This is a genomic window from Pseudomonas duriflava, assembly GCF_007830155.1.
Lineage (GTDB): Bacteria > Pseudomonadota > Gammaproteobacteria > Pseudomonadales > Pseudomonadaceae > Chryseomonas > Chryseomonas duriflava.
Window position 1 is genome coordinate 1 of the sequence record NZ_VLKY01000017.1, and the last position, 57,671, is coordinate 57,671.

Consider the following 57,671-nt stretch of genomic DNA (forward strand, 5'->3'; position numbering starts at 1 on the left):
AATAAAGCTCCGACAGACGCAGCCCTTGAGCGTCCTTAGCGGACAGTTGCGGCTCACTGACTTTCCAGTCGATACCCAAGTCAGGATCGTTCCAGATCAAACAGCCTTCATCGGTGGGGTCGTAATAATCAGTGCACTTATATTCAAAGTCAGCCGTCTCGGACAGCACTACAAATCCATGCGCCAAACCCGGCGGAATCCAAAGCTGTCGCTTATTGTCTTCAGAAAGAACTTCCGCAACCCAACGCCCGAAAGTCGGCGAGCCCTGACGAATGTCTACCGCAACATCCAACACTTCGCCTCGAACACACCTAACCAACTTGCCTTGAGGGCGGCTACGCTGGAAATGCAAACCGCGCAAGACGCCTCGGCAAGAGCGTGAATGGTTATCTTGAACGAAAGGTAGTGTTATCCCTGCCTTCTCTGCATAACGCTCCGCCTGGAACGTTTCCAAGAAAAACCCCCGCGCATCACCGAAGATACGCGGTTGAATGAGCTTTACGTCATCAATGACCGTATCGATCACTTCCATTAACGCGCTCCTGCAATCAGACGTGCCAGATATTGGCCATAGCCCGTTTTACTGAGCGCCTCCGCCTGCAAGGCGACCTGTTCTGTGGTTACCCAGCCTTTTTGCAAAGCGATTTCTTCAAGGCAGGCCACTTTTAACCCCTGGCGCTTTTCAATGGTCTGCACAAAATGCCCCGCTTCCAGCAAGGCATCATGTGTGCCGGTATCGAGCCAGGCGAAACCACGTCCTAATACCGACACGTTCAAATCGCCGCGACGCAGGTATTCATTGTTCACATCGGTAATCTCAAGCTCACCCCGCGGTGAAGGCTTGATATTAGCAGCGATATCCAGAACGTCATTGTCGTAGAAGTAAAGGCCAGTTACCGCATAGTTTGACCTGGGCTTCTTCGGCTTTTCTTCTATGCTTAACGCCTTGCCACTCTCATCGAAGTCCACCACACCGAAACGCTCGGGGTCAGCTACATAGTAACCAAATACAGTAGCGCCTTTTTCGCGCTGGGCGGCTTGAGCTAGACTTTGTGTAAAGTGTTGACCATAAAAGATGTTATCGCCTAGCACCAGACAAACATTGTCTTCACCAACAAACTCAGCGCCGATAATGAAAGCTTGCGCCAATCCATCTGGGCTAGGCTGTTCGGCATAACTTAGCTCAATGCCAAATTGGCTGCCATCACCCAACATACGCTTGAAGCCTGGTAGATCGGTTGGTGTAGAAATGATCAACACTTCACGAATACCCGCCAGCATTAGCACAGATAGCGGATAATAAATCATTGGCTTGTCGTATACCGGCAAAGACTGCTTGGATACGCCTAGGGTAATAGGATGTAAACGTGTCCCGGAACCGCCCGCTAGTAGAATTCCTTTGTACTTTTTCATAGAACATCCCTCTCAGCCAATTTAGGGGTTAGCGACACACATACAACGAGCTCGAACACCATTACTTAAACAGCCTCGCCCAAACGCTCCAGGCGATATTCCCCCGATAGCACACGCTGCCACCAGTCACGATTACTCAGATACCACTCGACCGTCTTACGTAAACCAGTTTCAAAGCTTTCCTGCGGAACCCAGCCCAGCTCGGTAGCAATCTTGCTGGCATCGATGGCATAACGAAGATCATGCCCTGGACGATCCTTTACAAAGGTAATCAGATCGCGGTACTGCTTTACGCCGGCTGGCTTGTTAGGCGCTAGCTCTTCAAGAAGCGAACAGATCGTTTCTACCACTTCAAGGTTACGCTTTTCATTATGCCCACCAATATTATAGGTCTCGCCTACCTGGCCTTTAGTGACCACGGTATAGAGGGCACGGGCATGATCCTCAACAAACAACCAATCACGGATTTGCGAGCCGTCACCATAAACCGGCAGAGACTTGCCGTGCATGGCGTTTAGAATGACGTGAGGGATTAGCTTTTCAGGAAAATGGAACGGGCCATAGTTGTTAGAGCAGTTCGTAATAAGTACTGGCAGGCCATAAGTACGGCCCCAGGCACGAACTAAGTGATCACTACCAGCCTTGCTGGCTGAATAAGGCGAACTGGGCGCATAAGGCGTGGTTTCGGTAAAGAGATCATCTGTACCGTGTAGGTCGCCAAATACCTCGTCCGTAGAAATATGGTGGAAGCGGAAAGCTTCTTTAGCTTCAGCCTCCAGCCCCAACCAGTAGGAGCGGGCTACTTCAAGCAGAGTCCCTGTACCCAAAACATTGGTACGAATGAACTCGGCAGGACCTTCGATTGAACGATCGACATGCGACTCGGCAGCCAGATGCATGACGGCTTGGGGCTTGAAGGTAGAAAATACCTTTTCAAGCGCAGCCTTATCGCAGATATCGACTTGGTGAAACTCATAACGGTCAGAAGAGGCAACCTCGTTCAGCGACTCCAGGTTGCCCGCGTAGGTCAGCTTATCAACATTTGCAACCTGACACTCAGTCTCATTAATCAAAAAACGGACCACTGCAGAACCAATGAAACCCGCACCACCTGTTACCAGAACTTTCATCCTGAACCTGCCTGACAGTTTAATCTTTATTATGTCGCTAATTGATAACGGATTAAAAAGGCCAAACACTCTATTTAGCCATTTTGGGGAATTTCGCCTTCTTTAACGCCGGTACTCCGGTCTTCCCCCGGCGTCGGAACGGTTAGCCAATCATTAATTTTGAGAATGTCGGCGTCAGCCATATTGCCCCGCCAGCGCAATAGAACCAGTTGATTTGTGATGAAGTCGTATTGCGCCTGGAGGTAGTCGCGTCGAGCGCTGTACTCCTGTTTAACGGCATTGAGCACATCAACGGCTGTAGCCACACCCAGCGCCAGCGAGCGCTCGTTGGCGATGCGGGCCTTGACTGCTGAATCTAGCGCACTGCGGGAGGAAGCAATCTTGCTAAGGTCAGAGGCGCTTTTCATGTAAGCCGTACGTGTTTCTTTTATAACCTGCCGACGAACAGACTCGAACTCTTGCTCCGCCGCATCGCGAGAGCCATACAGCCCCTCTACTTTGGCACTGGTCGAGCCGCCACTGTAGATGGGAACTTGCAACGTGACGTTAGCCGAGTAAGTATCCGTACGTGGAGAAGGAACGTTTTCATACGCAAAATCACTGCGCTGCGCGCCTACGCCAAACGTCAGCGTAGGCAGATGGCCTGCACGCGCTTCATCAATAGCGTAATTAGCGGCTTCGACCGCTTTTTGCTTCGCCTTTAAGGCAGGGTTATTGGCCACAGCCAGCCCTACCCATTGCTCCTCTGTACCCAGCGGCATATCAAAATGAGCCTTGGTATCGATTCGCTTGAAAGGCTGGTAAACGTCATGGCCAATGAGTTCGGCCAGCGCTTCCCTTGTAACTTGAATCTGGTTGCGGGCTTCGATTTCGGCCGTTTTAAGACTGTCTACCCGCGCTGAAATTTGTAAAACATCGGTAATGGTAGCTAACCTGCGCTCGAACATGGCCTGCAAGCTGTCCAGATTACGCTGTGTCGCCCGCCGCTCAGCCGTAGCCAACTCAAGCTCATCTTCTGCAGCCAGCGCGGCAAAGTAACGTTGTACCAGATCAGCTGTTGACTGCACGCGAGCATCTTCATACTGCGAGCGGTACTGCGCCGTCATTTCCGAATACTTTTTAAACCCCCTCCAGGCCGCAGGGTTATAAAGAGCCTGACTAAGGCGGAGACTGTACGTCTCGCCGTTAGTGATTTCTTTTGTGTCCTGCTCGCGACTCACCCGTGTAAAGGAGGTATTTGCGCTTAGCTGCGGCAACATCTGACCAAACGCAGAACGCTCTTGTCCTTCAGCACTTCGTATTTGCGCTTCGGCACCTACTATGCGTGGGTCAGAAACAGTGTTCTGCTGGTAGAGCTGCCATAAATCTATATAGCTCTGAGGATCAATGCTCTGACTTGGCTGTGCCGAAGCAACCCACGAGAAACTAGCCAATAGAGACAGATAAAGCGTTTTTTTCAACATCAGCCGACTCATTGCTCAATCATCGAACGGGCCATGGCGTTGCGTGCAGGCTGGAGCAGATAGTTCAGGAAGGTACGTGCGCCAGTATTGATCAGAACCTCAGCCGGCATACCTGGCACCAACTCTCGACGACCAAGATCCAGGCGCCCCCTATCCGTCAGCGCGACACGCCCCAAGTAGTAAGCATCACCGGTTCGCTCATCCGTTAACCGGTCTGCTGATACATAGGTCAGCTCACCTTCAAGAATAGGCGTTGTCGCATTCTTGAATGCACTAAACCGTACTTCGGCTTTCCGACCCAGCTCTACACGATCAATATCGTTAGGCTGGATATGGACCTCTACAATCAAATCTGCGCCAACCGGTACGATATCGAGCAGCTGTGTACCGGGCGAAACCACACCGCCAATGGTATGGACAGCAAGCCCCATTACCATACCATCGACCGGGGCGCGCACCAGGGTACGATTCACTTTGTCCTGTAACGCACCAACCTTCTCACGCAGTTCATAAATACGGGACTGCGCCTCTGCCAGCTTATTGGCCACATCTGATTTAAATTTTTGGGTACTTTGCAGAATCTGCAGCTTGGTTTCGCCTATCTGCACTTTAGCCCGTGCAATGGACGACTGATGATCGGCAATCTCAGCCTGCAAACGCGCCCGAGTCCGCTCTTGGTCGCGTAACCGCTCATTATTGACATACCCCTCTTTCAACAACTCGCTCAGGTCTTTGATTTCACTGTCATAAGATTGGGAAAGACTCTTCTTACTCTCAATAGCCGTAGTAAAGCCACGGATCTGCTGCTCCAGTTCGGCGCTTTTATTTTTAAGCACCTCAATTTCGCCTAACCGCGCGTTTCGCTGGGCAATAAAAATTTGCCGCTCACTATTACGTGCTTCCTTCACACGCGTATCGTTTTCAGGGAAATCGCTGGGTCCAAAAGTAACGTCGTCTTTATCGTCACGCTCAGCAATTAAGCGGGCCTCTAAAGCCTGGTTAGCAATAAGTTGGCTACGCGCTGCTTCAAGATCCGCGCGCGCCTGGGTATCGCCCAGCACAATTAGAACATCGCCAGCTTTTACGTGATCACCGTCATGGACCCTCAACTCCTCGACAATACCGCCTTCCAGATGCTGAACCGTTTTGCGATAGCTTTTAACCGCTACATAGCCCGACGCGAGTGCTGCACTATCTAAGGGTGCCAGGCTGGCCCATAAGCCGCCTATGCCAAAAACCACCAGCAGAATAATAAAACCCAGCCGGCGAATAGGCGCATCGGAAATTTTGAGGCCTGCCGACTCAGCTTCGAGATAAATATCGTTTTTCATTATCAAGCCCTCGCGTCGTTAGGCTGGGCAGGCGGTAAGGGAGAAGACGGAGGCACCTGGGGCGCCTGGGGCGCTTGAGGAGTTGATGCTGTAGAAGGCTGCTGCCCCTTCAGTTGCGCCAGCACCTGATCCCGCTGGCCAGAGGCCACAATTTGTCCTTCAGCCAATACGATCAAATGATCTACAAATGACAGCACACTAATGCGATGCGTGATGATAAAGATCGTGGCGCCAGTCTGCTTTAAACGCAGCAAGGCAGCCCCTAACGCTTTTTCACCTTGATCATCCAGGTTGGAGTTGGGCTCATCCAACACAACCAGCCGTGGATTACCATAGACAGCCCGTGCCAAGCCAATACGCTGCCGCTGGCCACCAGACAACACACCACTATTCGCCCCGATTATGGTGTCATACCCCTGTGGGAGACGAAGAATCATGTCATGCACACCTGCTAGTTGTGCAGCTTCTACTACAGCCTTCGGATCCACTTCGCCAAAGCGGGCAATGTTTTCACTGATGGTACCGTCGAAGAGTTCAATATCCTGAGGCAGGTAACCGATATGCGGGCCAAGCTCCTCGCGTTTCCAAAGGAAAATATCAGCTCCATCTAAACGCACCTTACCGCTTTGGGCAGGCCATAACCCAAGTAATGCCCGCGCAAGCGTAGACTTGCCCGCCGCACTGGCACCCAATATTCCTACCGATGCTCCCGGCATAACCTTGAAGCTGATGCCTTTAAGAACCGGATACTGCGCACCCGGCGGAGTAACAATCAGGTTCTCAGCCGAGACCTCGCCTTTGGGGTCAGGTAAGGACATACGATCCGGCTCAGCCATGACCTGCCGCAACACGTCATTAAGGCGAGCATATTGCCCACGCGCGGCAACAAAGCCTTTCCAGTTACCAATCATCATGTCGATAGGGGCTAATGCACGGCCCAGTAAAAGCGATGAGGCAGTCATCAAACCCGGGGTAATTTCATGATTGATAACGAGATAGGCACCTACACCAAGGATAGAAGACTGCAAAATCATCCGAAGGGTGCGGGAAAGATTACTTATCCCTCCACCGAGCTCACTAGCTCGGCCCTGCAGGGCAAGTACCTTATAGCTGCGCTGCTTCCAGCGCTTGAGGAGGTTTGGTAGCATTCCCATAGAGGCTACTACCTCTGCATTACGCAAACTTTTAGTTGTAAAATTGGTTGCGTTTACATTTTCTTGGTTTGCCTCTCCAAGCCTCTTGCCAGTGAGCTTCTCATTGATATAGGCCAAGAGCACCAAAACGATAGCGCTTATTACCGTCAAACAGCCAAACCAGAAATGAAAATAAAACATAATGGCTACGTAGATTGGTAACCATGGCGCATCGAAGAAGGCAAATAACCCATTGCCTGTCAAAAACTGTCTCAGCCCGGTCAGATCATTGAGCGGTTGCGCCGACGCTGAATTGCCATTTGTATATAGAGCTTGCTTAAAACTAGCATTAAAAAGACGCTGACTAAGCATCATGTCAATACGAGTCGACATGCGGATGAGAATACGCGAACGCACCCACTCTAATGCACCGTAAGTCAGCATCATTACAACCATGATCAGTGTAAGCATTAGTAATGTAGTGACACTGCTACTACTTAAAACACGATCATAGACTTGCAGCATATAAAAAGGCGGAACTAGAAGCAGCAAGTTAATAAAAAAGCTGAAAAATCCAATAACGACAAGACTGCCCTTACAAGCCATCAAAGCTTGCTCTAAGTCAGTCTTAGGTTTTGATTGCATTTGAGTTTCCTGCTAGCAACACATATATTTCAAAAAATAAACCGCAACATATCACGTCGACTACTTTCTACTAAACTCAATATACTCATTTCTGGCAAGAGATAAGTCAAAAACAGCTTTATTATTTAAGTAACCTCGCTTATAAAATTCATCAATGATAAAATTTTGATCTATCAAAAAAGGGCCAATAGGACTCGCAGCCTCTAAATTTGCAGGAATATAAGATCCGTCAAGTCCTACAATAGCATCTAGCGCAGCTAGAGTATTGTAAGTGGTCCTTTGATTAGGATTTCTTTCTATATAAAAAACTCTAGTACCTGGACGACTAAAAATAAGATTATGCATTCCACTGCCAATTACGCCAGCATAAACCCTAGATTTGCGAGCCGTTCTTATTTGGTTTTCTATGCTTTCTATTTCTGGATGAAAAATTTCCCAACCACTATCTTTCAAATGATCTTCTAAATTTATCTCACCAAAAACTGGTCTTTCAGAAAACTTAGTCCTTGAAATATAAACTGGCGCGTCGCCTAACAACTCAATATCTTTTTTACCTATAATTTTTTCAGCTATAGCATTATAGACAAAACTTTGTACCTTGGAAGCTTTAGTCCCACCTATGGTTATAGCGGCAGCTGGAATAGTTATTCTAGAAAACCTTAAAGGCTCATTAACTATTAATATCTTTTCTTTTGGCCAGCCTAATTTTTCAAAGAAGAAATTACCTATTTCACAAGCTTCTTTAACCCCAGGATGTGAATTAAAAACAAGCCTATCAAAAAGGAAATGACTTAGCCCCGCCCACATTCTGGCTAAAGATTCCACTAGAAAATGCCCATAACACCCTGTGTGCTCATGATGCTTTCTATAAAGGAAGCCTCCGTAAAGCACGTTCTCATCTAAATGTTTTGGACGTTTAGACACCTCACCACTAGCCATAATTTGATGTATATCTCCTCGAACCAAAGCGGAAGAATCAATAAAATTTTTATTTTTATCAAAAACTCCACCATACATCTCTAGCGGGGTTGATCTGTTCTGTAGACGACACGTCGGCATTATGATGGCATCATAAAAAACTTCTAAAGCAGGCGGATCGTTAAAAATTTGAACTGGCATAGACAACCCCTTTAAAGACTTTAACTTTATTATGATTAGCTCCTATGTATCTGACCTTCTTTCAGCTCAGCAAATTGAGAAATATTTGAACCACCTAGGATAAGCAGCTTCCCTCCGCTGACTTGATCAATATCATTTTTTTTGATTCTGAAAATAAAACCACATTTATCAGTAATGGGGAGCTGTAAAGACTCAGCCACATCTCTACGGCTTAATATTACTCTATGATGAGATACAACCTTATCCAAGGTACATAAGATAATTTGCACAGGCGGCTGATAAGTACCTCTCTCTAAACACCAGCCTGAAACCTCTAAAAACTCGACCGCATTTTCTTCAACGGATTTTACGTAATCTATAAACCCAATGAAATTATCATTAGCTAGCCTACAACTAGCGATCACAGGACAATTATTTAGCTGCCCCTTTATTTTTATAAGATCTGAACTTATAAGAAATCTCTTTGAGTCTGCTTTAAATATTCTACTGTTACCTACAAGATTGCCAGTGTCTAAAGCGCTATTAAAAGAATAGTTTCCCTTCCCTCCATAAGCCCACGCTAAACCAAAAGATATTTTTTCTACCCAGGCCTGCCAATAAGCTTGCGTTCCAGGTACTAGATTCCTATTTATAAAAAGAAAATCAAAAACTGACTTCAGTGCTCGACCACTAGTTACTTCATCGATAGGGTGAAAATAATGCCCACAATAAAAAGTTATTAGCTTATCAAGCTTTTCATCGCCCCAGAATTCGCTTTTTAACTGGCCACTCAAATCGGTATCGCTTAACTTTTGAGACTCAAAAACTCCTTGCCCACACAGTATCGTTCTCTTGCCTATCATTAAAGACTCAAACGCAACGGAGCTATTTATTGAAACGACAGCTGAGCTTTGGCTTATTACATGCAAGGTTAAAAACGAATTTGTGTTTCTCGGCATTATCTTTACATGATCACCATATGATTTTGCCAAAAGCAAAGCCTTAGCCTCGGCTACTAAATTATGGGACCTATGGATGGCACCGGGATGTCCTTTTATAACTATGTCGAAGCCTGCGTCAATTAATTGAGGTATCAGCTCACGTAAAAAATCTTCGACAGTATTATACTTAGAATACAGTTGCGTATTCAGGTCATCGTCTAGTTGCAAAGGAATAAAAACATAAGGCCTATCCCCTCTAATATACTCGATAGACTGTTCATTTAACGTTAGTGAAGAGTCTATTAACCCAACAGAGTTTGGCTTATCGTCGATATTACCCTGTAGAGTTACCCATGTTTCTCTTGGAATAACTTCACAAAGGTTAATCTTATCAATATCTATATTAGCTGCTGAGGATCCGCCATTAGTACCTAAAGGATCAAGATACAAAGTCTTATGAAAAGGCGATCTTGTAGGACCCAGCTCTGCATGCAAAGCCAATAGCCCCTTAATCTCACAAAACATCCTCACCGCGCCATTATCAGACCATAAAAGCACGGCATCGAAATTATAAACTTGGTGTAATCTATCTAATACTTTTAGATAAAAAGCAGTTACCTTCCCTTTACCACGAACTAAATTCTTCCAAGTCTCTATACTCTTCTCACCCCATTGCGAAAAGAAAGACTGATACTCTACTTTTTCAGCAACAGTCATCCTGAGAGCTTTATATGAAAGTTCCGAATTTACAGTCACAAGGCGGTCAACGATACTGTCGTTTGAAAAGAACCTAAATTCATATCCTTCCATCTTTTCGAGATTCAGGGCTGCTTCATTTAGCAGTTTACCCGCCTCAAAAAACTCCTCATGAGTATTCCTTATAGGATGAGGCTCCACATAAATTAATATCTTTTTCATATATCACCAAAGCAGTAATCTACAAATTTATCTACTTGATAAGAAATAGCAACTTCTTTCTCAATCTTAAGTATTTCTTTCTCATGTTCTCTATGATTCATAGAAAGGACCGAATTTACCGCTACAGACCATTCATCTAAGTTTAAACAACAAGTCAGAAGACTTGATTCAAAACGTGCTACATCAGGTATTGGAGTAGCGATAACCCTACAACCAGCAAGAGCGGCCTCAAAAAACTTTAACCCGCTTTTAGATCTTGTAAAAACTGTATCCTCCAAAGGTGCTAAAACAGTTTTACATTTAGCCATGTAAGCTGGAAGCTCATGAAAAGGAACAATTGGATTAGTTACAACACTATCCGCTATATTATTAAACACCTCTGGAACCTTGAGAGGGCCTAATATTAATATTTTCCCGCCGGAGGATTTTAATTTTTCGCATATCACAGGTGCTATTAGTTCAAAGTCCTTATCATGAGTTGCTGTACCAGAAAAATACCCAAATTCAAAATCTCTAAGCTCATAAGGATTAAGATTCCGGGCTATTCTTGATACACCTAGAAAACCTCTATCTATAGTATTACTTAAAACAATTGAGCTTGAGTCAGGAAAAAGCTCTTCAACATGCTTTTTAAGAGGAGATGTTGAAAGCGTAAACTTATTTATTAAGCTTGCCGCCTCAAACGTTCTTGATATATATGCTTTGACGCCATTTGAGTCTGCGCCTCTAACCCTAACCATGGGAGTAAGGTCTGCATACTTAACATCAAATATAAAGTCGTCAAAGTCCGCGTTTATTACTTTCCCCTTGGCCTTTAAATCCAGTAAAATTTCGACAAATTTTTCAGTCAAATAAGGACGATGAAAAACATAAGCATCATAGCCGTCAAGACATTCGTAATTTTTCTCGAAATTTAGTTGTGAAATTACTTGTGCTGTATGCCCTCTCTTTACAAGTTCACCGGCAAAATTAAAGCATCTATACCTTACAGAGGGATCCTCATAGGGCCTTTCATTACGCGATGTCCATGAGACGTACAATATTTTTCTAAACACGACCAGCGTCCATTAGAGAAGGATAATTAAACAGTCAACATTAAATATAATGATAAAATAACGCAGGCACTTGTATTCTATTAAGAAAGAAATACCTATGCTAACCTTAAACCCGCGCCAATAACTTATATTTACAAAGGTTAAGGCCGCTATAATTACCCAGCGCCCAATCAGTATTCAACGCAGGGTGGTAGCAAGGATCATAACGATACAACTCACCCCAGCGCTGAATGAATAATTCTTGCTCTCGCATGGCGCGGGCTGCCTTATCTTTGCTAATGTCCTTACCACGGCTGGCCGACTCGGCATGAATCAAGCGCGCGAAGGGTGTCCATAGAAGCTTGTAGCCTAGTTGGTTTATACGCAGGCACATATCTACATCGTTAAAGGCAACGGGATGTCTAACCTCATCCATACCTCTTACTTCCAGATACAGTGCGCGCTTCATAATCAAGCAAGCGGTAGTTACAGCGCTCTGCCGGCGGCACAACTGGTTAAAGCCAAGATACCCTGGGTCATCCTTGAGCCAATTGTTGCCTGTATGAGCGGCCAGACCATTGATACCAATAACCACACCGGCGTGCTGCACCATTCCGTTTGGCCATAAGAGTTTGGCCCCTACGGCTCCTACCTTGGGGCGCAACGCCAGGCTGACCATCTCTTTGAGCCAATCAGGATGCAAAATTTCGATATCATTGTTGATCAGGCCTATCAGTTCTCCGGTTGCCAGCTCCACGCCACGGTTGTTGAGCGTTGCGTAATTGAAGGGATAGGGATGAGGCAGGATCTTTACGCCCCGCTCACGCAGGGAAGAGAAGTATTCAAGCGTTTGCGGACAGGTGGTTTCGTTATCAACCACGATTAATTCGAGGTCTGGATAGTCCGTCTCGTTAAGAAGCCCTTCCATACAGGCGTACATCAGCTTGTACTGATCCCGGGTAGGAATGATCAAGCTGACTTTTGGTAACTCTGCCGGTAGCGGCCATTGTGTACGAAGCAGCCCAGGGTAGTCTGATTGTTTACTAACCTGTGCGCCTGGGCTCAATTCATTAGCTAGCCATTGCATGGCCTCGATCCGTTCGGCAGCGCTTTGTGCATCGTGGGCCGCTGGGGTATCTGGCTGACCGTAACGGCGATGCACTAAAACCTGAGGCACATGAGCAACAGGCAGGTTACGCCGCTCGCCTGCCAGGACTGCTGCGGCAGTGAGTTTATGTCGACTTACTGTTCCAGAGGTATCACGCATCAAGCGCAGCGCTTCAATAAGCACGTCGCGCCGGAACAGAGCGCCCTCGCTAAATAAATCGACGCCTAAAAATAAATCCAGATCCCAAGCGGGCTTCAACCACGGAGTGGTACGCTGCCCCTGCTCACTGTCCAGATCGCAATCGGCGTATACCCACGCGGCAGCGGGGGTTTGCTTGTCAGCGGGGATAAGAGCAGGTAACAACTGATCAACTGCATGAGAAGCCAGTCGATTACTCATTTGCAAAAAGAGAACCGCCTCAGCGCCCTCTTCCAGTAAGGCTTCAAGCGCTTGGCTAAAGGTGGCGTCCGTACAGGACCGCGCCAAGTGAACTGGCCAGCGCTGCTTGGCAATGCTTTCCCGAGTTGCTTCCTGTGCATTAAGGTCTGCTTCACCATAAATAAGCACGGCAAGCTTGGCCTGTGCTTGCTCCGTGGTAGGCGCAACAATATCGGGCGCCTTTTGAAACAGTTCAAACCATTGAGGGTAATGGGAGAAGCCAGCGGTACGCGGGCAGCGCTGGTCATAATCACGCGCCAGCCGTATTAGGAGTTTTTGCGCGGCGTCATCGGTATTGGGCCAGTATTGCTGAACCAGTGCTCCCAGCCCTTCGGGACGACAGCATACGGTAATGGGACTACCGTTCAGGCGTTGCCCCGTATCGCTTTCCAGATGAAGTTCGTGCAGTTCGCCATTGGCTAGCTCCCAAGGCAAGTCCAGGCTGAAACCGTGATTGGCATCCGTACGGTAGATCAGCGCCGGATGCCAACGATCAGCCTTAGTGCGGGCTACAATGCGGTCCCCCTTGCGAGCCCGTATCTCAATAGTTTTGTGAGGCGCAGCGTCATCCCAGGCCCAGCCTCCAACGGTCAGCCCTCCTCCGTACCACACTTGAGAACTGGCCACAGTATTGGTAGTAGGCAACTGTGCAGTTGGCAGGGTTAAAGGTGCGCCTAACCAAGGGCCCTGGTTAGCGACCCGAACCGCTACCTGTTTAGCGTTACTCACCCACGATGACTTGAGCTGCACGCTAAAACCATGAAAGCCGTCACCTTCATTGAACTCAGGCTGATATTGATCAGCCCGGACCAGGCAGACATGTGCGCCGTCTATATAGACTTCCAATGCCAGACGCGCATCAAGGTTACCCAGGTCAATTGCCCAGCCTTGCAGTACGTCCCCAAATAAGCCGCTTACCGCACCTACAATTCGGGCAGACAACGGCGCATTGGCAAGCCCGTGAGAAGAAGCCTGGCCTTGATTGAAATCAGTCATAAAGAGAACCTGCTAAAACGATAGCTCCGACAAGAGGCGCCCAAGCGCGCCTCCTAGTCGCTGAGATGAATAGGCACCGACTTCTTCGGCGATAAGGCTTTTTGGAGCAAACAATGGGAGCTGCGACAGGCTTGCAAGTTGTGGCGCTAGCCAGCCGCACCCTGGCTGAGCGTTAAGGCTAAGAGCTAATTGGCAACTGGCTGCCCGTAACATTTCAGCACGGTTGAGCCCAGGCAATTCAGGAAGAACCGCAACATTGCCGCAAGCCAAGAGCTCGCGACTCCAGGGTGCGTCCTGGTTGATCAGTAAGAGGTACTGGTCGTCCTCTCGCCTCAACTGTCTGGCCAGCTTTAACCAAGCACTCCGTACTGACGGCTCTTGCAAATTGTCGGCTACTAATATGATCGTTCCGTTTATTGGCAGGCTCGAAACGTTAGGAGCCCGAATTACGGAATGGCTGTTAATGTCATGATCAGGGAAGCGCCTGCTGTATTCTGCCGCGAGCCCTTTGTAAGGTAGCTGAATGGCTTTGACACCCTGGAAAAAAGCAGGCCAGTCGAACGTTCCTGTCGAAGCTGGCTGGGGCAGTACATCGTCTGCACAGTGAAGACGATATTCGAGCCCAAGATAGTGAGGTAACGTAAGTAGAGCTTCAGGGCACGGGCCCAGCTGACGAAAAATCAGACCCGGTACTTCAAGCTGCTGTATATCGACGATCAATTTTATAGTGTCGTCCGGCAGCACATAATCCAACTCGAGAGGCAGGAAATCCTGCAGCCGGATAGCAAGCGTTACGTGACTACTCTGCCCTTGATGGGCATAACTGATTTCCAGAGCAGGCCGTTCCTGGCCATAACGCGCCAGTAGTTCAGCCTCGCCAAAGGCTTGTATGACAGGCCATGCGGTTAAGGAGTCGCCTGTTTGCTTCAACGCGTTAATGGCCTGCTTGAATACATTCAGGCGTGCACGTTGCAAGCGGTCACGGTGTGGCTTGATGGAGTCAACGCGGTAAAACCGGTCAAATGCCCTCTCGGCTGCTGGATAGCGCTGGCGAAGCACGGCATTATTGAACGCTACACGCGGAATCTTTTCAGCGCCAAAGGAAACACCACCGCGATGGGCAACGAATACGCGATGGGCGCCAACATGACGCCACCCCTGCTCTTTTGCCCTTAAACACCAATCCGTTTCTTCACCGTAACCACGCTTCAGGTACAGCTCGTCCAGCAGGCCCACCGCATTCAAGGCCACTCGCTTGATATAAAAGCAAAAACCACACCCTACCTCTAACTCCAGAACTTCATCCGGGCCGTTGGCCGTCAGGAAGTCCAACAGTTGTTGCTCGGCCAGATCAGGCATTCGATGACTGATTCGACTTTGAGGAAAACTCATCAATTCACCGTTGTTACTAAACGGTGTAGCGGTGGCTATATCTGGTGCGGAATAGGCTGCCTGACGCAAGCGGTCAAGCCAGTCACCGCATACGCGTGCATCGGAATTGAGCCAGAGCACATCCCTCTCGGGATGAAGCAACATACCCCGGTTCATATTTCGAATGAATCCCAGGTTGGCTGGATGCCTATGCAGCTCGATGAGTCCCTGAGCGGCTAGATTATCGAGAGCCTGTGAAAGCTCGGGTTCGGGACTTACATCATCTAATACGACGAGCGTAAACGGTGTGCGGTTGTACTCGCGACTCTCAAGTGCGCTATGGATGCATGCTAGTGTTGCGTCCTTACCCTTGTAGACTGGAATCAGTACGTCTACGGGGGCCTCTCGAGCTGTAGCTGTTGCGCTGACCTCACCAGACAAGGTGTGTACAGGTAGAGGTGTCAACGCAGCGATGGGGCTGCCAAGTAGTTCTATTCCTTCATCGAAGGTAACGCTAAGTCTGGCATGCTCTGGCAATTTGATTCGAATGCCACCTAGGCGGCCACCATTACCCGATTTTGCCAGCAAAGGGCACGCCAGCATGGCCTGCCACTTCATCTTTTTCTGGCCAGTGTGCAGGGTTAATGTAATGGGGCGCGAGGGCTTGGCCGTGTCAATCGCCCACCCTTGCAGCTCTTGACTCAAGGGATCGAACTCTACAAAACCCCAAACTCGGCGAGGCAGCTTGGAAAGCACGAAAGCTAGCTCCTCTGCACTTTGCACATAGGGTAGCTGCTCTTTTAATTGCTTTACCGAGACGTCAGGCATGGCTGCCAGAGCTCGTAACCGCATCAGACGTACGGCAGGCTCGTTGCGGGCAGGATTCGCTGAATCACTTAAAAAAGCACATGCATACTCAGGCTGCTTTTTTAATAGCAGTACATGAGCTAATAACGCGGCAATATCACTACGCTTGGCCAGGCTTCCATAAGCCTCGGCCAAATGAATAAAAGCATGTTGAAAACGCTGCTGTTCGACGGCTGCGAGACCTAGGGCTACTAACGCGTCGGGGCGCAGTTCAGATACTTGCATGGCCATGGCCAAACGCTGTTTAGCCATACTCTGCTGACCGCTACGCTGAAAAGCGTAGTACTCGTCCATAAGCTTAAGGAGGCCCATGCGAGATCTCTCCCCTATAAATAAGAGGTAATCGACAAATAAAGAACTCCCAGCCAAAGGCTGGGAGTTCTTTTAAACGACTAGCTTACTTACACCTGACCCTGGATGATCAGTACATTACTACCTTCATAACCTTCAGCTTCGTAGGAACCTACGATACCGATCGTTACGTCAGCACGGGATACACCCGAATCCAGCTGAGCCTGCCAGAAAGCCATACCTGCATCTTCTGCCGTACGACCCAGGGCACCTTCATATAGTGTGTTGATGAAGTCCGCATCGCTGACTACGCCGTTGGATTGGAACTCGACGGAGTTGATGAAGCCTTCAGCGATCTGGGTGAGGTTGCTACCATTGGCAGCAAGAGTTTCAGTCCAGAACTGCGCACCTTCGGCATCAGCGGAACGACCTAGTACCGCTTCGTATAGACGAAGAGCAGTAGCTTCCGTCAGCGAAGAAGCAATGGCGATGTTGCCATCGGCAGTTTCAACCAGCTGTACATTCTGTGCAGCAACCTCGCCATTGGCGGTCTGCAGCACTACAGTGTGGTTGTTTTCAACAAATACGCGAGTTACCGCATCGCTTACCTGGAGAACATCGAAGCCCTCGCCACCATCAACAGTGTCACCTACACCGGCGATAATGGTGTCATCGCCTGCGCCAGCATTGATTACATCACTGCCTGCACCGCCATCGATATAATCGTTACCTGCACCTGTGTTAATGGTGTCGTTGCCGTTACCACCAAGAACTACATCATTGCCATTACCTGTAGTCAGGGTGTCGTTGCCGTCACCGCCATCCAGATAAACGCTGGCATCACCTGTAATCGTAATAGTGTCGTTGCCATTGCCACTGACAACAGCTCGGTCAATTGTTGCGGTTTCATCACCTACAGTGACATCTGCCGCTTGCGTTGTTACTGCAGTCGGAGTGTTGAATGTAGCCGTCAGGTTAGCATCAGAATTCATAATCCAGACGCTGGCATCAGCCAGGCTAGAAGGAACACGGACGGTAACATTCGTGTCAGCAGCACCATCGATGCTAGTAACAACAGCATCAGGAGTTTCGTCAGCCAGAACGGTAACAGTGCGACCGTTGTAGCTGGCTACTACGACTTCAGTTTCAGCACTGTCCAAGTTCAGCAAAGAGCTGATTGCTTCAACAGTAGATGCGCTCAGAGAAGGATTGTCGCTCAGAGCGGTAAGGAAGTCAGCGCTGGTAACAGGTGCATCGTATTGCATGTGTATCTCCTGGGTGCTAGAGCGTTAGCTCTGCAAGATATGTGTCTGTGTTGTTTCTAAGGGGTTGTCCCAAGGAGACGTATAGCGGGCAGCGTTGATCTCTGTACTGGGCACTATAGCGACTCGTATTGCTACGAGTTTTGATTGCCTTTTTAGGGCAAAACACTCTTGGCCCGCCGTTACGGTTATAGGGGGTTCCCCTAAAAACACGAGTTGGGCGTCCAATTTGAAATGTTTACTGGCAGACCCTACCAAGGTCATGGTCAGCGCCGTGATGGGCGATGACTCTTGACGAGAGCCGGTAAAGTTTCCAGTCAGCACGGCAGGCTGTGCAGTACCGCCTAACCGGCAACTGTAGGCTATGTCCACGCCTTGAGGTTTATTGGGCCATAAAATGGCAAAGCCGGTGATACCGTTAACCTGATCCGCAGCGCCTAGCCAATGATCAGCAGACACTTCACCCAATGATTCAATGTGGCCAACCAGGTTTAGACTTTGACTAGGAGAAGTATTTGAGCTAATGCTCTTAGCTTCTTGAACGGTTTCTGTACTGGCAACTGCACGCATGATGCCTGCAGACGTGTCGATACGATCAATTCGCAAGTCGACGGTATGAAGGCTCGAGTTCGATTTGAGCTGATATTCAGTAATGAGTAATGTACCTAAGCCATTCTTAACCCGAGCTATAAGACAATCGCCGAGCTTGGCCAGCGTATTACGGACGACACTCTCACCAGGGAAAAAATCAACAGTACCCTTTCCGATAGGGGCTTGCTGCAGGCTAATGAGGCAGCTTTCCGTTTCAGGTAATTGCGAGGCATAGCGAAGAATATACATCCCAGGCTCAAGCGTAAGCAGGCGAGTCTTGAAAAAGAAAGCAGCATCGTCCAGATGACTCATAACCTCATTCCTTGAGCAAAGCGGTAAGTACCTGAAGGCACTTTGCAGAATTCGCCATATTGAACTCTCTAGCAAGCCGTCTTGCTAATAGCAGTGGCTTAAGCATACAAGCTGAAATCATAAAATCAAATAGTTATGTGATACGGATAATGCTTTTAAGGAACAACCAGCATTTTATATTGACAAGTCCAAAAAATCATGAAATGGACACGCATCAAGCTACGCCTTGTCAAGAGCCATTTGTCTATTAATATAAATTTATACTTTATGCTTAATATCAAAATAATAGTATTAAAGATTGAGTAATCTTTGCCGTTATCCTTGCCAGGAATAAGATAGTGCGGTTTTAAAAAAAGCATAGAGATCACTATTCATTATATTTATTACAGTTTTATTCATGTAGTTGAAGAATATGATCGAAATACATAATCGAAGCATAACGCCATACAAAGAAGTCTGTTACATCCAAACATACTGGCCGGATGGGACGGTAAGCCGTGCGTCAGGTAGCGTAGTCGGCGTCAACGATGTATTGACCGCACTGCATGTTGTTTACGATGCCAGCCATGGCGGCTGGGCCGCTCAGATCATGGTGACGCCAGGCGCTGACATAGATACCTCTACGTTCTCAGCGCCCTATGGAACATACGCAGCCAGCAATTGGATAGGCCGCACAGGTAACTGGGATTTCGACGGAAACGGTCTGCTTTCTACTGCCGAATCAAGCGCTGACATGGCCCTTATAGGGCTAAATGTTAACTTAGGCGCAATAACCGGCATCCTAGGGACCTCCTTCGCCACAACCAGTTTTCAGGCCGTCATGCTTGGCTATCCTGCCCGGGGGACGGGACTGATGCAGGAAACCGGTTACGCTACCTCCTATTCTCCTTCCTATTCGGTGTATCACGTCAACACCGGATTAGGGGCAGGCGCCTCGGGCGGTCCTATTCTTGATACGAGCAGTGGCACTCCTCTCGTTCGAGGCGTTCTTTCGGGCGGAGATAAAAACGATACCTACTCCGTTTATTCTGGCCTTAATGATAGTAACGTCGCCTGGTATACCCAAGCATTAACAGCCAACGACGACCTGCTCTTAGACAGTGCGGGCCGCAAGGTAGGTGCAGGAGTAGTCGGAGGTACCGATTATAGCGACACCCTGTACGAGTACAGATTTTCAGTCGATGCCAGTCTCAGCAGCTCAGTCTATGGCTATAAAGGCGCAGACATAGCAGTTATGAGTGGGTATTCATATAACTACAGCTACAATATAGAAAGCCTCGAAACAAACGTCTTAAAAGTTACAAATAATAATAACGGCTTGCAAGTTGACCTTCACGACGTCAATGTACTTAGCTTTGCAGATAAATACTCCTATATTTTAAGCGAAAACCAAGCGCAAATTGCTCGTCTTTATACTGTACTTGATCGTGTCCCTGATATCGGCGGACTAGACAACTGGCTAGAATCTTATTCAAATGGAATGTCCTTTTCTGCCATTGCTAATAGCTTTACCCATTCGCAAGAATTTTTAAATATTTATAATACTGCTAACAATCAAAGCTATGTCATGCAACTTTATTCAACGATTCTAGATCGGCCGGGCGACAGTGCTGGAGTTATGCATTGGACTAACGAACTCGATCGAGGCATGTCTCGCGATGAAGTCATGACCCATTTTACTAACTCACTGGAAAATCACTTGATCACCGAGAGTGAGTCAGGCTTTATAAAAATAGTGGGTAATAGTGCATGGACCAGCAGAGACAGTGTGATTCAAAAAGGTGTAGTTTTTGCCAGCGAGGCGAATGACAGCCTAGGCCAGGGCCAATTACTGCTGGACTCAAGCAACACCAGTAGAATCTATGGCTATTCCGGCGGGGACAGTCTGACCTTATCCAATATTTCAAGCACCTATCAACGTTATATCGATAGTGCAGACAGCAGTATTCTTCATCTTACAGATATCAATAGCAGTGCTCATTTTTTATTAAACGATATAAATGTCCTTAATTTTCAGGATAAAAGCGTTTACATACTGAGCGAGGACCAAGCCCAGATTGCACGACTTTATACCGTTTTCGACCGTATTCCTGATTTTGATGGACTGCAAAACTGGCTTGAGGCAAGTAGTAACGGTATGTCTTTTGATACTATAGCCAATAGTTTTTCTCAATCCCAAGAGTTTGCGCTCCGCTATAATGCGGTCAATAACTACGATTTCGCTAATCAGCTTTATAATACCATTTTAGGCCGAGCAGGCGAGGAAGAGGGGCTTGGTCATTGGACAAATGCGCTTAACAGTGGCTTAAGTCGTAGCGATGCCATGATTCAATTTACCGAATCAACCGAGAATCACCTGCTTACAGAAGGAGACTCAGGCTTTATACAAATTGTAGGTAGCAGCGCCTGGGCTTAATGCCTGTATCACTTCTAGTTTTAGAAAACACTGTGAGGCCAGCCGAACCCTTCAACCAAACGACCCTATCTATAGGTTTGCTGTGTAGTCGCCTGGCTCATTTAGATTATCCTTAAGGGCCCTCTTATATCATGCGCCCATGGTAAATATTCCCGCGTCACTTCACCTCCCCCGCTGGCGTACCCTTACACTTCTCGCTGTGCTGCTGGCACCGCTGCTGTTGCCTCTGCACTACATGGCGGAGCGGTATTATCGTGAGCAGTTGGCTGAGCAAAACCGGCAGACGCTCGATCTGTATGTAGCCAACCTGCTAGGTACGCTGGGCCGCTACGAAGTTCTGCCCGATATGCTGGGCGATATGCCAGCGTTACGTGCCTCCTTGGCTGATCCGGCTGATCCGGCTTCGCAGGCCGCCGCCAATCAATTACTTGAACGTATTCGTCAGCGCAGTGGTGCGGATGTCATCTACCTGATGCGCGCCGACGGGTACTCCCAGGCCGCCTCGAACTGGCAGCAGGCGGACAGCTTCATCGGGCAGGACTTTTCTTTCCGGCCGTATTTCCAAGAAGCCATGCAAGACAGGCCGGGCCGCTTCTTTGGATTGGGTACGACTTCTCGCAAGCGCGGCTATTATTTTGCGGCCCCCGTACGAGACGGCCAGGAGATCATTGGCGTTGTGGTCGTCAAGGTCGATCTGGACGAGCCGGAAAAGCTATGGGGTAACACCCCTGAGCAGTTGCTCGTCACCGACAGCTTTGGTGTAGTCATCCTCACCTCGAATGATGAGTGGCGCTTCCGCGCCAGTCAGCCGATCAGCGCGGCACAACAGGCCGTTATTGCACGCAATCTCCCCTACCCGCCGGGCTCTCTCAAACCCCTGACAATCAGCGGCAAAGAATGGCTGATTCAGGAGCGTACTCTCGACACCATCGGTTGGACCGCCCGCATTCTCGCGCCGCGTGAATTACTGGAGCGTCAGGTCCGTACTGTCCTGTACGTAGGCGGCGCCAGCCTTTTGGCGTTGCTGTTGTTACTAGCGGTCATGACCCTGCGGCGGAGGCATTATCTGGAACGCATTGCCCTGGATGCCCGGGCCAAGCGGGATCTGGAGCTTAACGTGCAGGAGCGTACCCAAGACCTCCAGACGCTGAACCAGCGCCTGCAACAGGAGGTACATGAACGCGAACAGGCGCAGCGCGAGCTTATGCGTGCCCAGGATGAGGTGGTTCAGGCCGGTAAACTGTCCGCATTGGGTACCATGTCCGCCAGCATTAGCCACGAATTGAATCAACCATTGGCGGCTATTCGGAGCTACGCCGAGAATGCGGCGACATTGCTGGATCACAACCGGATCGACGATGCTCGTGGCAATCTCAAGCTCATTGGGGAGTTGACCACGCGCATGGCCAATATCATTTCCCACCTGAAAGCCTATGCCCGTGGCGCCCGGCGCGCGCCAGAGAGTGTTGTTCTACAGGATGCGCTGGAAGATGCCCTCTCCTTGCTGGCAGCCCGACGACGCGGCATGAACGTGGAACTGATCCGCGACGTACCCGACGCACCACTATGGGTCCAGGCGGGAGAAACCCGGCTGCGACAGATCATCAATAATCTGCTGACCAATGCCCTGGACGCCCTGATCGAAAAAGGCCCGCCCCGCCGACTGTGGCTGATCGCCAGCCAGGATGAAAAAGGCGTAACCCTTATTCTGCGCGACAATGGCCCCGGCTTTTCGGCCGAGGCGCTGGCCCGTGCCCATGAGCCCTTCTTCACGACCAAAGCCACCACCCAGGGGCTGGGCCTGGGGCTGGCCATCTGCGACACCCTGCTACGGGCGTTAGGCGGGCACCTGCACCTGTCCAATCATCACGAGGGCGGCGCGGAGGTACGGCTACATCTGCAACGCGGAAAACCGGGTGTTGCCCCGGTCCCCCAAGAGGAAATGCGTGGATGAGCGAGCGCTCTGTGTAAAACTTATGCCGTTACGGCTGTCTATTCCGTGCTTTTAACGACGTTCAGGCTTCGATACTTTCATGACTTCCCCAGTGCCTTTCGACCCTCTCACCCAGATTCTCCTGATCGATGACGATCCTCACCTTCGACAGGCGTTGGGGCAGACGCTCGACCTGGCCGGCTTCAAGATCGTGACCCTGGCCGATGCCCGTACGCTCGATATGGCCAGGGCACGGGATTGGCCCGGCGTCGTGGTTAGCGATATCCGCATGCCGGGTATCGATGGCCTGGAGCTGTTGGCACAACTGCATGCTCAAGATGCGGAACTGCCGGTTGTCCTTATCACAGGTCATGGTGACGTGCCGCTGGCCGTGCAGGCCATGCGGGCTGGTGCCTACGACTTTCTGGAAAAACCATTTGCCAACGATGCGCTGCTCGACAGCGTACGTCGCGCCCTGGAGGTCCGGCGGCTGGTCTTGGAAAACCGTAGCCTCCGCCTCGCCCTGGCGGAGCGCAAGGAACTGCAGACCCGCCTGATCGGGCAAACCCCAGCCATGGCCCGCCTGCGCGAACAAATCGGGGCGCTGGCGTCGATCCATGCCGATGTCCTGATTCTCGGTGAAACGGGCGCTGGCAAGGAAGTGGTTGCCCGCGCCTTGCATGACCTGTCCAACCGCAAGGACGGTCCCTTCGTTGCCATCAACGCAGGAGCACTGGCCGAATCCGTCGTGGAAAGCGAACTGTTCGGCCATGAACAGGGCGCCTTCACCGGCGCGCAAAAACGCCGGATCGGCAAGTTTGAATATGCCAACGGCGGCACCCTGTTTCTCGACGAAATCGAAAGCATGAGCCTGGACGTACAGGTCAAGCTGCTGCGCCTGTTACAGGAACGCGTCGTTGAGCGGTTGGGGTCGAACCAGCAGATTCCGTTGGATATCCGCGTCGTTGCAGCCACAAAGGAAGACTTGCGGCAGGCCGCCGACCAGGGGCGCTTTCGTGCCGACCTCTATTACCGGCTGAATGTAGCCACCCTGCGGATTCCTCCGCTCCGCGAGCGCAGCGAAGACATCCTGACCCTTTTTCGCCACTTCACCGAGGCGGCTTCGGCACGGCATCATTTGCCAGCCCGTGAACTTGACCCCAGCCAGCGCGCCGCGTTGATGGCCCATACGTGGCCAGGCAACGTACGCGAACTCCAGAATGCGGCGGAACGCTTCGCCCTGGGGCTGGACCTTGCTCTGGATAATACGGATCAGGCTGTCGCCGACACGCCAACCCCGACAGGACGCATGTTCGAACTCTCCTCAACCGCCAACCTCAGTGAACAGGTGGAGTCATTCGAGCGTGCGCTCATTGCTCAGGAATTGAGCCGCCCTCATACGTCGCTGCGCAGTGTGGCGGAAGCACTAGGCCTCCCTCGCAAGACGCTATCAGACAAGCTGAAAAAGCATGGCCTGCACTTCAGCGGAAGCACCGCGGACGATACGGAATAAGCCGTAGGACGGGTTAGAGAGCAGCAGACCGGCAAAGAACAATACGGACCTACCGTTGGTCGCCTTGAACGCTAACGGGCGTCGATCGTGGCTCATTCAGCGAATGTTCAGCCAGGATTCAGAAAGCATTCAGCGACCCTGGCGTAGTCTGAAACTGTCAGAAGATGCTCTTGCGAGGAAAGCCTGAACATGATCGCTCCCCACACTGCTCCGCTACCCGCTCCGTTCGGTGCAGTTATAGATTGTGAATCAGGCTTTTCCTCGACTTCTTCGACACTGTTCATTATGGCAACTCCATTATGTGCGTCCCAGCTCATCCCTGGTCGTGCATAGCCACTCTCCCCAGTGGCTGTTTTCTCGATCCCCATGAAGTGCTCCTGACCTCTCCCACCGGAGAGGTTTTTTTTGGCTGAAGAAATGCCGAACCCATCAATCCTCCATCTTTTATCCTGCTTGCCTTCTTCTTTCCGGTTCTTCGGGCATAAGGCTCGCCGTTGTGAGAGCAAGCGAGGATAATCACTTATGATTCGAGTCCAACCTTGCTTACCGAACAGTCAGGAACATGCATGAAGATTCTCGTCGTCGAGGATGAAAACCTGCTACGTCATCACCTCAAGGTGCGTCTCAGCGAGGCTGGCCATGTGGTCAATGCTGTAGGCGATGCGGAAGAGGCCTTGTATAACGCTCGTGAATATCATCACGACCTGGCCATTGTTGACCTGGGCTTGCCCGGCATGAGCGGCCTGGATCTGATCCGTCAGATGCGCACCCAGGGCATGGCACTGCCCATTCTGATCCTGACTGCACGTGGCAGTTGGCAGGACAAGGTTGAGGGGCTGGGCGCCGGCGCAGATGATTACGTGGTCAAACCGTTCCAGTTCGAAGAGCTGGAGGCGCGGCTGAACGTCTTGTTGCGCCGCTCGGCAGGCTTCATCCAACCCAGCATCAAGGCCGGCAACCTGCGGCTGGACCTTGGTCGTCAACAGGCCTTCAACGAAGATCAACCGTTGCAGTTGACTGCGTATGAATACCGGCTATTGGAATACCTCATGCGCAACCATCAGCAGGTAATTACCAAAGAGCGGCTGATGGAGCAGCTGTACGACGATGACGGCGAGCACGACAGCAACGTGATCGAAGTACTGGTCGGCCGCTTGCGGCGCAAGCTTGAAGCCTCCTGTGGCATGCAACCCATCGAGACCGTCCGCGGCCGCGGTTACCTGTTCACCGAGCGCTGCCAATGATTCGCTCGTTTCGCCTGCGCGTCCTGCTTAGCGCGGCGTTGATGGTGATCGTTTGCCTGGGCCTGATGATCCCGGCTATTGGCAAGGCTTTTGACGCCACGGTAGAGAACTTTGTTGCGGCGCGCCTGGAGGCCAATGCCAATACCCTGATTGGTGCGGCACGTGCTATCGACGGGCGTCTGGCCATGCCTGAAATGATTGCTGAAGAGGTTTTTGACCGGCCTCAATCACCGATCCTGGGTTATGTTTACGACCAGAATGGCCGTCTCCTCTGGCGTTCGCGATCAGCGGTGCGCGAACGCCCGAACTATCGCCCTACGTTCGACGGTACTGGCGTCAAGCTGGTCAAGACGTCTGATGATGAAGGTCGTGGCTTTTTTGTATTTGATCGTGAGGTTCTGCTAGGGAATCCGCCAGTAGCCGGTTTCAGCATTGTGACCATGCAGCCGGCTGAAGAGTACGACCGTCTGCGTAGCGGCTTCATGCATCAGGTAACGCTCTGGCTGTGCGGAGTTTTGTTCGCCTTGCTGATTTTGTTGGGCGTGGCCTTGAACTGGAGCCTTCGTCCCTTGCGGCGTCTCAGCCGGCAGCTTGATGCTATCGAGACGGACCAACGCGATCTGCTCGACGAGCGGAACGTACCCAGTGAAGTCAGCCGCCTGATCCGTTCACTTAACCGCTTGCTGGACTTCGAGCGCCTGCAGCGAGAGCGCTACCGCGACACCCTAGGCGATCTGGCCCACAGCCTGAAAACACCGTTAGCCGTACTGCAAGGCGTGACGGAAGATCTGCGTAGAAGCCCGGCGCTGGAAAACGAAGTCGCTGTGCTGCAAGTGCAAATCGAGCGCATGAATCAGCAGGTTGTCTTCCAATTGCAGCGCGCTACGCGCCAAGGTGCAGTGTTGAGCCGCCCGCTGGAATTACAGCCACTCATCGAGTCGCTGTTCAGTACCCTCGATAAAGTCTATGCCGAGAAAAAGGTCCAGGCCTCGCTTGATTTACCGCCCGGCCTGAAGGTTCAAGCGGAAGAAGCCGCCATGCTGGAAGTATTTGGCAATCTGCTGGAAAACGCTTACCGGCTGTGCCTGACCCAAGTAAGAGTCAGCGCTCGACGCGACGACGACCTCTGGCTTATCGATATCGAAGACGACGGCCCCGGCATTCCGGCTGAACGTCGAGAGACCGTTTTACGGCGCGGCGTACGAATCGACAGCCGACACCCTGGGCAAGGAATAGGTTTGGCTGTGGCCCAAGACATCCTGGAAGGCTACCGCAGCGCCTTGAGTATCGACGATTCGGCCTTAGGCGGAGCGCGTTTTCGCTTTCGCCTGCCGAGCGTCTCCCCTGAACGCCCGCGTTTAGGGCACAATGAGGCACGCACGTGACTCCTTAGTCATTGCTTGCGTCTGCCTGAAACCCCCGCATTTTGCTTGTATAGGACCCCGGCATGGAACGCGATTGCCGCCATCTGGAATCATTGCTGTACCGCGACATCCCAATCACCCAGTCCCTTGGCCTGCAGGTGAAAAGCTGGGATGCGCATATCCTGCGCCTGCACGCGCCGCTCGATGCCAACGTCAACCATGCCCATACCATGTTCGGGGGCAGCCTTTATTGCATCGCGGTTCTCGCGGGCTGGGGCTGGCTATACCTGCGCCTGCGTGAAGCCGGTATGGAAGAAGAAGGCCATATCGTCATTCAAGAAGGCCAGATCACTTATCCGATACCGATCACAACGGATGCCAGCGCAATTTGCGAAGCGCCGGACGAGCGGGACTGGCAACGCTTCGAAACCATGTTCCGCCGTCGCGGACGTGGCCGGATCACCCTTCAGTCACGCATCCTGGCTGCCAACGGTGAAGACGGCGTACGCTTCACCGGGCAGTACGTACTGCATAAATAAGGCTTACTCGAGGCGGGAGGCCAACGTCACAAGGGCGTCCCGCCAATGAGCCTTGGCTGGCAGGGCCAGGAAATACGGGTTGAGAAAACTCTCCCGGGCCTCGTAGGTCAAGGGTTCTCCATTCAAGCCAAGCACGATGCCACCGGCACCCTCCAAAACGCCCTGGGCCGCTGCCGTATCCCATTGTGAAGTGGGTGCCAGCCGGGGATAACAATCCGCAGCGCCTTCGGCCAGCAGACAAAACTTCAACGAACTGCCCACGTTTGCCAGCTTGAGTTCACCAAACCGCTCGCCAAGGCCTGCCAGAAGTTGCTCTTGCGCCGGGCTGGAATGCCGACGACTGGCAACTACGGTCAATCCCTGTACAGGCGTATCACGAACATTGATTTCTTCACCGTCCTCGCCCTGGATACGCCAGGCGCCCATTTCGGTCCCGCCGCAGTAATACAGGTCACGTGTCGGAACACCAACCACGCCGAAAATGACGCGACCCTCTTCCACCAAGGCGATGTTGACGGTGAATTCCTCCGTTCCGGCAATGAACTCCTTGGTGCCATCCAGAGGGTCGACAACCCACCAGCATCGCCAGCTGGCACGCTCTTCCAATGAAATGTCGCATGCCTCTTCAGACAGGATAGGAATATCCGGCGTTAAGGCCGCTAGCCCTTCACTGATGATCCGGTGTGCGGCCAGATCGGCAGCAGTCACGGGGGAGGCATCAGCCTTTTCCGTCACGACGACATCATTGCGCCAAAACGGTAGGGTGGCTGCGCCAGCCCGGCGGACCAGATCGACCACATTGAGAACCAGGGGAGCGGTAATGGAAACGGGCGCCATCATGGGCAAAACCTCCAAACTGAATGAGGCCGCCTCGACAACGACCGGAAAACGATAATCACACGAACTCGCCGCGCTGGATGAGCAGGTCACGTACCAGGTACAACGCGGCAAGGGCGCGACCCTCGGTGAAACGAGAATTATCCATCAGACTTAGCAGGTCGCGCAGGTTGATCTTATCGACCACGATGGGCTCAGGCTCATCACCTGGCAATCGCTCGGGGTAAAGATCGCGGGCAAGAACCACATGGATTCTTTGATTCATGTAACCCGGTGACAAGGACAGTTGCGTCAGGTACTCCAGCTGGCGCGCCCCATAACCGGCCTCCTCCTTCAACTCGCGATTGGCGCCGTCGAGTACGTCCTCGCCTGGCTCCACCAGCCCTTTGGGCAGAGACAGTTGATAATCTTCGGTGCCGCCGCAGTACTCTTCAATCAGAAGAGCATGTTCGGTGTCCAGCATCGCCACCACCATCACCGCGCCGTGCCCGGTTCCCTTGTTGGCGAGCCGCTCGTAGGTGCGTTCGACCCCATTGGAGAAGCGCAACTGCATTTCTTCGACGGTAAAAAGTCGGCTCTTGGCGACGATCTGCCGGGCAAGCACAGCGGGTTTCTGACGCATAAGCGGCTCCTGAACGAATCGGTCGGCTATGATAGCGCGCCTGGCTTACTATTCCGTTGCCAGGACGATTCGTCCTGGCACAATTGCGACGAAGGCTCGCCAAACGGCCTCGTTTTCATGCCGCTGACAGAGGATGCCCATGCTTACCCTCGCCTGGAACCAGATCGATACCGTACTGCTGGACATGGACGGTACCTTGCTGGATCTGCATTTCGACAATCATTTCTGGCTAGATTATCTCCCCCGCTGTTACGCGAAGCATCATGGCCAGTCTTTTGAATGGGCCATGGCCGAGCTAGAGCCCTTGTTTGAGGGCAATGCCGGCAAGCTGACCTGGTACTGCCTTGACTACTGGAGTGCCCAGCTAGGCCTTTCCATCGTGGCCCTCAAGCGTGAGATTGCTCACCTGATTGCTCTGCGCCCGGATGCCGACACCTTTCTTGCAGCGCTTCAGGCCGCCGGCAAGCGTGTCGCGTTGATCACCAATGCGCACCGGGATTCGCTTTCCTTGAAACTCGAACGGATAGAACTGGCCCCTTATTTTGACCGGATGATCAGCTCCCACGATTACGGCTTTCCCAAGGAGGACCAGCAGTTCTGGTTCGCGCTACAGCAGGATTTCGAATTTGATCCGGCGCGCACCCTGTTCATCGATGACAGCTTGCCGGTCCTACGCAGCGCCCAGCGCTACGGGATTGCACACCTCCTGGCTGTACGTAACCCCGACAGTCAGCAAGGGCCGCGGGATACGGCCGAGTTTGATGCGGTAGATGATTATCGAGAGATACTGCCGCCACACCTAAACAACGGAACATCGGTCTAGCACCTGGCTCTACACTAACTCTCAAGGACTGCCTATGCGCCTTTTACGCCGCAACGCCTTCCATGCGCTCAGCCAACTCACGGCTATCCTCGGCCTAGCCTTGTCTACCTCGCTGGCCCAGGCGGCCGACTTCAACCTGCTATTGGACAAGATCAATGAGCGGGTCGCCATTGCCGATCAGGTGGCCCTGAGTAAATGGGACAGCGGCAAACCGGTGTTCGACGCTCAGCGCGAGGCAGATGTGCTTGTTCGCGTAGGCTCCCAGGCGTCGGCGCACGGCCTGCTCTCGGACGATGCCAGGCGATTTTTTACCGACCAGATCGAAGCCAACAAATGGGTGCAGTACGGCCTGTTGGCTCAGTGGCATATGGCAAATCAAGCCCCCGACACAACGCGCCCTGACCTAGCGTCCTTGCGCCAACGACTGGATCGTTTACAGGGGGAGTTGTTGAATGCCTTGCGTCAGGCTGAGCCGATCCGGCATCGGGAAGAATGCCCCCATGCCGCCGCGGCAGCTATCGATGCCTATGCCACAGCGCATTCGCTGGACAGCCTGCACCGACTCGCACTCGTACGAGGGATGGCCAATGTGTGTCAGGGTCCGCAAGCTGTAGCCCAGACGCCAGGGGCCTGACTGCTGCGCTAATCCAAGACACGGCGGTTTGTACCTGATTGCAGGCCGCCTGTATAAAAATGCCCTATCCGGCCATAGGAACGTTATGCTGGCTGCGATTCCCTTAAGATCGGCTCACTCGTCCGCCCCTCCATGGACATCAAACAGCTCAAATTCCTGATCGCACTCGAAGAAACCCGTCACTTCGGCCAAGCCGCCGAACGTTGCCACGTAACGCAGCCCACATTATCCATGCGCCTGCGCAATCTGGAGGATGAGCTAGGGCTGGAACTGGTCCGTCGGGGTCAACGCTTCGAAGGCTTCACCGAAGCCGGACAGCGCATTCTGGCCTGGGCCCGTACGCTGATGGCCGCCCATGAAGGCCTCTATGCCGAAGCAGCCGCCTACAAGGGTCAACTTGTGGGCACCTTACGCGTTGGCGTAGTGCCGCTGGCCAGTTATGACCCGATGCCCCTGCTGCATCACTTGCGCCAGTTGCATCGTAACCTGCGCTTTCAGCTCTCGGTCCTCAGTACCGAACGTATCCTGGATCAGGTGGCCAGTAATCAGCTCGACCTTGGCATTTCCTACCTGGATCACCTGGACGATGCCCTGTTCGAATCCCAGCCGCTAACGGAAACCCGAATGGGTCTATTGTTCGATCAACGCCACTTCAGCTTCGACGTCGACGAGTTGACCTGGGAAAGCGTGGCGGAGCTGCCGTTGGGGCTGCTGACCAGCGGCATGCACTTCCGCCAGTCCATTGATCATGGTTTCCGCAGCCGCGGACTAGCACCGCAGCCGGTTCTGGAGAGCGATGCCGTCCACCTGCTCCTGCAGGCAGTGAACGCCGGAATCTGCTGCGCTGTAATGCCTCTACAGGGCGGGTTCGACGCACTGACCGAACATTCCCGTCTGCTGCCTATCCAGGGTGGCCGAGCCCTGGCAGAACTGGGCCTGATCATCCGGCGTACAGCGCCGCGTTTACCTGTGGCCGAAGCCTGTTTTGCCGAAGCCCGCCTGCTCTACGCCCATCTACATCCGTAACCCGAGCCGCTACACGATAAGCGGCATCTATCATGGCATCGGTACTAGCGATTAGACGATGTCCATTAAGCGGCCTAATCTGTGCTCTGTGTCAAACCGTCGCAGGCCAATTACTGCTATGTCCCGTTCGACTTCTTCCGATACCGCTCCGGCTTCTCCCTCCTCGGGCGAGCTGCCGGGCTACGCTTACGCTGAGCTGAAAGCCCCTGATATCGTGGGTGAAACGCTCCTGGCGGAAGAATGCGCTGTGGCTATTTCTTATAACGGCATCAGCCACACCGTGATGATGGCTACCCCGGCCGATATCGAAGACTTCGTTGCAGGGCTCAGCCTGAGCGCTGGGATCATTCACTCCATTGATGACATCTATGGGATGCAGGTCCGCCGGGTTGGCGAGGCGCTAAATGTGGAGGTCGAGATATCCAGTCGTACCTTCTGGGGCCTCAAGAACCAACGCCGCCAGATGGCCGGTACCAGCGGTTGCGGCCTTTGTGGTGTCGAGGCACTGGAACAGGCACTGCCGCAATTGGATCGCCTGCGCAAGGTGCCACTACCGCCAGCGGCACACCTCGATAATCTTCGCCAGCGCATCAACGATGCCCAGCGTCTTGGCCAGCGCAGCGGTGCAGTCCATGCCGCCTTGTTCGCCACAGCCGAAGGCGAACTCAACCTGTGCCGTGAAGACATCGGCCGGCATAACGCGCTGGACAAGCTTATCGGCGCACTCATGCGCCAAAAGATCAACCCGCGTCAGGGCTTTGTAGTCGTCACCAGCCGCTGCAGCCTGGAACTCATCCATAAAGCCGTGCGCGCCAATCTGGCCACGCTGGTCACCCTCTCCGCTCCGACGGGCCTTGCAGTGGAGTGGGCGAGACGGCATCGCCTTAATCTTATTCATTTGCCCCATCAGTCCCCACCTCGCGTGTACAGCCCGGCACCGCTCACCACAGATCACAGGGAGTAATCATGAGCCAGCCACATCCATCCTATAAACCTTACAAAGGCCCGGCCGCTGGCTGGGGCGCGCTGAAAAGCGTCGTGCATTTCTGGCTCGACAGCGGCAAGGCGGTTAAAAACATCCGGACCCTGCTCAAGACCAACCAGGATCACGGCTTCGACTGCCCAGGCTGCGCTTGGGGCGAGGCCCCGGAAAACGGGCTGGTCAAGTTTTGCGAGAACGGTGCCAAGGCTGTGAACTGGGAGGCGACGAGCCGCCGGGTAGATGCGGCGTTTTTCGCTCGGCACAGCGTCAGCAGCCTGAGTACACAGAGTGATTATTGGCTTGAATACCAGGGCCGTCTGACCGAGCCGATGCGTTACGACCCGGCGACTGACCATTACGTGCCGATCAGCTGGGACGATGCCTTTGCGACTATCGCCCAGCACTTGAAGGCGTTGGAAAATCCAAACCAGGCCGAATTCTATACGTCCGGCCGCGCCAGTAACGAGGCGGCGTTCCTTTATCAGCTGTTTGTACGCGCCTTTGGGACGAACAATTTCCCTGATTGTTCCAACATGTGCCACGAGGCCAGCGGTGTAGGTTTGAACCGCAGCGTAGGCGTCGGCAAGGGTACTGTGACCTATGAAGATCTGGAGCACGCCGATGCCATCTTTGTTGTTGGGCAGAATCCGGGCACCAACCACCCGCGCATGATCGAAGTCTTGCGCAACGCTGTAAAGCGCGGCGCTCAGGTGGTCTGCTTTAACCCGCTCAAGGAACGTGGCCTTGAGCGTTTCCAGCATCCGCAGAACCCTATCGAGATGCTAACCAACAACTCGCTTCCCACCAACACAGCCTATTTCCGCCCGGCGCTGGGCGGTGACATGGCGGCCATGCGTGGCATTGCCAAGTTTCTGCTGCAATGGGAGCGAGAAGCCGAGCTGAGCGGTTCGCGCCGTGTGTTCGACCATGACTTCATCCGCCAGCACACGCTAGGTGTAGACGACTACCTGGCGGCCCTGGATGCTACTTCCTGGCAGAAAATCGTTGAGCAGTCCGGCCTGACACTGGCTGAGATTGAGCAGGCGGCGCGTATGTATGCCAGAGCCGATCGCGTGATCATCTGCTGGGCGATGGGTGTGACCCAGCACCATCATTCTGTGGCGACCATTCAGGAAATCGCCAATCTACAACTGCTACGCGGCAACCTCGGCAAAGAAGGTGCTGGCCTTTGCCCCGTTCGCGGACACAGCAATGTGCAGGGCGACCGCACCATGGGTATCGACGAAAAGGCGCCGGCCTGGCTTAGCGATGCTCTGGAAAAGCGGTTCGACTTCAAGCCGCCGCGCCAGCGCGGCCACAATACGGTGGAAGCCATTGCGGCGATGGAAAAGGGCGAAGCCAAGGTTTTTATTGCGCTGGGAGGTAATTTCGCCCAAGCCACACCGGATACGCCACGAACCCACCGTGCCTTGCGTAACTGCGACCTGACTGTGCATATCGCCACCAAACTCAACCGCAGCCACCTGGTAACTGGCAAACAAGCGCTGATCCTGCCCTGCCTAGGACGTACCGAGTTGGATATGCAGGCCACTGGCAAGCAAGCCATTACAGTAGAAGACAGTTTCAGCATGGTCCATGCTTCGGCCGGCGTACTCAAGCCACTGTCCCGTCAGATGCGCTCGGAACCGGCTATCGTTGCAGGAATCGCTACGGCTACGCTGGGTAACCACCCAGTCGACTGGAACTGGCTGGTCGAGGATTACGACCGTATCCGCGATCTGATCGCCGACGTGATTCCGGGCTTCCAGGATTTCAATGCCCGTCTGGACAACCCAGGCGGCTTCTATCTTGGTAACAAGGCACGTGCCCGTGTCTGGAACACTGCAACCGGTAAAGCCAACTTCGCGCCAAGCCAGTTGCCGGATGATCTGATTCCTGAGGCGGTACGCAAGGGTGGCGTCAAGCCGGATTTGATCCTGCAGACCATGCGCTCTCATGATCAGTACAACACCACGGTGTACAGCCTGGACGACCGCTACCGCGGCGTGAAAGGCCAACGTAACGTAGTGTTTGTAAGCGCGGCGGACATTGAACGCCTCGGTTTCGAACCCGGCCAGAAAGTAGACATGGTTTCGCTGTGGGACGATGGCGTCGAACGCCGAGTCAGCGGCTTTACCCTACTACCGTTCGATATCCCGGAAGGTCAGGCAGCGGCTTATTATCCAGAGACCAATCCGCTGGTGCCGCTGGAAAGCCATGGCGAAGGCAGCTTTACGCCAACGTCCAAATTCGTGGCTATCCGGGTGGAGCCTTCCCGCAGCAGCACCATCGCCTCGGTCGCGTAAGGCATGACGTCCCAGTCGACCTGGGACGTCTTTTCAAGAGTATATCTACCGAGAAGAGGTCATCGATCACAGGCTATAGGGCATTCCGTCTGGCATAGCGCGCTTGTCTGGCTTATCGATCAGGCACCCTGGCGAACTTAACGTGCCGCCAGGACTCCATTGCCCACCGCTATACTTAAAGAAAGTCCGGCCCTCCAGTTGCCAGCCGGGCTCAGGATGCCTATGACCGACTCATCGCTTTCCGCGACTCGCCTATTCGCTCACCACCCTGGATTCCGGCGCGTCTTTGCGCCGGACAGGCTTACCTTAGGCTTTATTCTGCCGGTAGCGAGCTATCCCAACGAGCCGGGGCCGTCTCTGGAGCACCATGCCGAGCTTACACAACTGGCCGATCGGCTGGGCTTTGCTGCTCTTTGGGCCAGAGATGTGCCGTTCTACGATCCAGGTTTTGGCGATATGGGACAGATTTTCGAGGCCTTTACCTACCTGGGTTTCCTGGCTGGCACCACAAAACGCATCACCCTTGCCACCGGCAGTGCCGTTATTACCCTTCGGCATCCATTACACCTGGCTAAAATGTCGGCCACCGTGGATCAGCTATCCGGCGGCCGGCTTGTCCTGGGGATCGCGTCGGGCGACCGGCCGGTCGAATATCCGGCGTTCGGCCTGGAAGATGAATATGAGCAGCGCGGCGACCGCTTTCGAGAAGCCTTCGAAATGTTTCGTCTGGCCAGCGAAACGGCTTTCCCTGCCGGTGACTTTGACCGCTTCGGTGATCTACAGGGACTGGCCGACCTCATACCCAAGCCAGTTAATGGGCGTATCCCTGCTTTCGTTACCGGACGCAGCCGCCAACCCATGGACTGGATTGCTGCCAACGCCGATGGTTGGTTCTATTACTTTGTGGGTGTCGAGCATGTGGCCTCGCTAACCACGCTCTGGAAAGAAACAATCAAGCGAGTCGTAGGCGAAGACGTATTCAAGCCCTTCGCTCAGGGTATGTTCTTTGATCTGGCCGAAGACCCTGATCAGGCGCCTATGCCTATCCATGCGGGCCTTCGAATCGGCCGAAACTATTTGGTGGACTACCTTGCACACATGCAGCGCCGCGGAGTCAATCATGCGGCCCTGAACCTGAAAGCCTCGCGCCGCCCCGCCAAGGAAGTAGTGCAGGAACTGGCCGAATACGTTCTGCCGCATTTCCCTTCCCATGAACCGCCCGAGCCATAAGGGCTTAGGCGTGTTCAGACGTTAGAGGGCTTCGTACCGGCAAGAGGCGCCTACCGGTAAACCGGTTCGCCCAGGCGCATGACCTTTTCCCATTGCCCGGTCATATCATCGAAACGCTCATCCATGGTCCTAAAGCCGTGTTGCTCATAGAAGGCCACTGCTTGAGCGTTCATGCTGTAAACCGAGAGCTCAAGTTGAGCGTCGATGGATTTGACATACTCTAGCAGAAGACTGCCGATGCCTTGATGCTGATACGCCGGATCAACGAACAGTGCCGCCACTACGTTTTGCTGTAACGAACAGAACCCCAGAATAGTATCGTTACGTACATATACCCAGTTCTCTGCGCTGGGCACGTACTTTTGTCTCATGGCCTGTTGCTGACTGCGCCAGAAACCAGGCTCAACGCCATCGTGTGCCTTGATCGATGCTACCAACCAGAGCGATACCATCCGGTCGTATTCATGCTCTTTCGCTTTTCTAATCATCGCATCCCTACCCTCAGCGCAGCGGCCATCCGCTCCACCCATAGTCTTCATGAGAAATTTTGATATTCACCTTGAAGAATAGCCGCTGGAAACCTTTACCTCATTAAATGATCATGAAATATATTCATTTACTAAGTATTAGGTAACTGTATGCCCAGTCATTCCTCCCGTTTTCGTGCCGATACCGTTGGCAGCCTGTTGCGTAGCCCAATCCTCAAGGAAGCCCGCCGTCGTTATCAGACTGGAGAAATGGCTCGGGATGTTCTGCGCGCCATTGAAAACGATGAAATCCGCAAGATTGTTGCTAAACAAGAAGCTATTGGACTGGCTGCTGTAACGGATGGAGAATTCCGCCGCGCCTGGTGGCATTTCGATTTCCTGGAAGGGCTTGCAGGCGTGGAAGGTTATGAAGCGGAGCACGGCATCCAGTTTCAAGGCCAACAGACCAGATCCCGCGGTATCAAGGTCACCGGCAAGTTGGGCTTCACCGGGCACCCCATGGTGGAGGATTTCAAGTTTCTGGCCAGCGTAGCGACCTGCAGCACAGCCAAGATGACCATCCCCAGCCCCAGCGTGCTGCACTTTCGGGGCGGGCGAAAGAACATCAGCGAAGACGTCTATCCAGATCTGGAGGAGTTTTTCGCCGACCTGGCCAACACTTATAAAGCAGCCGTAAAGGCCTTCTACGATGCAGGGTGCCGTTATCTTCAATTGGATGACACCGTCTGGGCCTATCTGTGCTCGGAAAAGGAAAAGGCTGCCGCCCGCGCACGTGGCGATGATCCTGAGCGTCTGGCTGAAATCTATTCCAATGTTCTGAATCAGGCACTGGCCGACAGGCCGGATGATCTACGGATCGGTCTGCATGTATGCCGTGGCAACTTCCGCTCAACCTGGATCAGCGAAGGCGGATATGAACCAGTCGCCGAAATCCTGTTCGGCAACACGGATATCGATGCCTTCTTTTTGGAATACGATACCGAGCGCGCAGGCGGCTTCGAGCCCCTCCGTTACCTGCCCAAAGGCAAGCGCCAGGTTGTGTTAGGTTTAGTGACAACCAAAACCGGTGAGTTGGAAAGTCCGGATGCCCTCAAGCGCCGTATCGAGGAAGCCTCACGGTATGCAGCCCTGGATCAGCTCTGCCTGAGCCCGCAGTGTGGATTCGCCTCAACTGAAGAAGGTAATCTGCTGACGGAAGAGGAACAATGGGCGAAGCTACAACGGGTGATAGATGTAGCGCGCGAGACATGGGGCGAGATTTGATAGTCTCATTGCTCACCGCGTTGGAAAGGCTATCCCAGTGCCGGATGGCCTTTAGTAAAACACTTCAACTAGGATAAAAATAAGCAGACACGTGTTCGCTGAAAAAGTTTCGGTAATAGATTCATACATTTAAGTTCTGTGTCTGTCCTCGCAATCTATTACACGTTCTACTTGCCAAGCGAAGCGGTAATCACGAGGATCACCGCCATCATCCTCATGCGAGTTTTGATTATGAAGTATTCCTCGATCCTTCTGTTGTCCCTGAGCCTGATTGGTACCAGCGCAGTGGCGGGCGACGATTTGCGGGCCGGTTTAGGCGGTGCGCTGGGCGGGGTTGTAGGCTCGGCCGTCGGCAATGCCGTAGGCGGTAGCACAGGGTCCACCATCGGTGCTGGCATCGGCGGCGCTGCCGGCGGTGCCGTAGGTGCCAAGCGCGGCGACAAGACAGAGGCCGCCATTGGCGGTGGCCTGGGCGCGGCAGGCGGTAACATTTTAGGTAATGCTGTAGGCGGTAGCACAGGCGCCATGGTCGGTGCAGCCTTAGGTGGCGGTGCCGGTTCTGCCTTGGGCAGCAGCATGGGCGATTCGGACGATCGTCACAGCAGTGGCGGCCGCCGTTACGAGGGTCGTCGCTATGCCCACGACAATGGCTTGCATCGCGGTCATCACAAAAAACACTGGAAGCACCGCGACTGATCCACGTTGCGTTAAAAAGGGCCATGCTTGTGGCCCTTTTTTGTTTGTATCAGTTATTTTTCTTGGCTCAAGTCCACCAGCGGCGTTTCACGCACCTCGGTCTTGCGTCCCTGCTGGATTGTTTCGACACGCTTGAGCGCATCGTTTACTGCCTTGGCGTCGCTGAGCAGGCTGTAAGTAATTTCGAAATCGCGCGTCTCCTTCGGCCCGATCTTTGGCACCAGGTTCAGATCACGCTGGAAGCGGCGGTTATACGAGAAGCTGGTTCCTGGCTCCAGTCCGGTAACATAGCCTTGCCCCGTTGTATCGGTGTTTTTCCAAAGGGAGAAAACTGGCAGCTGATTGATGTTGAAGCTCAGGCTCACACCTTGCTTACCAGCCTTGTCGTGCAATACAGCCAAGCTATTGCCTTGGGCGTCACCATACGGGAACAGGTTGTAGACCATCTCATCGAAATCCTTGGTCGGCCCACGGTAGGTTTGCCAGTCCTTCAGGTCACGTTTGGCATAATCGTTGAAGGGTGAAACCTCACGTACTGGCGCTGCAAACTTGGCACCCTCCTCCAGAAGCGGCGTACCGAAATTGCTGTGATAGAGCGCCTGATACTCTTTTTCATAATCGCCTTGGTTAGTTAGGCGATCATGCAGAGTGAAGTGAGTTGCCCCCGGCTCGGTTGTTAGCATGGTATCGACGAGAAAATCGATCTTCTTGAATGCCTGCTCACGCAACTCACCTTTGAGATGGATGGCATACGGTGGCTTCTCGTCAATGGTTAGCACTACTTTGGAAGCCGGGATATTGGCTGCGCGACCATGCAGGGTCAGTAGCTCACCCTTATCCATGCCGGGATGGCCCACCCACTCGTAGCCACAGCGGGTCACCAATTCATTGAACCCTTCCAACCAGCCTAGGCCGCCACGGCCATTAAGCTCGATGAACGCTGGATTTACCACCTCATGCACCGGTGAGTCCCAGCCTAGCCGTACGTTACCGGAAGTCGCATGCAGCACGTTCATGCCGCGGTTCGGCACGACAGTCATTTTCATCGCACCGGTATTGATCTCAATCAGGCTCACCCCTTCCTGGCGGCCGCCATGTAAGGTTTTAAGAGTGACCGAAAAAGGCTTGTCTGTTTTTACGCCAAGCTGCTCGCTGGTAATGCTCCAGTTTTTGGCAGGCGTGTTCGCATCGATAAGCGTGTATTCCCAAGCAGACGCAGGGGCGGACAAGGCTAGCAGGCCAAGGCTGGCCCATAAGAGGGAAACAGAAGTGTTCATTTCAAATTCCTTGTTATTGATTTTATGCTCCGCCGTTTCATTAGCTGAAACGATTTAGCAGAGTAGGAAGAGTGTAGAACACCTAGCCTGTTTTGCACGCAGTAGAGATGTGGATTGGCTGGAAAAACAGTAAAAAACCGGAGCGCAGGTGCACTCCGGCCAAAGAGACATTTACTCTTCGAGTCGCTCAACCTTGCCGACTACAAGGCCGTAGCTCAATGCACCTACCAGGGCTGTAATACCGATATAGGTGATCGCCGGAGCAAAATTGTTTCCATCAACAAGCAGGCCAACCACAATCGGTACGCTGATGGACGCCAGGTTACCGATAAAATTGAACATCCCCCCCGTCAACCCCAACAGGCGCGCCGGCGCCACGGCAGACACCATCGACCAGGTAATCGACGCCAGACCATTACCAAAGAAGGCCACTGCCATGCAGGCAATGATCAGTACAGGAGTATCAACAAAATTCGCCCCGATAATGCATGTAGAAATTAACAGACCACTGATGATGGGTAATTTGCGCGCCATGCCCAACGAGACGCCACGACGTACCAGCCAGTCTGATAGCAAACCGGAGCAGATAACCCCGAGGAAGGCAGCCAGGAATGGCACCGAAGCCAAGAACCCTGCCTTGATGAAGTCCATGCCTCGGTATTGAACCAGGTACGTGGGAAACCACGTCAGGAAGAACCACAGCGTGGAGTTCAGGCAGAACTGGCCAATATAGATGCCCCACAGCTTACGCTTGTTGAGTACGGCCCATAGGTCACTCCAGCGGAACGCCGCACGGGACTTGTTTTTCTTTTCCAGATCGACAAGGCCGCCACCCTGCTCAATCAGCGCTACCTCCGCGGCATTGGCGCCTTTGAAGTCCTTTGGCTCTCGGTAGATCAGGTACCAGAGGGCAGCCCAGACGATCCCGACCCCGCCTGTTACCACAAACACCATGTGCCAGCCGAACGTCTGCTGCAGGTAGATCAGAACCGGAGTCAGAAAGGCTAATCCCACGAATTGCCCAGAGGTATAAAAACCGATAGCTGTAGCCCGTTCGCTTTCCGGAAACCACGTGGTTACCACCCGGTTATTGATGGGATACGCTGGTGCTTCCAGGGCACCCACTGCCAGACGCAGGACAACCAGGCCTACAAAACTGCCGACAAAGCCCAGCCCAATGGTTGCCAGAGACCACAGTGCGATGGCGATCGGATAGAGCACGCGCGGCGAGACTTTATCTACCAGCCAGCCGCCAGGAATTTGCATGGCCGCATAGGTCCAGCCGAACGCGGACAAAATCAGCCCCATGTGCACAGGGTCAATGTTCAAGTCCTGAGCCAGATGCGGCGCGGCGATGGAAAGGTTACTGCGGTCGAGATAGTTGATCACTACCGTGACGAACAGCAATACCATGATGAAATAGCGCGAACGTGAAGCCGTCTGGGTTTGAATCCCAGCATGGGCCTTACCGTAGGCCGTGCGGGTTGAGGAATGTTGCATCACCGTTACACCTGTCTTGGACTTGTTATACACAACGGAGATGACGCACCGGCGGCACTCGCCGGTGGTCTCTTGCAAACGCTACTGCCCGATATCGCGCAGCGGTTTGCCACTCATGAGGTTACGTTCGATCTGCTCTAACGTAGTGCCTTTGGTTTCCGGCACGAGCCAGAACACCAGCAGGATGAAGAAGGCATTCAACGCACCGTAGAGCCAAAAGGTTGCGGCATTGCCAATAACGTTAAGCAGCGTCAGGAAAGTTGCCCCAACAATCATGTTGGCGATCCAGTTGGTGAACGTGGAGCAGCCGATGCCAAAGTCGCGACCCTTAAGGGGTTGTACTTCGGAGCACAGCGTCCAGATCAGCGGACCGGCGGACATGGCAAAACCAACAATAAAGATCAGCAGCATGGCAACCGTGAAGATCTGCTGTCCATGGCTTAGCGTACCCATGTTCATCATGGTGCCAACAACGCCCATACCGATTGCCATGACGACAAAACCGGTATACAGGATCGGCTTACGACCCCAGCGGTCTACCAGGAAGATTGCAATAAAGGTGGCCAAGACGTTGGTCAAGCCTACCGCTGCGGTAAACCACATCTGGGCCTGGGTGTCGTAACCCATGCCCTCGAAGATGCGGGGCGCGTAATACATCACCACGTTCATGCCTGTGAACTGCTGGACAATCTGCAAGAGCACGCCCAGCCCTACGGAGCGTCGGAAATTCGAGTTTTCCTTGAACAGATGCCAGCCGCGCTGCGGAATACGCAGTTGCTCTTCGATGTCGCGGATTTCTTGCTGGATGATTGCTTCCTCATTACCACGCAGCTTACGCAACACTTCTAGCGCTTGTTGTTTGCGCCCCTTCATGATCAGCCAGCGCGGGCTGTCTGGCAGCACCAGGACCCCTATCAGGAACAGTACGCCTGGAATGGCGATGATTCCTAGCATCCAGCGCCACGCACCGCTGTAGCTGAACGCCGTGTCAGAAAGAAAGGCGGCAAGGATGCCTACGGTGATCATCAACTGGTACAGCGAAATCATTGAGCCGCGAATCTGCTCCGGCGCTACCTCCGCCAAATACAGCGGGGCTGTAAACGAGGCGATGCCGATAGCCAGACCCAGGATAAAGCGCCCTACAATCAACGAATTCGGTGACCAGGCGAAACCACATAGCACTGATCCCAACACAAAAAGAATCGCACCCAGAATCAAGGAGCGCTTACGCCCTAGGGCAGCGGACATCCAACCTGCCCCTAACGCCCCCAGGGCTGCCCCTAGCATCATGCTGCTGACAATCCACTCGATCACCCGATCAGAGATCTGGAATTCTTCTTGAATAAAGTGGGTAGCGCCTGAAATCACGCCGATATCCAGGCCGAACATCAGCCCGGCCAAAGCTGCCAGAATGCAGGTAAACACTGCGGTGCCCCGAGTTTTCTCGGCGGTATGAGTACTACTCGTCATAAACTGGACTCCTGCCTTTTGGGCGTTGTTTTTGTAATGCCGGTCCGTCAGTACGGAGGAAAATGTGCGTGCGTTCCCGGATCAGCTTTCCAGTGACTCGCGAGGTTCCGCTCCAGTTCGTTTCAAAATGTTAAAACTGCCGAGCCAGGCGCATTTTCTGCCTCTGACCGGCTACTCAACGAATATAGGGTTACCACTCGGCAAAGCTGCCGTCCTTGTGGCGCCAGATCGGATTGCGCCAGCGGTGGCCAATGGCGGCACGCTCGATGACATACTCTTCGTTTACCTCGATGCCCAACCCCGGGCCCTGCGGGATCTTTACGTGACCATCCCCGTAATCGAAGACTTCTGGGTTCTTGATGTAATCGAGCAGGTCGTTACCCTGATTGTAGTGAATGCCCAGGCTCTGCTCCTGGATGAATGCGTTGTAGCAATTGGCGTCCAGCTGCAGGTTAACCGCTAGGGCAATCGGGCCGAGCGGGCAGTGCAACGCGATGGCTACGTCATAGGCCTCGGCCATGTTCGCGATTTTGCGTGTCTCAGTGATGCCACCGGCATGGGACGGGTCGGGCTGGAGAATATCCACGTAGCCATCCTGCAAGATGCGCTTGAAGTCCCAGCGCGAATATAGGCGTTCGCCCAAGGCAATGGGCGTGTTGCTCATCAGAGCGATTTCCTTGAGCGCCTCGTAGTGCTCGCTGAGTACTGGTTCCTCAATGAACATCAGACGATAGGGCTCCAGCTCCTTGATAAGCACCTTGGCCATGGGCTTGTGCACCCGGCCATGGAAGTCAACACCAATGCCAAAGTGTGGCCCGCAGGCGTCCCGGATGGCTGCAACATTGGCAATGACCTGATCCACCTTGTCAAAGGTATCGACAAACTGCATCTCTTCAGAAGCGTTCATCTTAATGGCGGTAAAACCCTTTTCCTTACGCTCTAAAGCATGTGCAGCCGTCTCGGCCGGGCGGTCACCACCAATCCAGGAATAAACCCGGATACTGTCACGCACCTGCCCACCCAGCAGATCATGCACCGGTACGCCCAAGGCCTTGCCCTTGATATCCCACAAGGCTTGATCGATACCCGCCAGGGCGCTCATGTGAATACCGCCGCCCCGGTAAAAGCCGCCCCGGTAGAGCACCGTCCAGTGATCCTCAATGTTGCGCGGGTCCTTGCCGATCAGGTAATCGGCAAGCTCATCGACCGCCGCAGCTACGCTGTGGGCGCGCCCTTCAAGTACCGGCTCGCCCCAGCCAGTGATGCCCTCATCGGTTTCGATCTTCAGGAAACACCAGCGCGGCGGCACGATATAGGTCGTAAGTTTGGTGATTTTCATAGGTTTGCCTCGATGCATTCGGAGCCAGCTCGGCGGCTCTTCCAAATCCGGTCATTACTGGTTGGCGAGCCATTTCCAATTGTTTGCAAAGGACTGTGCGTTGCGACTGACGTCCTTAACGCTCATGCCCGGCGTGTAAAGAGCCGAGCCTAGTCCGAAGCCATTGGCGCCGGCCTTGATGTACACGTCCATGTTGTCGGGCGTGATACCACCCACCGGCAGCAGGGCAGTCTCCTTTGGGAAAACCGCACGCCAAGCCTTGACCACGGCAGGGCCGAGCTGCTCGGCCGGAAACAGCTTGAGCGAGTCCGCACCTGCCTCCAGTGCCGCAAAACCTTCGGATGGTGTTGCAACACCCGGTGCGCTGATGAGTCCGGCCGCCTTGGTCGCGCGGATCACGGCCAGGTTGGCATTGGGCGACACGACCAGCTTGCCACCGGCAAAGGCCACATCCGCCACCTGACGCTCGGTCAGCACCGTTCCGGCACCGATCAGGCAGTCGGCACCCAACTCGGCGGACAGCAGACGAATGCTTTCCAGAGGATCGGGCGAATTCAATGGAACCTCGATCAGACGAAAACCAGCCTCGTACAAGGCTTTGCCGACCGGCACTATTTCATCAGGCGTGATGCCACGCAGGATGGCGATCAGGGGCAATTTTTTCATGCAGGCGTCAAACATGGCGGTTGTCCTCCGAGGAAGGGGATTCAGCTGCAACCAGCCCGGCGGCGAGGGCAATGCGCCACAGGCCAGTACGGGTTGCCTGCTCAAGCAGGCGTACATCGGTAATGTCGAAGAAAGCCAAGGCGTCCTGATAACGACGGCACAAGGCCGGATCGCCAATCAACACCAGTGGTGGACAGGCGCTACCGTTCAGGTTGGCGACAACACTGCGCAGCTCTTCGCCAATCAGCAGGCCCGACAGGTAATCCAGACTGTGGCGTGCCGGCAGGTCACCTGCCAGGAACAGGCTGCGCGTAGTAAATAACCGCCCAATCACTCCCTCCGCTCCGCTGTCACGGGCATTGATCAGGCCGCGCTGAAAGGCTTCGGCCGACGGCTCGCTGCCCTCCTCCCGCGCTGGCTGCCCCAGAATCGAATGCTCACGCAAGACGGCAAACAACTCGCCGGTCATGTAGGTGGAAAAATGGTCGATCCGGTGGTTACGGATCGTCGCCCATTTGCTATGAGTCCCGGGCAAGACCAGTAAAGCATGCTCAGCCAGAGCAGGCTCTAGGTCGAGCGCCCCAAAAATCTGGGTTTCCTCGCCGCGTAGCACATTGGGTAGTGCGCCGCGCTGCATCACCCCTGGAATCAGGCTCAACTCGCCGCAACCACTGTCAAATGTCAGCAAGCCTTTCGCCAGGCTTTCCACATCCGCCGGGCACTCTACATAAGAAACCTCACGCCAGCCCTGCCGACTTCCAATCATGCCGGCCGCAACGGCAGGCACAGACGGCCACTGCTCACGCCAGTCGCCGACCAGCTCACGAAATGCCTGGGAGAAATCTCCGTCAGGCGTATGCAGGATGCCCCAAGGTTTCGAACGGGTATCAAGTACCTCCCCGTTCTCACCCAAAAGATAAGCGCGTAGCGACGAAGTACCCCAATCGAGGCCGATCAGGCGTGGCGTGGCCGTTTCATTCATGATTGACTCCACCCGGGATTGTCCATCCGAGATCAAGGGAAATGGCCCGTGCGCACGCGATGACATCCGGGCACAGCGCCCGTAAACGTACTTCAGGCATATAGGGAATGGCGCTGGCAACACTCAAGGCCGCCACGATAGTGCCACTGGCATCACGTATCGGTGCCGCCACGCAGCGAATACCCAGTTCGTTTTCTTCCAGATCAAAGCTATACCCGCCAGCAACATAGGCCCGCTGCTGCGCCAGGTAATCCGGCCAGGGAGTAAATTCCTCGCGCAGGCCCGGTTGTCCGGCACGTCGCTGCAAGCCTTCTTCGTAGAGTGCCTGCCACTTCGTCTCAGGCAGATCCAGCATCAGCGCCTTGCCAACACCGGTCAGGGCCAGAGGCATCCGCAAACCGACCCGAGAGCGCATCTCAAGGCCTCGTGCACCGGGTAATTTATCGAGATAGAGCACATCGCCGCCCTCGCGTACACCCAGGTGAACGGTGTCCTGCGTAAGCTGAGCCAAGCGCTCCAGATGCGGGCGCGCCAACTCAGTTAAAGGCAGCTGATCACGGGCTTTGAAACCCAGTTCGATGAGCTTGGCACCAAGCATGTATTGACCATCCAAGCTACGCAGGTAACCGGCCTGTACCAAGGCCGCTACCAAGCGATGCGTGGTACTGCGCGTACAGCCAATGGCTTCGCCAATAGTTGCCAATGTACGGGCACCACGGGCAATGGCTTCAATGACGGCCAACCCCCGGAACAGTGCCTGAGCGCCAGCCGGCGCGTTGTTGTTTTGATCAGACATACTGCTCACTCTAGCCCTTTAAAAAAGCAATCTCAATATGTGAAATATAATCCCATAATGTGGGATGAATGAGATGTTCGACGATCTGTCACATGACTGCAACAATTAGGTTATCTAATGCGCGAGCACTGTGCCGAACAGCGAGGAAAGCAATGGCGGGCAAGTCAATTCTTATCGTCGATGACGAAGCGCCTATTCGTGAAATGATTGCGGTCGCGCTCGAAATGGCGGGTTATGAATGTCTAGAGGCGGATAACGCGCAACAGGCTCATGCCCTGATCGTCGATCGCAAGCCCGATCTGGTCCTGCTCGACTGGATGCTGCCGGGTACTTCCGGCCTGGAGCTGGCACGCCGCCTAAAGCGCGACGAGCTTACCGACGCGATTCCGATCATCATGCTCACCGCCAAAGATGACGAGGACAACAAAGTCCAGGGTCTAGAGGTAGGTGCGGACGACTACATTACCAAGCCGTTTTCGCCTCGCGAGCTGGTGGCGCGCCTCAAAGCTGTACTGCGTCGCACCGGTACCTATGACAGCGAAACCCCGATTGAAGTAAATGGCCTGGTCCTCGACCCGATCAGCCATCGCGTGACGATCGACGGATCTCCTGCTGAAATGGGCCCTACCGAATACCGCCTGTTGCAGTTCTTCATGACCCACCAGGAGCGCGCCTACACTCGTGGCCAGTTGCTTGATCAGGTCTGGGGCGGTAATGTTTATGTAGAAGAGCGCACCGTAGATGTTCATATTCGCCGCCTGCGCAAGGCATTGGGTGAAACCTACGAAAATCTCGTGCAGACGGTGCGCGGAACCGGTTATCGTTTCTCGACCAAACTCTAAATAAGCAGGACCCTCCCTTGAACACGGATGTGCGTTCATTGTTTGTGCGCCATGCGCTGCTCTTGTTGCTCATTTGCCTGCCGCTGGGCTGGCTGACCGAGGCCTATAGCACGTTCCTGGCAATCGGCCTGTTTATTTACGTACTCTGGCTGGTGCGTCATCTGATTCGCCTGCAGCAATGGCTGCTCAAGGCTGAAGATGGCGTAGAGCCACCAGAAGCCAGTGGCTTCTGGGGCGAGCTCTTCGATACGCTCTACTATGCCCAGCGCCGCGAGCGACAAAAGCGCGAGGGTCTGGAAGCCGTAATCGACCGGGCCCTGGCATCTACCGCAGCTTTACGCGATGGCGTGGTTTTGGTGGATCGTCATGGCAATCTCGAGTGGTGGAACCCTGCCGCTGAAGGGTTGCTGGGCCTGCGTAGCCCTCAGGACAATGGCCAGCCCATCGCCAACCTGGTTCGTCACCCGCGGTTTTCCGAATATTTTTCCAGAGGCATCTATCAGGACCCGTTGGAACTCACCTCTCCGCTTAATGACCGGCAGTATCTTCACGTACAGATCACCCGCTTCGGTGAGGGGGATCGATTGATCCTGGTGCGAGATGTGACCCGCCTGCATCAGCTGGAGCAAATGCGCAAGGATTTCGTTGCCAACGTTTCCCATGAACTGCGTACGCCGCTGACGGTGATCGCCGGTTATGTGGAAACATTGGTGGACAATGCTGACCAGGATGCCAATCCGCGTTGGCTACGCGCACTAGGTCAGATGCAGCAACAGGCCAACCGCATGCAACATCTAATCGATGATCTGCTACTCCTGGCCAAGTTGGAAGCTACCGACTACCCGGCGGATAACAAGCCAATCGCCATTGCCCCAATGCTCCATGTCATCCAGCAGGATGCCCGTGCGCTATCAGCCCAGCGAGGACACAAGATCACCCTGGAAGCGGATTCCACCCTGGCTCTCAAGGGTAGCGAGCCGGAATTGCGCAGTGCTTTTTCCAATCTAGTCTTTAATGCCGTGAAATATACCCCTGATGGCGGTCAGATCCGCATTCGCTGGTGGCAGGACGAGCGTGGCGCTCAACTATCCGTGAGCGACAGTGGCTTGGGGATCGAAGCGCGTCACCTGCCCCGCCTGACTGAGCGTTTTTATCGTGTCGATGCCAGCCGCGCCTCTAGCACAGGCGGCACAGGGCTAGGACTGGCCATCGTCAAGCATGTGCTGATCCGCCACCATGGCCACTTGGAAATCGAGAGTACACCCGGTCAGGGCAGTGTCTTTACATGCGTTTTCCAGTCAAGTCAGATTGCCCATCTAAATGATAAGGATATTTCGTTACAACAGCTCTGACGACTGTGACTTGAAACTGACCTCTAAGACCCCCATGCTAGGGGCACCTTAATTAACTTGAACCCCTAATGGACCCTTCTCCTAGTCTCAATTCTTCCGTTCTGCTCGCTGACTTCGGTCTCGTTCTATTCGCTTTGTTCCTGGTGTTACTTAATGGCTTCTTTGTTGCCGCCGAGTTCGCCATGGTCAAGCTGCGCGCTACCCGCGTAGAAGCCCTTGCCGAACAGCATGGCTGGCGTGGCCGTATTTTGCGTACCGTACACAGTCAGCTCGATGCTTATCTGTCCGCCTGCCAGCTAGGTATCACCCTTGCCTCGCTGGGCCTGGGTTGGGTCGGCGAACCGGCTTTTGCCGAGTTGTTGGAGCCCCTGCTCCGGATGATGGGTGTCGACAAGCCTGAGGTTGTGCATGGAGTTGCCTTCTTCACGGCATTCTTCATCATTTCTTATCTGCATATTGTGGTAGGTGAACTGGCACCCAAGTCCTGGGCCATTCGCAAGCCCGATCTGCTTTCCCTGTGGACGGCTGTACCGCTGTATCTGTTCTACTGGCTGATGTATCCCGCCATCTGGTTGCTCAACGCCAGTGCCAACGCCATCCTACGTATTGCGGGGCAAGGCGCCACCAATGGCGACCATGAGCACCATTACAGCCGCGACGAACTCAAGCTGATCCTGCACTCTAGTCGGGCGCTGGATCCGACTGATGAGGGCATGCGCGTGCTGGCCTCGGCGGTAGAGCTTGAAGAGCTGGAAGTCGTCGACTGGGCGAATTCCCGTGAGGACCTGATCTACCTGGATCACACGGCCTCTCTGGAAGAGATCTTGACCATTATTCGCCGTCATAAGTACAGCCGGTACCCGGTCTATGACGAGGATAAGAACGAATTCACCGGCGTTCTGCATATCAAGGACCTGCTCCTGGCCATTGCCGGACTGGATAGCCATGCCGAGTCGTTCGAGCTGGAAGACCTGATTCACCCGCTGGAGCGCGTTACCAAGCAGATGCCTTTGTCTAAACTGCTAGAGCAGTTTAGACAGGGCGGTGCGCATTTCGTGCTGGTAGAGGAGGCGGACCACAAGGTTGTGGGCTTCCTGACCATGGAAGACGTACTTGAAGTATTGGTCGGTGATATTCAGGACGAGCACCGCAAGGCCGAGCGCGGCGTATTGGCTTATCAGCCGGGCAAGCTGCTGGTTCGGGGCGATACGCCACTGTTCAAGGTCGAACGCCTGCTGCATATCGACCTTGACCATGTTGAAGCAGATACTTTGGCCGGCCTTGTCTATGACAGCCTCAAGCGTGTCCCGGAAGAGGACGAGGTGCTGGAAACTGAAGGCCTGCGCATCATCATCAAGAAAATGAAAGGGCCAAAGATCATCCTGGCCAAGGTGATCAAGCTGGCCAGCCGAGACGAGTAATCCTTTTCGCCTCATCAACAGGCCGGCCTTGCGCCGGCCTGTTTGTTTCAGCGCTCACCCAGGCAGGCCCGGTTACGCCCCTCTTGCTGAGCGAGACGTAATGCCTTGCTGGCCGCCTGCAAGAAGCCGAAGCTGTCGTCTCCCCGCTCAGGAGTCCAACTGACTACGCCAATGCTGGCGCTAAAACTTACCGTGGCGCTACCGTACTCGATCCGCATATCGCTCGTTTCGTAGCAGATGCGCTCGGCCAGAGCGTGGGCTTCTGCAGCAACGGCGCCTGGCAGCACCATGATAAAGGTCGCGCCCTCCAGACGGGCCGTCAGGTCACCCGCACGCTTTGTGTATTCGCTCAAGAGGCTGGCCAGCGCCTGGATGCACTTGTCACCCAGAGGATGGCCAAAGGCTTCGTTTATCTCCTTGAATAAATCAATCTCGATTATTAACAGTGCAACAGGGGTTCCACTGCGTTTGGCTCGATTGATTTCCTCAGTGAAATAGGTCTCGAAATGGCGGCGATTGTGAACGCCACAGAGTGGATCAACGGCATTTATATGAACTAACTCTGCGTTGGCGGCAGCCAATTCTTCATTAGTCTTGATCAGTGACTGGGTACGTTCCTGCACGCGGCGTTCCAATTCTTCATTGGCCTGCCGTTGCTGTTCGAGGGCTTCCTGCTGAGCCTGCAGATGCGCCTCACGCTCCGCTGCCAAGCGCTCACTGGCCAGCAAAGCCTCTCGTTGCGCCTGAATCCGGCCGATACGCTCTTGATTAATTCGCTCGACCAAGGCAATGGACAACAGGACGAACTCCAGCGTGAACCCTATGACCTGACTATTTAGCAGCAGTGGCGAGTGGGGAACAAACCCTTCCAACGCCAGGATCAGCAACAGAGTACTGACCGTCAGCACTGACCACGCTAGGGTCAGGTATTTGGCAGAGGAGCTACCCTTTCGCCAGAGTGTAACTGTAGTCGCAAAGCCAAGCACGCTGCTGAGGAAAGCCAAGGATACGGGGAAGAGAAAACGCAGCAGCTCCGGCTCAAGGAGCGTTACGCCAGCCGCCAACGCCCAGTAAATCAGTATGAGATTATTCGCCCAAAGCATCCAGCCTGGGTAGGCGGTCAGCCTGAGAAAGGTGCGTACAAACTGCGCAGCGAAGAGAAAACTCAGGCACACGAACAGCATGTAGGCCCGCACTGAAAATCCGCTGAATTCAGGCCAGAGATAGCGTTGCCCCAGGCCGGTTAGGCTTAGTTCGTAACCAATCACGCTGAACAGGTAAGCCACATACCACAGGTAACTCCTGTCACGTGTGAACAAGTACAGACAGGCGTTGTATACCAACATAGCCAGCATCGCCCCGAAGAACAATGACAGCAGCAGCTGCATCTTATGCTCATGCGCCTTGTAATAGGCTGGCGTCTCCAGCCGCATCGGCACCACCATAAATTCGAGTGAGCGCAGGCGAAGATAGACGGTAGCCGTTTCACCAGCAGCAATCGTAATCGGGTAGGCCAATTGACGTGTCGGCAAGGGGCGAACACTGAACGGCAGAGCATCTCCGGCAGAATAAACAGGGCCCCATGTCGCTGCATGACGTACTCGCACGTCGACCTGATCCAATGTAGGAGGTTCGATTACCAGCCAGCGCTCCTGAGGCTGCGCCAGCGGGTTGTGGACTTCGAAACGTAGCCAAGCACCAATGGATTGCTGCCCGAGGTTAATGGTTCGCTCACCCAAGGCTTGCCAACGATCATTAAACCCTGGCGCAGAGGCCTGCTCGAACGCCAGCGTAGCCGAGGCTGGCAGGTAATAGACAGCCTCGTTTGCCGTGATTGACGGCCCCGCCTGGTCATCCAGGCGAATTGATCTTGTTTCTGTAATCGGCTCGGCCACGACCGTGGTACCGAATCCGCCGCTTAACCAGAGCAGCCATAACAGCAGTACCCCATACGAACGCATCAGTCATTCCTCGACCGGATAGGTTGTTGTCTTTTCACGTAAGAGGCTCTGCTTCCTGATGCAGCCATGACCGTAACCCATGGATAGCCGAGCATCCAGCGGAACAGCCTTTCCTGGCGATGTCCCGTATCAGGGTAGCTCAAGGCGAATTTGAGAGATAAACCGCAAAACAATCAAGCGCTACCGACCGCCAATGGCGAAATTAGGCAGATTGTCGACGGGCTGAGCGAAACGGAAGGGAATTGACTCTAGTGCCAGCCCGGTGTTGCGTTGAATAACGAAGTGCAGATGAGGCCCCGTACTGCGGCCAGTATTGCCTGACAATGCAAGCGGTGTACCAGTCACGACGCGCTGACCTTCACGTACCTTGACCGAGCCTTGCATCAGGTGCAAATAAACGCTCATGGTGCCATCGTCATGCAGTACGCGAACGAAATTACCTGACGGGTTACTGCTACGCCCCGCCTGCTGGCTATTCTCGACCTTGACCACCGTGCCCGGACGCGAGGCGATGATCGGCGTGCCTTCCGGCATGGCAATGTCCACTGCGTAGCGGCCCTTGGGTGTGTTATGACTGAATGCCCCATTAGCCCCCTGACTGATACGGAACGGACCGCCCAGCCAGGGCAGTGGGTAGGCATAATCCCGAGCACCGCGGCTGGGGTCACCCATGGCATAGTTGAAGACCTGTTTGTAACGCAGTGGTCGATCTGGCGATGCCTTTTTCAACCGCATCAAGGTCGTCACGCTGTTAGGCGGCAGGAGCCGCCGAACCGAGGCGGACTCATTAATACCGGCCACGTTCTGCAACTGGTCCAGACGCAGCTCGACCTGTACCGGCGTCAGCAGATCATTTCGCGCCTCGAAGACTGTATCTCCACCCACCGTGCGGGTATTGAGACGTACCTGACGGTCTAGCCGTTCATTGGTGTCGTCCTCAAATACCAGGACCTTGGCCCCCTTAGTGACCTTGTCGGTATACGTGACGACTCCATTAGCGTCGGTAAACTTGTAGATCGGGGCGGCCCATGCCGAAGCTGCCATAACACACAGGCTGGACAGCATGAAAAAACGTTTCAGCATGTAGCGGCAGGGCTCCATTAAGTCAGAACCGGCCAAGCCTAGCAGCGTGGCGGCCATTCGACGAGGGTTCGCTCGTCGGACGATCTGATCACGGAGCCCCATGCGAGAAGGTATCAGGCACCAGGCACGTAGTGCTTTTGTGCCGTACCCTTGGCAATCAACCGGGATAAGTAGTCCAGTTTGGACTGATCCTCATCGACGAAGCGAAAGGACAACTGCAGCCAGTCACTGGTAGGCTTGGGCTCCACAGCCGCTACGGAATGCAGGTAACCGTTCAAGCGAGCGACATCCTGGACACCTTCGCCCTGCTCAAGGTCCAGCACTGCGTTATCCAGCACCTGAGGCAGTAGATCGCCGCGTTTGACGATTAATACTGCTTCCTTGAGGCTCAAGGCCTTGATGACACATCCCATGGTCGTCGAAGCTAGACGCAACTGTCCTTGCCCATAGGTAGCCTTGCCCTTGGACTTGGCGGGACGATCTGGCGTAGTCCCGCCTGTCTGGGCGGTACGTTGAGCCGACACCAGCATAGTGGCGGAGTCATTGGCGAACGAGGCAACGCCTCGCTGATAACCACGCGGATCGAGCATTTCAAGCTTGCCGATGCGACTCGCCGCCTTTCTAACCTTGCTGGTCAATTGCTCACTGGTAAACGGCTTGCCAATGTAATCAGACACGCCGGCCTGAATCGCCTGGACCACGTTTTCCTTATCGCCCCGGCTGGTAACCATGATAAATGGGGTTGTCGCATGTGCTTCCTGGCTACGGCACCAGACCAGCAGATCCAGCCCCGACATCTCAGGCATCTCCCAATCGCACAGGATCAGGTCAAATGATTGCTTCGACAGAATGGCCTGAGCCTTGCGTCCGTCCGCTGCCTCTTCCATCTCGATACCCGAGAACTGACTGCGCAACCCTTTCTTGATTAGATCGCGGATGAACGGTGCATCATCCACAATCAATACGGATACTTTACTCATTGACTACTCCATGGAGCCCGAGCGCAGCCCCACGAAGCAAAAGTGCCACAGCGGTAAGCCAGCTTACTCGAAACCTTAAAGCTTAGCTGAGGCCATGGCTGCCTTCACGCCGGGCACCCTGGACTCAACTACGCGGTTTGTTAACTTCCTCTGCCATCTTGGCTAGCCCAAGATGACGCACATCGGTACCGCGAACTAGATAAATCACTAGCTCCGCGATGTTACGGGCATGGTCGCCAATGCGCTCCAGCGAACGCAGCGCCCAAATGACACTGAGTACGCGAGAGATCGCCCGCGGATCTTCCATCATGTAAGTCGCCAGTTCGCGGATGGCTGTCTTGTATTCGCGATCAACTACCTTGTCGTACTGAGCGACTGATAAGGCCAATTCGGCATCGAAGCGCGCAAAAGCATCCAGGGCTTCCTGAACCATCTTGCGCACCTGCTCGCCAATATGGCGTACCTCGACATACCCACGCGGCGCTTCACCGTCCTCACACAGCTCAATCGCCCGGCGGGCAATCTTGGATGACTCATCCCCAATCCGCTCCAGATCGATCACTGACTTGGAGATGCTGATGATCAGTCGCAGATCAGACGCCGCCGGCTGACGACGCGCCAGGATGCGCAGACATTCCTCATCAATGTTGCGCTCCATCATGTCGATCTGGTCATCGATCTCACGAACCTGCTGTGCCAGCCCGGAATCGGCATTGATCAGAGCACTTACTGCATCACTAACCTGCTTCTCAACCAGCCCACCCATGGCCAGCAGGTGGCTACGGACTTCTTCGAGCTCGGCATTGAACTGCTGGGAAATGTGATGATTGAGGCTTTCTTTGCTGATCATGGCGTTAGTGTCCTGTTAGGGCTGGAGCAGACGAGGGCCGACACTCCATGGGACGAACGACTCAACGACAGGGCATGGCTTCCTTAAAAAGTCTTGATTGCCTCTGTATCGTCAAGTCGCCCGATTTATTTAGCGGTATACCGAAATTAGGCTGAAAAATGTGACGATTTCATTAACCGTAACGGCCTGTAATGTAATCTTCGGTCTGCTTTTTCGCCGGATTGGTGAATACGGTATCAGTATCGCCATATTCGATCAGCTTACCCAGGTACATGAATGCCGTGTAGTCGGACACGCGCGCCGCCTGCTGCATGTTATGCGTCACGATAACAATGGTATAGCGCGACTTGAGCTCATAGATCAGCTCTTCGATCTTCAGGGACGAAATCGGGTCGAGCGCCGAGCTAGGCTCGTCCAGCAGCAAGACTTCTGGCTGCACGGCAATGGTGCGGGCAATGACCAGACGCTGCTGCTGACCGCCCGATAGACCGAGCGCCGATTCATGCAGACGGTCCTTTACTTCATCCCATAGCGCCGCACCTTTGAGCGCCCACTCGACTGCCTCATCCAGAGTGCGCTTCTTGTTGATGCCTTGGATACGCAGGCCGTAAACCACATTCTCATAAATGCTCTTGGGGAACGGGTTGGGCTTTTGAAACACCATGCCAACTCGACGGCGAAGCTCAGCCACCTCGGTGCCTTTGGCAAAAATATTCTGACCGTCCAGGCGAATCTCGCCCTCGATCCGGCAACCATCAACCAGATCGTTCATGCGGTTGAAACTGCGCAACAGCGTGGACTTACCGCAACCGGACGGGCCGATAAACGCCGTGACACGCTGCTTGGGAATGTTCAGTTTTACATCGAACAAGGCCTGCTTCTGACCATAGAAGAGGTTAAGGCCCGGTACTTCAATGGCCACAGGCTCCTTGGACAGGTCTAGATTCTGCCGCTCACGGCCCAGCGCGCCCATACTGACGGCCGGCTTTTGGGTTTCTTGCTGCATGGATGACTCCCATGGGCCTCATGGCCCGTGATAGCGCTGCGTAGTACGCAGCGCCTGTATTCGTTAACTGTCGAGCGCCTTGTACTTTTCACGCAGGCGGTTACGGATCGCTACGGCCGACAGGTTCAGCCCGGCGATGATCAGAACTAGAAGCAACGCGGTGGCGTAGACCAGCGGCCGAGCGGCTTCGACGTTCGGGCTCTGGAAGCCCACATCGAAGATATGGAAGCCCAGGTGCATGATCTTCTGATCCAAATGCAAGTACGGGTAATTCAAGTTCACCGGTAGAGTAGGCGCCAGCTTAACCACCCCTACCAGCATCAGCGGAGCTACCTCCCCAGCGGCCCGAGCTACTGCCAGAATCAGACCGGTCATCATCGCCGGGCTGGCCATAGGCAGAACGACTTTCCACAAGGTTTCGGCCTTGGTAGCACCCAGGGCCAATGAACCCTCCCGCACGCTGCGCGGAATCCGGGCCAAACCTTCTTCAGTCGCCACGATCACGACAGGAACGGCCAGAATAGCCAGAGTCAGCGAGGCCCATAGCAGACCGGGCGTACCAAAGGTAGGCGATGGCAGGGACTCACGGAAAAACAGCTGATCGATAGAACCGCCCAATACATAGACGAAAAAGCCCAGGCCGAATACGCCATATACGATGGCCGGAACACCAGCCAGGTTATTTACAGCAATCCGGATCAGGCGCGTCAACGGGCCCTGCTTGGCATACTCGCGCAAGTAAATAGCAGCAATCACACCAAACGGCGTCACGATTACCGCCATGATCAGCGTCATCATGACCGTACCGAAAATGGCCGGGAACACCCCGCCCTCGGTGTTGGCTTCACGCGGGTCGGTCGACAGAAACTCCCACAGCTTGGCAAAGTAGAAGCCCAGCTTTTGCAGTGTACTCATGGCGTTGGGCTGATAGGCATGGACTACATTGGCCAGACGCACTTCGGTCTCACGGCCCGTCGCGTCACGTAGCGTCAGGCTGTCACGATCGAAATCCTGACGCAGCGAGACCAATTGATCTTCGAACGTACGATAACGCGCCTCCAGCTCGCTGCGCTCAGCAGCCAGGTCGGCTTGCGCAGTAGCATCCAAAGCATTATCCAACTCCAGGCCGCGCTCGCGAAGACGCAAACGCTCAAGTCCATAGTTGATGCCGCCAATGTCCACTTTCTCGAGCTGGCCGATCTGATCGGCCAGCTCGCTGATACGATCCAGGCGCTCACGCAAGGTGGGGATAGCCGCCTCACCTTCGGCCACGATCTTACCGTCCTCCTTGACGTTTATCAGATAGCCATAGAAGTTGCCCCACTCGCGCCGCTCAAGGGCAATTACATCGGTAGGCTTCTTTTGGTCCTGTAGCCAGTCCCCGACAACCCAGGCGAAGTCACTTCCGTTCAGCTCACGGTTACCCAGCTTGATCAGTTCACGGGTCATGAATTTCGGGCCGTCTTCCGGCACCGGCAATCCTGCGCCTTTCAGGCGCTCCAGCGGTACCTCCTCGGCCTGTACAACCTCGCCCATAATCGTCCGCGGCGCCTCGCCTGGAACGGCATAACGCGCCTCGATAACATCGGCTGGCCAGAAGTGAGCCAGGCCACGCACGGCGATGACCGAGATCAGACCCAGGGTCATGATCACCGCAATGGCAACCGCACCCCCACTCATCCAGATGCCTGGGGCACCGCTCTTGAACCACTGTTTCAGGGAACCCTGTTTCACGGCTTGCTTACCTATCCAGATCCAAGGCCCTCTCCCTGCGGAGAGGGTCATCCGTCGCCTGGGCGACACTTACAACGAGGCGTATTTCTTGCGTAGACGATGGCGAATGATCTCAGCCAACGTGTTCATCACGAAGGTAAAGGACAGCAACACC

General features: G+C 53.8%; 48 protein-coding genes (1 of these 48 running past the window's edge). 17 read left to right on the forward strand and 31 right to left on the reverse strand.

The genetic code is table 11. The features are described 5' to 3' along the window. The 13 genes from rfbC to IQ22_RS19360 form a co-directional block, all read right to left on the reverse strand. Positions 1–532, reverse strand: a 532-nt coding sequence (rfbC, locus tag IQ22_RS19300; protein WP_145138781.1) for a dTDP-4-dehydrorhamnose 3,5-epimerase, incomplete at its 3' end; no start/stop codon positions are given. Beyond that, the gene (rfbA, locus tag IQ22_RS19305) at positions 532–1,413 is read right to left on the reverse strand and encodes a glucose-1-phosphate thymidylyltransferase RfbA (protein WP_145138777.1); all 882 of its coding nucleotides are present in this window, start codon (positions 1,411–1,413) and stop codon (positions 532–534) included. The genes rfbC and rfbA, both read right to left, overlap by 1 nt. Before the next feature lie 65 nt (positions 1,414–1,478). Then, positions 1,479–2,543, reverse strand: a complete 1,065-nt coding sequence (rfbB, locus tag IQ22_RS19310) for a dTDP-glucose 4,6-dehydratase (protein ID WP_145138774.1) — start codon at positions 2,541–2,543, stop codon at positions 1,479–1,481. A 74-nt stretch (positions 2,544–2,617) separates the two neighbouring features. Next, positions 2,618–4,006 carry a TolC family outer membrane protein gene (locus IQ22_RS19315; RefSeq protein WP_145145034.1) on the reverse strand — a complete coding sequence of 463 codons (1,389 nt, stop codon included), beginning with the start codon at positions 4,004–4,006 and terminating at the stop codon, positions 2,618–2,620. A gap of 8 nt (positions 4,007–4,014) precedes the next feature. Next, positions 4,015–5,337 carry an HlyD family type I secretion periplasmic adaptor subunit gene (locus tag IQ22_RS19320; RefSeq protein WP_145145036.1) on the reverse strand — a complete coding sequence of 441 codons (1,323 nt, stop codon included), beginning with the start codon at positions 5,335–5,337 and terminating at the stop codon, positions 4,015–4,017. 2 nt (positions 5,338–5,339) lie between these two features. Next, positions 5,340–7,115, reverse strand: coding sequence for a type I secretion system permease/ATPase (locus IQ22_RS19325; RefSeq protein ID WP_145145038.1), 1,776 nt, complete (start codon positions 7,113–7,115; stop codon positions 5,340–5,342). A gap of 60 nt (positions 7,116–7,175) precedes the next feature. Beyond that, complete coding sequence (locus IQ22_RS19330; RefSeq protein ID WP_145145040.1) at positions 7,176–8,234, reverse strand: glycosyltransferase family 61 protein; 1,059 nt, start codon at positions 8,232–8,234, stop codon at positions 7,176–7,178. A 35-nt stretch (positions 8,235–8,269) separates the two neighbouring features. Next, positions 8,270–10,072, reverse strand: a complete 1,803-nt coding sequence (locus IQ22_RS19335) for a capsular polysaccharide export protein, LipB/KpsS family (protein ID WP_145145043.1) — start codon at positions 10,070–10,072, stop codon at positions 8,270–8,272. After that, a complete protein-coding gene (locus IQ22_RS19340; protein ID WP_145145045.1) occupies positions 10,069–11,127 on the reverse strand; it encodes a glycosyltransferase family protein in 1,059 nt (352 codons plus the stop codon). The genes IQ22_RS19335 and IQ22_RS19340 overlap by 4 nt, the downstream gene beginning before the upstream one ends. Positions 11,128–11,233: 106 nt before the next feature. Next, positions 11,234–13,648 carry a glycosyltransferase family 2 protein gene (locus tag IQ22_RS19345; RefSeq protein ID WP_145145047.1) on the reverse strand — a complete coding sequence of 805 codons (2,415 nt, stop codon included), beginning with the start codon at positions 13,646–13,648 and terminating at the stop codon, positions 11,234–11,236. A 12-nt stretch (positions 13,649–13,660) separates the two neighbouring features. Beyond that, positions 13,661–16,198, reverse strand: a complete 2,538-nt coding sequence (locus IQ22_RS19350; protein ID WP_145145049.1) for a glycosyltransferase family 2 protein — start codon at positions 16,196–16,198, stop codon at positions 13,661–13,663. An 89-nt stretch (positions 16,199–16,287) separates the two neighbouring features. Then, the gene (locus IQ22_RS19355; RefSeq protein WP_145145051.1) at positions 16,288–17,442 is read right to left on the reverse strand and encodes a DUF4214 domain-containing protein; all 1,155 of its coding nucleotides are present in this window, start codon (positions 17,440–17,442) and stop codon (positions 16,288–16,290) included. A 24-nt stretch (positions 17,443–17,466) separates the two neighbouring features. Then, positions 17,467–18,342: a cell wall-binding repeat 2 family protein gene (locus IQ22_RS19360; RefSeq protein WP_145145053.1), complete on the reverse strand. Its 876-nt coding sequence runs from the start codon at positions 18,340–18,342 to the stop codon at positions 17,467–17,469. Between the two features lie 412 nt (positions 18,343–18,754). Here IQ22_RS19360 and IQ22_RS19365 point away from each other — a divergent pair, with 412 nt between their 5' ends. The 3 genes from IQ22_RS19365 (at position 18,755) to IQ22_RS19375 (ending at position 24,204) form a co-directional block, all read left to right on the forward strand. Then, positions 18,755–20,758, forward strand: a complete 2,004-nt coding sequence (locus tag IQ22_RS19365) for a DUF4214 domain-containing protein (protein ID WP_158635459.1) — start codon at positions 18,755–18,757, stop codon at positions 20,756–20,758. A gap of 139 nt (positions 20,759–20,897) precedes the next feature. Beyond that, positions 20,898–22,712, forward strand: a complete 1,815-nt coding sequence (locus IQ22_RS19370; RefSeq protein ID WP_145145055.1) for a sensor histidine kinase — start codon at positions 20,898–20,900, stop codon at positions 22,710–22,712. Positions 22,713–22,791: 79 nt separating this feature from the next. Then, positions 22,792–24,204, forward strand: a complete 1,413-nt coding sequence (locus tag IQ22_RS19375) for a sigma-54-dependent transcriptional regulator (RefSeq protein WP_145145057.1) — start codon at positions 22,792–22,794, stop codon at positions 24,202–24,204. A gap of 107 nt (positions 24,205–24,311) precedes the next feature. Here the strand turns inward: IQ22_RS19375 and IQ22_RS19380 are convergent, their stop codons facing one another. Beyond that, complete coding sequence (locus IQ22_RS19380; RefSeq protein ID WP_145145059.1) at positions 24,312–24,572, reverse strand: hypothetical protein; 261 nt, start codon at positions 24,570–24,572, stop codon at positions 24,312–24,314. Between the two features lie 198 nt (positions 24,573–24,770). On the opposite strand from IQ22_RS19380, the gene IQ22_RS19385 reads away from it, so the two are divergent. The 3 genes from IQ22_RS19385 (at position 24,771) to IQ22_RS19395 (ending at position 27,351) form a co-directional block, all read left to right on the forward strand. Further along, a complete protein-coding gene (locus tag IQ22_RS19385) occupies positions 24,771–25,448 on the forward strand; it encodes a response regulator transcription factor (protein WP_145145061.1) in 678 nt (225 codons plus the stop codon). Further along, complete coding sequence (locus tag IQ22_RS19390) at positions 25,445–26,833, forward strand: ATP-binding protein (RefSeq protein WP_145145063.1); 1,389 nt, start codon at positions 25,445–25,447, stop codon at positions 26,831–26,833. Before IQ22_RS19385 ends, IQ22_RS19390 begins: the two co-directional genes overlap by 4 nt. Before the next feature lie 62 nt (positions 26,834–26,895). Next, positions 26,896–27,351, forward strand: coding sequence for a thioesterase domain-containing protein (locus IQ22_RS19395; RefSeq protein WP_145145065.1), 456 nt, complete (start codon positions 26,896–26,898; stop codon positions 27,349–27,351). Positions 27,352–27,354: 3 nt separating this feature from the next. Here IQ22_RS19395 and cysQ read toward each other — a convergent pair whose 3' ends face one another. Together cysQ and nudE are read right to left on the reverse strand one after the other, a co-directional pair. Next, on the reverse strand, positions 27,355–28,191 hold the full coding sequence (gene cysQ, locus IQ22_RS19400) for a 3'(2'),5'-bisphosphate nucleotidase CysQ (protein WP_145145079.1): 837 nt from the start codon (positions 28,189–28,191) through the stop codon (positions 27,355–27,357). A gap of 55 nt (positions 28,192–28,246) precedes the next feature. Beyond that, positions 28,247–28,810 (reverse strand): ADP compounds hydrolase NudE, encoded by a 564-nt coding sequence (gene nudE / locus IQ22_RS19405; RefSeq protein ID WP_145145081.1) that lies wholly within the window; start codon positions 28,808–28,810, stop codon positions 28,247–28,249. A gap of 139 nt (positions 28,811–28,949) precedes the next feature. Between nudE and yrfG the strand changes: the two genes are divergently transcribed. From yrfG to IQ22_RS19435, 6 genes are all read left to right on the forward strand, one after another. Next, positions 28,950–29,633 carry a GMP/IMP nucleotidase gene (yrfG, locus tag IQ22_RS19410; RefSeq protein ID WP_145145083.1) on the forward strand — a complete coding sequence of 228 codons (684 nt, stop codon included), beginning with the start codon at positions 28,950–28,952 and terminating at the stop codon, positions 29,631–29,633. Between the two features lie 34 nt (positions 29,634–29,667). Next, complete coding sequence (locus tag IQ22_RS19415) at positions 29,668–30,267, forward strand: chorismate mutase (RefSeq protein ID WP_145145086.1); 600 nt, start codon at positions 29,668–29,670, stop codon at positions 30,265–30,267. 132 nt (positions 30,268–30,399) lie between these two features. Beyond that, positions 30,400–31,293, forward strand: a complete 894-nt coding sequence (locus tag IQ22_RS19420) for a LysR family transcriptional regulator (RefSeq protein WP_145145089.1) — start codon at positions 30,400–30,402, stop codon at positions 31,291–31,293. Between the two features lie 118 nt (positions 31,294–31,411). Beyond that, complete coding sequence (gene fdhD / locus IQ22_RS19425; protein ID WP_145145091.1) at positions 31,412–32,257, forward strand: formate dehydrogenase accessory sulfurtransferase FdhD; 846 nt, start codon at positions 31,412–31,414, stop codon at positions 32,255–32,257. 2 nt (positions 32,258–32,259) lie between these two features. Then, positions 32,260–34,581 carry an FdhF/YdeP family oxidoreductase gene (locus IQ22_RS19430; RefSeq protein ID WP_425298882.1) on the forward strand — a complete coding sequence of 774 codons (2,322 nt, stop codon included), beginning with the start codon at positions 32,260–32,262 and terminating at the stop codon, positions 34,579–34,581. 222 nt (positions 34,582–34,803) lie between these two features. Continuing rightward, positions 34,804–35,811 carry an LLM class oxidoreductase gene (locus tag IQ22_RS19435; RefSeq protein ID WP_145145095.1) on the forward strand — a complete coding sequence of 336 codons (1,008 nt, stop codon included), beginning with the start codon at positions 34,804–34,806 and terminating at the stop codon, positions 35,809–35,811. A 50-nt stretch (positions 35,812–35,861) separates the two neighbouring features. Here IQ22_RS19435 and IQ22_RS19440 read toward each other — a convergent pair whose 3' ends face one another. Beyond that, complete coding sequence (locus IQ22_RS19440; RefSeq protein WP_158635460.1) at positions 35,862–36,299, reverse strand: GNAT family N-acetyltransferase; 438 nt, start codon at positions 36,297–36,299, stop codon at positions 35,862–35,864. Positions 36,300–36,449: 150 nt separating this feature from the next. On the opposite strand from IQ22_RS19440, the gene IQ22_RS19445 reads away from it, so the two are divergent. Together IQ22_RS19445 and IQ22_RS19450 are read left to right on the forward strand one after the other, a co-directional pair. Beyond that, a complete protein-coding gene (locus IQ22_RS19445) occupies positions 36,450–37,562 on the forward strand; it encodes a cobalamin-independent methionine synthase II family protein (protein ID WP_145145099.1) in 1,113 nt (370 codons plus the stop codon). A gap of 231 nt (positions 37,563–37,793) precedes the next feature. Next, entirely contained in the window at positions 37,794–38,258 is a 465-nt protein-coding gene (locus IQ22_RS19450) for a glycine zipper domain-containing protein (RefSeq protein ID WP_145145102.1), read from the forward strand. A gap of 53 nt (positions 38,259–38,311) precedes the next feature. Here IQ22_RS19450 and IQ22_RS19455 read toward each other — a convergent pair whose 3' ends face one another. The 7 genes from IQ22_RS19455 to IQ22_RS19485 all read right to left on the reverse strand — a co-directional run bounded on the left by IQ22_RS19455 (position 38,312) and on the right by IQ22_RS19485 (position 46,288). Next, positions 38,312–39,535: an aldose 1-epimerase family protein gene (locus IQ22_RS19455; protein WP_145145104.1), complete on the reverse strand. Its 1,224-nt coding sequence runs from the start codon at positions 39,533–39,535 to the stop codon at positions 38,312–38,314. Between the two features lie 171 nt (positions 39,536–39,706). After that, positions 39,707–41,035 (reverse strand): MFS transporter, encoded by a 1,329-nt coding sequence (locus tag IQ22_RS19460; protein WP_145145106.1) that lies wholly within the window; start codon positions 41,033–41,035, stop codon positions 39,707–39,709. 81 nt (positions 41,036–41,116) lie between these two features. Beyond that, the gene (locus tag IQ22_RS19465; RefSeq protein ID WP_145145108.1) at positions 41,117–42,505 is read right to left on the reverse strand and encodes a sugar porter family MFS transporter; all 1,389 of its coding nucleotides are present in this window, start codon (positions 42,503–42,505) and stop codon (positions 41,117–41,119) included. A gap of 190 nt (positions 42,506–42,695) precedes the next feature. Next, a complete protein-coding gene (gene dgoD / locus IQ22_RS19470) occupies positions 42,696–43,844 on the reverse strand; it encodes a galactonate dehydratase (RefSeq protein WP_145145110.1) in 1,149 nt (382 codons plus the stop codon). Between the two features lie 54 nt (positions 43,845–43,898). Next, a complete protein-coding gene (locus IQ22_RS19475) occupies positions 43,899–44,525 on the reverse strand; it encodes a 2-dehydro-3-deoxy-6-phosphogalactonate aldolase (RefSeq protein WP_145145112.1) in 627 nt (208 codons plus the stop codon). Continuing rightward, positions 44,518–45,492: a 2-dehydro-3-deoxygalactonokinase gene (locus tag IQ22_RS19480; protein ID WP_145145114.1), complete on the reverse strand. Its 975-nt coding sequence runs from the start codon at positions 45,490–45,492 to the stop codon at positions 44,518–44,520. The genes IQ22_RS19475 and IQ22_RS19480 overlap by 8 nt, the downstream gene beginning before the upstream one ends. Beyond that, positions 45,485–46,288 carry an IclR family transcriptional regulator gene (locus tag IQ22_RS19485; RefSeq protein ID WP_145145116.1) on the reverse strand — a complete coding sequence of 268 codons (804 nt, stop codon included), beginning with the start codon at positions 46,286–46,288 and terminating at the stop codon, positions 45,485–45,487. The genes IQ22_RS19480 and IQ22_RS19485 overlap by 8 nt, the downstream gene beginning before the upstream one ends. Before the next feature lie 152 nt (positions 46,289–46,440). On the opposite strand from IQ22_RS19485, the gene phoB reads away from it, so the two are divergent. The 3 genes from phoB (at position 46,441) to IQ22_RS19500 (ending at position 49,903) form a co-directional block, all read left to right on the forward strand. Further along, entirely contained in the window at positions 46,441–47,130 is a 690-nt protein-coding gene (gene phoB, locus IQ22_RS19490) for a phosphate regulon transcriptional regulator PhoB (RefSeq protein ID WP_145145117.1), read from the forward strand. Positions 47,131–47,147: 17 nt separating this feature from the next. After that, positions 47,148–48,482, forward strand: coding sequence for a phosphate regulon sensor histidine kinase PhoR (gene phoR, locus IQ22_RS19495; protein WP_145145126.1), 1,335 nt, complete (start codon positions 47,148–47,150; stop codon positions 48,480–48,482). 68 nt (positions 48,483–48,550) lie between these two features. After that, positions 48,551–49,903, forward strand: a complete 1,353-nt coding sequence (locus tag IQ22_RS19500) for a hemolysin family protein (RefSeq protein WP_145145128.1) — start codon at positions 48,551–48,553, stop codon at positions 49,901–49,903. A gap of 47 nt (positions 49,904–49,950) precedes the next feature. Here the strand turns inward: IQ22_RS19500 and IQ22_RS19505 are convergent, their stop codons facing one another. The 7 genes from IQ22_RS19505 to IQ22_RS19535 form a co-directional block, all read right to left on the reverse strand. After that, a complete protein-coding gene (locus IQ22_RS19505) occupies positions 49,951–51,864 on the reverse strand; it encodes a sensor domain-containing diguanylate cyclase (RefSeq protein ID WP_145145130.1) in 1,914 nt (637 codons plus the stop codon). 180 nt (positions 51,865–52,044) lie between these two features. Further along, positions 52,045–52,947 (reverse strand): peptidoglycan DD-metalloendopeptidase family protein, encoded by a 903-nt coding sequence (locus IQ22_RS19510; protein WP_145145132.1) that lies wholly within the window; start codon positions 52,945–52,947, stop codon positions 52,045–52,047. A 113-nt stretch (positions 52,948–53,060) separates the two neighbouring features. Continuing rightward, positions 53,061–53,927, reverse strand: a complete 867-nt coding sequence (locus IQ22_RS19515) for a response regulator (RefSeq protein ID WP_145145134.1) — start codon at positions 53,925–53,927, stop codon at positions 53,061–53,063. 124 nt (positions 53,928–54,051) lie between these two features. Further along, positions 54,052–54,777, reverse strand: coding sequence for a phosphate signaling complex protein PhoU (gene phoU, locus IQ22_RS19520; RefSeq protein ID WP_145145136.1), 726 nt, complete (start codon positions 54,775–54,777; stop codon positions 54,052–54,054). A 172-nt stretch (positions 54,778–54,949) separates the two neighbouring features. Beyond that, positions 54,950–55,783, reverse strand: a complete 834-nt coding sequence (gene pstB / locus IQ22_RS19525) for a phosphate ABC transporter ATP-binding protein PstB (RefSeq protein ID WP_145145138.1) — start codon at positions 55,781–55,783, stop codon at positions 54,950–54,952. Positions 55,784–55,846: 63 nt separating this feature from the next. Then, complete coding sequence (gene pstA, locus IQ22_RS19530; protein ID WP_425298884.1) at positions 55,847–57,463, reverse strand: phosphate ABC transporter permease PstA; 1,617 nt, start codon at positions 57,461–57,463, stop codon at positions 55,847–55,849. A 123-nt stretch (positions 57,464–57,586) separates the two neighbouring features. After that, a protein-coding gene (locus IQ22_RS19535; RefSeq protein WP_167654193.1) for an ABC transporter permease subunit crosses the window boundary here: on the reverse strand, positions 57,587–57,671 show its 3' end. The gene runs 1,946 nt beyond the window's last position; the window shows 85 of its 2,031 coding nt (coding positions 1,947–2,031); its start codon lies beyond the right edge, outside the window; it ends in the stop codon at positions 57,587–57,589.

Coding starts and splice junctions, on each gene's coding strand:
- rfbA (WP_145138777.1), bottom strand. CDS start 1,413: ATGAAAAAGTACAAAGGAATTCTACTAGCGGGCGGTTCCGGGACACGT.
- rfbB (WP_145138774.1), bottom strand. CDS start 2,543: ATGAAAGTTCTGGTAACAGGTGGTGCGGGTTTCATTGGTTCTGCAGTG.
- IQ22_RS19315 (WP_145145034.1), bottom strand. CDS start 4,006: ATGTTGAAAAAAACGCTTTATCTGTCTCTATTGGCTAGTTTCTCGTGG.
- IQ22_RS19320 (WP_145145036.1), bottom strand. CDS start 5,337: ATGAAAAACGATATTTATCTCGAAGCTGAGTCGGCAGGCCTCAAAATT.
- IQ22_RS19325 (WP_145145038.1), bottom strand. CDS start 7,115: ATGCAATCAAAACCTAAGACTGACTTAGAGCAAGCTTTGATGGCTTGT.
- IQ22_RS19330 (WP_145145040.1), bottom strand. CDS start 8,234: ATGCCAGTTCAAATTTTTAACGATCCGCCTGCTTTAGAAGTTTTTTAT.
- IQ22_RS19335 (WP_145145043.1), bottom strand. CDS start 10,072: ATGAAAAAGATATTAATTTATGTGGAGCCTCATCCTATAAGGAATACT.
- IQ22_RS19345 (WP_145145047.1), bottom strand. CDS start 13,648: ATGACTGATTTCAATCAAGGCCAGGCTTCTTCTCACGGGCTTGCCAAT.
- IQ22_RS19350 (WP_145145049.1), bottom strand. CDS start 16,198: ATGGGCCTCCTTAAGCTTATGGACGAGTACTACGCTTTTCAGCGTAGC.
- IQ22_RS19355 (WP_145145051.1), bottom strand. CDS start 17,442: ATGCAATACGATGCACCTGTTACCAGCGCTGACTTCCTTACCGCTCTG.
- IQ22_RS19360 (WP_145145053.1), bottom strand. CDS start 18,342: ATGAGTCATCTGGACGATGCTGCTTTCTTTTTCAAGACTCGCCTGCTT.
- IQ22_RS19365 (WP_158635459.1), top strand. CDS start 18,755: ATGATCGAAATACATAATCGAAGCATAACGCCATACAAAGAAGTCTGT.
- IQ22_RS19370 (WP_145145055.1), top strand. CDS start 20,898: ATGGTAAATATTCCCGCGTCACTTCACCTCCCCCGCTGGCGTACCCTT.
- IQ22_RS19375 (WP_145145057.1), top strand. CDS start 22,792: ATGACTTCCCCAGTGCCTTTCGACCCTCTCACCCAGATTCTCCTGATC.
- IQ22_RS19380 (WP_145145059.1), bottom strand. CDS start 24,572: ATGGGGATCGAGAAAACAGCCACTGGGGAGAGTGGCTATGCACGACCA.
- IQ22_RS19385 (WP_145145061.1), top strand. CDS start 24,771: ATGAAGATTCTCGTCGTCGAGGATGAAAACCTGCTACGTCATCACCTC.
- IQ22_RS19390 (WP_145145063.1), top strand. CDS start 25,445: ATGATTCGCTCGTTTCGCCTGCGCGTCCTGCTTAGCGCGGCGTTGATG.
- IQ22_RS19395 (WP_145145065.1), top strand. CDS start 26,896: ATGGAACGCGATTGCCGCCATCTGGAATCATTGCTGTACCGCGACATC.
- cysQ (WP_145145079.1), bottom strand. CDS start 28,191: ATGATGGCGCCCGTTTCCATTACCGCTCCCCTGGTTCTCAATGTGGTC.
- nudE (WP_145145081.1), bottom strand. CDS start 28,810: ATGCGTCAGAAACCCGCTGTGCTTGCCCGGCAGATCGTCGCCAAGAGC.
- yrfG (WP_145145083.1), top strand. CDS start 28,950: ATGCTTACCCTCGCCTGGAACCAGATCGATACCGTACTGCTGGACATG.
- IQ22_RS19415 (WP_145145086.1), top strand. CDS start 29,668: ATGCGCCTTTTACGCCGCAACGCCTTCCATGCGCTCAGCCAACTCACG.
- IQ22_RS19420 (WP_145145089.1), top strand. CDS start 30,400: ATGGACATCAAACAGCTCAAATTCCTGATCGCACTCGAAGAAACCCGT.
- fdhD (WP_145145091.1), top strand. CDS start 31,412: ATGTCCCGTTCGACTTCTTCCGATACCGCTCCGGCTTCTCCCTCCTCG.
- IQ22_RS19430 (WP_425298882.1), top strand. CDS start 32,260: ATGAGCCAGCCACATCCATCCTATAAACCTTACAAAGGCCCGGCCGCT.
- IQ22_RS19435 (WP_145145095.1), top strand. CDS start 34,804: ATGACCGACTCATCGCTTTCCGCGACTCGCCTATTCGCTCACCACCCT.
- IQ22_RS19440 (WP_158635460.1), bottom strand. CDS start 36,299: ATGATTAGAAAAGCGAAAGAGCATGAATACGACCGGATGGTATCGCTC.
- IQ22_RS19445 (WP_145145099.1), top strand. CDS start 36,450: ATGCCCAGTCATTCCTCCCGTTTTCGTGCCGATACCGTTGGCAGCCTG.
- IQ22_RS19450 (WP_145145102.1), top strand. CDS start 37,794: ATGAAGTATTCCTCGATCCTTCTGTTGTCCCTGAGCCTGATTGGTACC.
- IQ22_RS19455 (WP_145145104.1), bottom strand. CDS start 39,535: ATGAACACTTCTGTTTCCCTCTTATGGGCCAGCCTTGGCCTGCTAGCC.
- IQ22_RS19460 (WP_145145106.1), bottom strand. CDS start 41,035: ATGCAACATTCCTCAACCCGCACGGCCTACGGTAAGGCCCATGCTGGG.
- IQ22_RS19465 (WP_145145108.1), bottom strand. CDS start 42,505: ATGACGAGTAGTACTCATACCGCCGAGAAAACTCGGGGCACCGCAGTG.
- dgoD (WP_145145110.1), bottom strand. CDS start 43,844: ATGAAAATCACCAAACTTACGACCTATATCGTGCCGCCGCGCTGGTGT.
- IQ22_RS19475 (WP_145145112.1), bottom strand. CDS start 44,525: ATGTTTGACGCCTGCATGAAAAAATTGCCCCTGATCGCCATCCTGCGT.
- IQ22_RS19480 (WP_145145114.1), bottom strand. CDS start 45,492: ATGAATGAAACGGCCACGCCACGCCTGATCGGCCTCGATTGGGGTACT.
- IQ22_RS19485 (WP_145145116.1), bottom strand. CDS start 46,288: ATGTCTGATCAAAACAACAACGCGCCGGCTGGCGCTCAGGCACTGTTC.
- phoB (WP_145145117.1), top strand. CDS start 46,441: ATGGCGGGCAAGTCAATTCTTATCGTCGATGACGAAGCGCCTATTCGT.
- IQ22_RS19500 (WP_145145128.1), top strand. CDS start 48,551: ATGGACCCTTCTCCTAGTCTCAATTCTTCCGTTCTGCTCGCTGACTTC.
- IQ22_RS19505 (WP_145145130.1), bottom strand. CDS start 51,864: ATGCGTTCGTATGGGGTACTGCTGTTATGGCTGCTCTGGTTAAGCGGC.
- IQ22_RS19510 (WP_145145132.1), bottom strand. CDS start 52,947: ATGCTGAAACGTTTTTTCATGCTGTCCAGCCTGTGTGTTATGGCAGCT.
- IQ22_RS19515 (WP_145145134.1), bottom strand. CDS start 53,927: ATGAGTAAAGTATCCGTATTGATTGTGGATGATGCACCGTTCATCCGC.
- phoU (WP_145145136.1), bottom strand. CDS start 54,777: ATGATCAGCAAAGAAAGCCTCAATCATCACATTTCCCAGCAGTTCAAT.
- pstB (WP_145145138.1), bottom strand. CDS start 55,783: ATGCAGCAAGAAACCCAAAAGCCGGCCGTCAGTATGGGCGCGCTGGGC.
- pstA (WP_425298884.1), bottom strand. CDS start 57,463: ATGAGTGGGGGTGCGGTTGCCATTGCGGTGATCATGACCCTGGGTCTG.